Here is a 56,553-nt window from a genome sequence, read left to right on the forward strand (position 1 = left end):
GGCCCATCGGATGGACCTTCGCGGGCTCGGTCGCGCCGGGTGGCACGGGCACGGTGCTGTTCCAGGTCAAGATCGATTGAGCGATCGGCCCATCGAGGCGCCAGGCGTGCATGGAGTCCGCCGCGCCGCTTCTTGCAGCGAGGACGACATGGACAACATGGCAATCACGGTGAACGAACTCGAACCGGGGCGGTGGCACTACTCGCTGCTGCGCGCGGTGGACACGCCCGACGACCTGCTGGCCTTCGTGCCGGTCCTCACCGACCAGACGGTGCACGACAGCGCGACCGAGGCCTGGATCGACGCCATCTTCGGGATCACGGCCTATCTGGACCGGCTTCGGCGGCCGCCGGTCGACCTGTCCTGATCTTGTAGCGCGCGATGGCCTCGACCCACGGCGCAACGGGCTGGCCGTCCTGCCAGGTGTGGCGCCGGGCATGGATCGCCAGCAGGCATTCCTGCACCAGCGCCTCCACCTCGTCGGGGTCGGATCCCGCATGCCTGCCGATGAAGCCGCGCAGCGCATGGGCCGTGCCTCGAAGGAATTCGCGGTAGGCGGACGCGTCGCCGCCGAGCCCGCGCACGAAGAGATCGCGCTCGCCGGGCCGCTCGGCCAGCCGCCATTCCGGGTCCCGCGCACCATCCGCGACCGACGCGCCCCATCCCCGCGGATCCTTCAGTCTCGCCAAGCCCATGCCGTCTCCGTTCGCTGCGTGGCGCGCGCAACGGTGCGCGCGGACGCGTCGAGCTTAGAGACCGCGCCGCGGCGACAAAAGGTGCGAATGGACAGCGGCAGGGGTGACTTCGGGCCACCGCGGCGCCCGGCGCGAGAGGCTCAGCGCGGGCGGAAGCTGGTCGGGCTGCTGCCGGTCCAGCGGACGAAGGCATGGCGGAAGTTGGCCGCATCGCTGTAGCCCAGGCGGCTCGCGATGTCCTCGGTGGTCATGCGGGTCTTGCGCAGGTACTCGATGGCCAGCCCCCTGCGCACGGCCGCGAGGAGGTCGCGGTAGGAGGTGCCTTCGGCCTCGAGCCTGCGCCGCAGCGCGCGCGGATGCATCGCCAGCTGCCGCGCCATCGAATCGATGGTGGGAAAGCGCCACGGCATCTGCTCGATCAGCGTGCGCCGGATCAGCGCGCCCGTGCCATCGCCCTGCGGAAGTTCGGCCAGCACCTGCTGGCACATCTGCGTGACCATCGCGTGCGTGACCGCGTCGGGCAGTCGCGACGAGCGGTCGATCCAGGGCGCCGCGACCTGCAGCCGGTCGCTGTCCTCGCCGAAGCGCAGCGGCCCGTCGAACAGGTCGCGGTACAGCGCCACGTGCGGCGGCTCGGCATAGCGCGCCCGCAGGCCCCACAGCATGAAGTCGGGCCCGAGAAGATCGCGCCCCAGGCGCAGGTGCGCGGCGAGGGCGAACTCCAGCGCGAAGCGGTACAGCGCATCCTCGGGGTCGGTGGAGAGCATCACCTCGAAGGTGTAGTTGGCAACGTCGCCATCGCGCTCGTAGGCGACCGCGCCGGCCACCGGCCCCATCACCCGGTTGTACTTCAGCGAGAACTCGACGAGGGCCGCGCGCGTGGGACTGCTCAGCAGTCCGTAGCCGTACATGCCGTAGGAGGTGATGTGCATGCGCGCGCCGGCGCGCAACGCGGTCGCGGGATCGGTCGCGAGCCGCACGGCATTGCGGAACACGGCCACCACCTGCCCGTAGGACACGCGCGTGGCCGACGCGCGCAGGGCGTCCTCGTCGATGCCGCTGTCCGCGAGCGTCAGTGCCGGCGCCACGCCATCCTCGGCCAGCGTGGCGACGACGGCGGCGATGCGCTGCGGGCCGTAGACGCGCGCGTCGAAATTCAATGGCGGGTGTTGGAAGCTCAGGGGGTCTCCAGGTGAGGCCGGGTTCCCGCGGATGTTCGCCGCATCCGCGCGCGCGCCGGCACGGTACTTACACGCATCCGCCGCGGCCGGCGCCCTCGCGGCGTCTACCAGCGCAGCAGCCGCGGCCCCAGCAGCGCGCCGACGCCGACGGTCGCGGCCACGCCGGCGACGTACCAGATGGCGAGGAACGGCGCGGCGAGCTCGGGGCAGTGCAGGGCATAGACGGAAGCGCCCAGGCCTCCCGCCAGCGCGCCGACGGCGGCGCCGGCCATCGCGGGCCGCGTGGGCGCCAGGGTGCGCAGCGCGCTCAGGCCCGCGGCGAGCAGGGGCGCCGAGACCAGCAGGATGTTGAAGATGCAGCTGCGCCAGGTCTCGCCGAGGACCAGCGGCAGGCGCGCTTGCGGCGGCGCCTGCACGAGCGACACGAGGGCCAGCAACCAGATCGCGGCGAGCGGCAGCGCGAGCCCGAGCCACGCGGCCCCCGGTTTCGCGCCGGGGCGCGCGAGACGATGCGTCAGCAGCAGGCCGGCCGCGCCGATGGTCAGCAGCACCGCCAGCTTGATCCAGAACATCGGCCAGAACACGGCCTGCGCCAGGTCCGGCCTGAAGCGATAGCCCAGGCCCACGATCGCGAACGACACCGCGAGTCCGGCCGCCAGGGCCATGGCCAGCCTGCGTGTCGTGGCATGGGGCCGCACGGGCGGCTCGCCGGTGGCCAGCAGCACGACGAAGTCGGCGGTTTTCATGAGCCGTTCTCCCTGATCCTGTCGGCAAGCATCTTGAGCCCCCGATGCGTGTTGACCTTCACGGCCGATTCGGAAATGCCGAGGCGTTGCGCGGTTTCGGCGACGGACAGTCCCTCGAGCTTCACGTGCAGGATCGGCAGGCGGTAGCGCTCCGGCAGCGTCTCCAGCAACTCCAGCACGTCGCGTTTCGCCTCGTGTGCCTCGGTCTGCGAGGCCGCGAAGATCTCGACGTCGTCGATGGCGACATGGCGCATTTCCCGTCCCGACTTCGCGCGCAGCAGATCGACCAGCTTGTAGCGCGCGATGGCAGCGGCCCAGGCCGTGACGGGCTCCGCCCGCTGGAACGTGTGCCGCTGGTTGTGGATCGCGAGCAGGCATTCCTGCACCAGGTCCTCGACGTCGTCCGGCCAGCCCGACAGCCGCCTGCCGATGAAGGCGCGCAGATGGCTGGCCATCCGATGGAGGAAATCGCCATAGGCCCCGGCGTCGCCGTCGAGCCCGCGAAGGAACAATGCATGCAAGACGATCTCGGCGTCGCTTCCTCGCGTCAATTGAATGCGTGTCCCGATCGGTTGGTGGCGGCGGTGCCTTTCTCCCTGAACATCTTCCATGACACCGGCGCCGAGAGCCGACGCGTCATGTGGTTCGTGTTGCGGACGATTCTAGCGGTCGGTCCCGTGCGTCCCGATGCGCACGCTAGCCGACTGGCGGCGCATCCTCGTCCTCGCCGGCGGCGCGAGGCCCGGCGCGCTCGTCGGGCACCATCCGCACGAGTTCGGCGCATCCGTCCTCGAAGGCGTCGAGCCACAGGTCGTAGGCCATCGGGCTGGCGGACAACTCGATCCATTCGCTGGCGTCGCCGCCTTGCTCGTGCAGCACCCAGTGGTAGTTTCCCGCCCCGACTTCCTCGACGAATACGGCGATTCGCCGAAGCCGGCTCATTTCAGTTTCTCGGCCAGGTACTGGCGCACCTCTTCGGCCGAATTGCCGACGGCTTTCACCGCGTCGCGCAGTTGCGTCTCGGTGCAGCCCAGGCTCTCGGTCCATGACCGGACTTCGTGGGGTTCGTGCAGCGCGATGAGCTTGCGATCGAGCGTGGTCTTCTTGGGATCGTCTGCCATGGGACCTCCTGTGGAATGTCTAGGCCTTCTCGCCGTTGCGCCCGGTGTCCGCGGGCCGCCTCGCGCGCTCGGCATCGGGCGCCGGCGCATCGTGCCCGCGCTCGCCCGGGTCGCCCGAGGGCTTGTCGGCCTCGCGGCCCATGCGGCTGCCGTCCAGCGGCGTGTCGATGCCGACCTCGCGGTTCTGCTCGATGTTCACGGGCGACATGGGTTTGCGCGTGGTCATGCTCAGCCCTTCCTGGCCTTGTACTGGTCGCGCAGGTCGCGGATCTGGTCGTGGTTGCGCTGGGCGCCATCGGCCTGCCGCTGCACGACGGCGAGCACTTCGGCGGGCAGGTCGTTCTTCAGCGCCTTGCGGTAGCGCGCAACGGCCGAGTCCTCGCCGCGTTCGCACTCCTCGAGCATCGACAAGGCGCTGTCCGCACCCAGCGTGCCCTTCACATGGACCCAGCCGCGGTGCAGCGCGCCGCTGACGCTGCCGCCCTTGTCGGCTTCGCCGCCGAGCGAGCGGATCAGCGTCGCCAGTTCGGCGGCGGCCGCGGCGCACTGGGCCGAGCGGTTCGCGAAGACCTGCTTGATCCGGGCGTCCTCCACCTCGTCGGCGCAAGCGCGAAAGCCGTACTCGCCATCGCGGGAGTTCTCGAGCAGGTCGTTGAGGATCGACAGGACTTCGTCGCTGGTGATGGATGCGGTGGACATGGTGTGGCTCCTGGTTGGGTTGGTCGGCTGATCGAGAGCTCACGGTGACGCGCCGACCCGGACCGGCATGTAGGTGCCCGCCGCGCCAACTCGTCGTGGCGCGCCGACGGCTCCAGGAACGGCGCAGGGCGCATGGACGTCGCGGGAAACGGAAACGCGCCTACGCCTGCCGCACGGTGCGAGGCCGAGAACCCGAAGCAGGGGGGCAAGGATTCGGCTTCGACCAGGAGATGGCGGACATGCGTTCAAATCAGGCCGAGCGCGCGTGCTCTCCGGATTGCGCCCCCGGCATCATGCGCACGACGAAGTCGATGAACGCCCTGACCTTGGCCGGCACGTGTTCCCGGCCCGGGTAGTAGACGTAGAGCGGAAAGGTCTCGTCGGGCCAGTCCGTCAGCACCGGCACCAGCGTGCCCGCGCGCAGGTGCGTCTCGATGCCGAGGTCGATCACCTGCGCAATGCCGTAGCCCGCGAGGCAGGCGCCGATCTTGGTGCCCGCATCGGTGACCGTCAGGCTGCCGCGCACGGCCACCTTCAGCTTCTCGTCGCCGCGCCAGAACTCCCAGTCGAAGAGCCGGCCGGTGGATGGGTCGATGGCATGGATGCATTCGTGGCCGCCGTCGACCAGGTCCTGCGGCGACCGCGGCCGGCCGCGTTGCTCGAGGTAGGCGGGCGCGGCCACGGTCAGGATCCGCGGGCTGTAGAGCCTGCGGCAGACCAGCGTCGACACCGATGGCGCTCCGAACCGGATGGCGAGGTCGAATCCGTCGCCGACCAGGTCCGGGAGATCATTGCGCGTCTCCAGCTTCAACCGGAGCGCGGGATGGCGCTTGAGGAACTCGGCCAGTTCCGGTGCCAGCACGAGGCGGGCGAACACCGCATCGCAGGCCACGCGCAGCGTTCCGTTGACGACCGAAGTCTGGTCCGACGCGCCGACCGTCGCCTCTTCGATGCCTTGAAGCAGGGGCAGCACCTTCGCCAGCAGCGCATGCCCCGCATCCGTCACCTCGACCTGCCGGCTGGTGCGATGCACGAGCTTCGCGCGCAGCCGGTCTTCCAGCCGCTGGATGGCGCGGCTCACCGCGGGCTGCGTCCGGCCCAGGCGCGATGCGGCGCCGCTGAAGCTCCTGCATTCGGCGACCGCGGCCAGCACCAGCAAGCCGCCGACGAGTCCTCCATCGAGGTCTTCCATGATCCATGTCTTCCTGTAATGGCAGCGATGCCCGATTCGCCGTAGCCGGGCGAGGGAGGAGCTTTCACCATACGAAGCTTCCATCCCTCGCAGAGAGTTAGCAATGACCCAGACCCACGCCGTCGCCGCCCTGATCGACGACTATTTCAACCTCGCCCACGAGCCGAAGAGCCGCGACTTCCACCAGGTCTTTCATCCGTCCTGCCTCGTCCAGTGGCTCCAGGACGGCCAGTTGCAGACCCTGTCGGCGCCGGAGTATGCGGCGCTCATCCATGGCAGGCCGAGCCCCCGCTCGATGGACGCACCTCGCGAGGAGGCGATCCTGTCGATGACGCACATCTCGGACAGCCTTTCGACGGCCACCGTGAAGGTGCGGATCGGCCAGAAGCTGTTCAACGATCACTTCGTGATGCACGAGGTGGAGGGGCGTTGGTCGATCACGAACAAGTCGTCCTTCGTGGCGCGGACCTTCGATTGAAGCGCATGCCGGCCGCCGGCCTCAAGCACGCCGCGCCTCCGACCGATTGGCCCGGCGGATCACCTGCGGCGGCTGCCCATAGGCCCGCAGGAAGGCCCGGCGCATGCGGTCGGGATCGCCGAAGCCGGTGTCGCGCGCCACGGTCTCGATCGGCAGCAGCTGCGACTCGATCATCAGCCGCGCCGTCTCGGTCCGCAGCCGCTCGATCGCCTTGGCGGGCGTCTGTCCGGTCTCCTCCCTGAACACGCGGCCGAACTGGCGCGGGCTGAGGTTCGCGGCCTCGGCGAGTTCCTCGAGCGAGAGCTCGTTCGTCAGATGGCTCTTGGCATAGGTGAGCGCCTTCTGGATGCGATCGGTGCGCGGGCGCAGCTCGAGCAGCGCGGAATGCTGCGACTGGCCGCCGGTGCGGCGGTGATACACCACCATGCGCTTCGCCACGAGCTTGGCGACATCGGCGCCGCAGTCCTGCTCGACGAGCGCCAGCCCGAGGTCGATGCAGGCGGTCGCGCCGGCCGAGGTCCAGACACCATCGTCGTGCACGAAGATGCTGTCCTCCTCGAGCAGCACCTCGGGATGGTCGCGCCGCATCTTGACGACGTGCGCCCAGTGGGTGGTCGCGCGCTTGCCGTCGAGCAGCCCGGCCTGCGCGAGATTGAAGGCGCCGGTGCAGGCCGCGCCCAGGCGCCTCGCGCGGCGGGCAGACTTGCGCAGGAAGCCCAGCAGGGCAGGGGAGCCCTCGGTCACGACCGTATCGCCGACCACCAGCACGGTGTCGTAGCGCGCGTTGCCGAACGGCACCGTGCCGACTTCCACGCCGCACGAGGACCTGACGGGCCCGCCATGCTCGGAGAGCAGGGTGTGGCTGTACAGCGGCGCGTCCAGCGACATGTTGGCGTACTCGAACACCGAGACGACCGCCAAAGTGAGCAGCTGGAAACCGGGATAGATCGCCACGCCGACACGAATCATTCGAGAGCTCCTTGATGGCGCAAAAAGACGGAAACCTGACCTTAACGCCATCGCAGTTTATCGCGAAGATGAGCCCCTGTCACCCCGCGAGGGGCCCACTCCAGGAGCACGCAATGACCCATCCGAACCGCGACAAGCCGAAGAACACGGCCGCGCATTTCCGCCAGCTTCACCGCGCGGCCACGCCGCTGGTGCTGCCCAACGCCTGGGACGCGGTCTCGGCACGGCTCTTCGAGAGCGCCGGCGCCGCGGCCATCGCCACCACCAGCGCGGGCCTCGCCTGGTCGCTGGGCTGCGCGGATGGCCGGGAACTGCCGGTCGACGAAGCCGTGGGCGCGGTCGCCCGCATCGCGCGGGTGCTCACGGTGCCGCTGTCGGTCGACATCGAGAACGGTTATTCGGACGACCCGAAGGCCGTCGTCGAGTTCGTGCGGCGGCTGCTCGACCTCGGGGTGACCGGCATCAACATCGAGGACGGGCGCGACGCGCCGGAGACCCTGGCGGCCAAGATCGAGGCGATCAAGGCATTCCTGCACCGCACGAACACCGACCTGTTCGTGAACGCGCGCACCGACGTGATCCTCGCCGGGCTCGCGGAGCCCTCGCAGCGGGTGGAGGAAGCGATCCGGCGCGCGGGGCTGTATGCGCAAGCCGGCGCCGACGGCCTGTTCGTGCCGGGCCTGCGCGAGCCGACCGAAATCGAGGACGTCGCCCTCGCCACGCGGCTGCCGCTGAACCTGATGGCCTGGGGCGGCCTGCCCGCGGCGGCCGAGCTGTCCAGGCTCGGCGTACGGCGCCTCAGCGCGGGCTCGGCCATACCGCAATGGATCTGGGGACAGGCCGAGCGCGCCGCCAGGAGCTTCCTCGAGACCGGCCATTCGGATCCGCTCTCGGCCGGCGCGAAGCCGTTCGCAGAGATGCAGCAACTCTTCGCCGCGGCGCGCTGAAGGAAAAGCCATGGACAAGCGATTGCTCGTGCTGGCGCTCGGCATGTTCGCGCTCGGCACCGACACCTTCGTGGTGGCCGGCATCCTGCCGCAACTGGCGCACGCCTTCGACGTCGACATCGCCGTGGCCGGCCAGTTGACGACGCTCTATGCGATCTCCTACGCGCTGCTGGCGCCGACCATTGCCGCCATCGCGGGCAACGTGCCGCGCAAACGGCTGATGCTGGCGGGCCTGGGCATCTTCGTGCTCGCGAACCTCGCCACCGCGCTCGCGCCCACCTTCGCGCTCGCGCTGGCCTCGCGCGTGTTCGCCGGGCTGGGCGCGGCCATGTACTCGCCGACCGCGACCGGGACGGGCGCGAGCATCGTGGAGCCGAACCGCCGCGGCCAGGCGATCGCCGTGATCGTCGCGGGCCTGACGGCGGCCACGGCGCTGGGCTCGCCGATCGGCACGGTGCTCGGCGGGCTCGGCGACTGGCGCTGGACGATGTACTTCGTCGCGGCAGTGGGGCTGGCGGCGGGCCTGGGCATCCTGGTACTGCTCGAGCAGGTGCCGCTGGCGCCGAGGATCGGCCTCGTGGCACGCCTGGCGCCGCTGAAGGACTCGCGCATCGGCTGGACCCTGCTCACCACCTACCTGGGCATGGCAGGCAATTTCCTGGTCTACGTCTATTTCTCGGTGGTGTTCGATCGCGTGCTGGTCAACTCCCTCGTGTTCGGCGCGCTGCTGGTGGTCTGGGGCGCGAGCGGAACGCTCACCAACATCGCGCTGGCGCGCGTGCTGGACCGGACTTCTCCGACGACGGTCATGTTCGTGGTGCTCGTGGCGCAGGCGGTGGACATGGCCTTCCTGCCCTGGACCAGCGCTTCGCTATGGCCCGCCGTGGTGGCGGTCGCCATCTGGGGTGCGACGGGCTGGGGCATCCAGGGGCCGCAACAGTACCGGCTCGTCAACGTCGCGCCGGCCATCGCGCCGGTGCTGCTGGGCCTGAACACCGCGGCGACCTACCTCGGCGTCACGACGGCCGGCATCCTCGGCGCCGTGGGCATCCATCTGCTCGGCGCCCACTGCTTGAGCCTGCTGAGCGTGGGTGTCTTCATGCTGGCGATCTTCAGCTCGCACATGGCCGGGCGCCGGATCGCCGGCCACCGCGCGCAGGCGGCTTCGGGCGCCGCGCTGCCGGCGCGCTCATGAGGACGAGCGCGTCACGGGGGCGGCCGGCCGCTGCTTGTTCCGGGCCGACCTCGACGCCTCGCTGCGCGCCAGCCAGAGGCCGCTCGCGACGATCAGCGCGCCGCCGCCCAGCGTCCAGGCGTCGGGCACGGCCTGCCAGAACAGCCAGTCGAGCAGCAGGGCCCAGGCCAGGGCGCTGTACTCGAAGGGCGCGATGGCGGCGGCCTGGCCGTGGCGGAACGCCTCGGCGATGGCCAGCTGCCCCAGGAAGCCGCTGAGGGCCAGGCCCGCGAGCATCCATGCGTGCTCGGCGCGGATCGGCACCCATTGCGGCGCCGCCAGCAGGCTGCCGCCCAGGGCCATGCCGACGGTGGTCCAGAACACCAGCGCGGCACTCGGTTCGGTGCGGCTGATGAGCCGGCCCAGCATGTTCGACAGCGCATAGCAGACCGCGGCCACCAGGATCGCGATCGCGCCCATCGAGAGGAAGGCGCCCTGCTCGGGCCGCAGCGCGATCACCACGCCCGCGAAGCCCAGCCCGATGGCGACCCAGTGCCGCGCGTGGATCGACTCACCCAGCATCGGCACGGCGATCAGCACCATCAGCAGCGGCGCGATGAAGGTCAGCGTGTAGGCCTCGGCCAGGCCCAGGGTCTTGAGGCCATGGACGAAGAGCATGAGCATCGCCATGTTCAGCACGGCGCGCAGCAGATGCAGGCGCCAGCGCAGCCGGCGGTTGAAGACGCCGGCGGCCTCGCGGCGCCAGGCGACGTAGAGGCACACCAGCGGCAGGGCCGTCAGGCCGCGCAGCGCCATCACCTGCGCGGGCGGATAGTGGCCGGCCAGGGTCTTGAGCAGCGCGTCCATGCAGGCAAAGAAGGCGCAGGCCAGCAGCATCGCGGCGATGCCGCGCAGGGTTCCGGTCGATTGCATGGGTGGGTTGTCTCGCTCCTGCCGCATTCTGCCTGCCGGGGCAGGGCGCGCGGATCAAGGGCCCACCTTGAACCGCTCGGCGATGTAGGTGGCCGGCGGTTTGCCGAAGGCCTTCTTGAACATCGTGATGAAGGCGGACGGCGACTCGTACCCCAGGCCATAGGCCACCTGCTGCACGGTCGCGCCACCCGACAGCTCGCGCAGCGCCACGATCATGTGCAGCTGGCGCCGCCAGCGGCCGAAGCTCAGGCCGGTCTGCGCCGTGCACAGCCGGGTCAGGGTGCGCTCGCTGGTGCCGGTCTCGGCGGCCCAGTCCTGCAGGGTCCGGCGGTCCGAAGGGTCGAGCGAGATGGCGCGCGAGATCCTGCGCAACCGCGCATCCTGCGGCATCGGCAGCGAGAAGTCCTCGTTCGGCATCGCGCCGAGCTGGTCGAGCACCACATGCGCGAACCGGTCCGTGGCGCTGCCGGGCTCGTAGGTCGGCGCCAGGCCGGCCAGGTGCTGGATCATCTCGCTCAGCATGGTGCTGATGGCCAGGGTGCAGCACCTGGTCGGCAATGCGCCCGCGCCCGGCGCGACGAACAGGTAGAAGATCAGCGCGTTCGCCGTGCCGTGGTTGCTGTGCGGCGTGCCGCCCGGAATCCATACGCCCGCCTGCGGCGGCACCATCCACAGCGCGCCCGGCACCTCGCACGACACGGCACCGCGCAGCGCGATGACGAGCTGCCCCATCTGGTGCTGATGGACCGGGATCTCGCGCGCACGCGCCTCGACGTCCACGCGAAGCGCCATGACGGGCACGGTGAGCGGGTAGTCCAGGCCTTCGGGGACGACCTCGAGGCGTTGCATGGTCTCCATGAGCGTTGCTGCGAGCCGGCCATTCTCGCCCGCCGGCCGCGGGCTCCGCACGGAAGGGACGCCGCCCGCGCCATGGCCGAAAAGAGAAATCGTTCGGCCGGGATTGCAATTTCCGACACGCACGGCGCTGCCTAGCATCGACGCATGCAACGGATCCGCTTCTCTCGCCAGGAGATGCTCTTCTCCCTCAAGAGCTTCGCAGGCGCCATGCTCGCGCTCTACCTGGCCTGCCGCGCCGGCCTGCCGCGGCCCTTCTGGGCCTTCATGACCGCGTACATCGTGGCGCATCCGCTCGCGGGCCAGGTGCGCTCCAAGGCGCTCCATCGCTTCGTGGGGACCGTGCTCGGCTGCGCGGCCACCGTGGTGCTGGTCCCCGCGCTGTCGGCCGCGCCCGAGCTGCTGACCCTGGCGCTCGCGCTGTGGACCGGGCTATGCCTCTACCTCTCGCTGCTGGACCGCAGCGCGCGCTCCTATGTCTTCCTGCTCGCGGGCTACTCGGCCACGCTCATCGGCTTCCCGCTGGTGGAAGCGCCCGCGGCCATGTTCGACACGGCCGTGGCGCGGGTGCAGGAGATCGGACTCGGCATCCTGTGCGCCAGCCTGGTCCACGGTCTCGTGCTGCCGGCCAGCCTGGCGCCGTCGCTGCTGGCCCTGATGGACCGCGCGCTCGGCGACGCGCGCCGCTGGATGAACGACCTGCTCGGCGACGGGCACGCTGACGGCATGCGCATGGCCGCGGACCGCCAGCGGCTCGCGCTGGACATCACGCAGCTGCGCCTGCTGTCGACCCATGTGCCCTTCGACACCGGCAACCTGCGCTGGACCGCGGGCGCCATTCGCGCCATGCAGGACCGCCTCTCGGCGCTCGCGCCCACGCTGTCGGCGATCGAGGACCGGCTCGAGGCGTTGAAGGCCGCCGAGGGCGAGGTGCCGGAAGACATCGTCTCGGCGCTCGAGCGGCACGCGGGCTCGATGGCGCCGCCGGGAGCGGGGCAGCCGGCCGCGTCCATGGACGAAGCACGCGCCGCGTTCCAGGCCCTGGCGGATGGGCCGGCGGCGTCGCCCTGGATCCGCGCGCTGCGCATCGACCTCGCCGTGCGGCTCGAGGAACTGGTGTTCGAGTGGCGGGCCTGCGTCGGGCTGCGCGCCGACATCGACGCCGGCCTCGCCGGCGGCGCGATGCCGCCGCGGCGCAGCGCGGCACTCGGCCAGAAGGTGCTGCATCGGGACCGGGGCCTGGCACTGCGCTCGGCGGCGACGGCCGTGCTGGCCACCTGCGCATGCTGCGCGGCCTGGATCGCCACGGCATGGCCCTCGGGGTCGGCCGCGGCGATGTCGGCGGCCGTCTTCAGCAGCTTCTTCGCGACGATGGACGATCCGGTGCCCGCCATGCACAAGTTCGTCGTCGCCTTGCTGTGGTCCTTGCCGGTGTCGGTGTTCTGCGTGCTGGTGGTGATGCCGCTGGCGCGCGACTTCGGCATGCTGGCGCTGTGCATCGCGCCGTTCTTCCTGCTGGTCGGCTGCTACATCGCGCGGCCCGCCAGTTCGCTCGCGGCACTGGGCCTGTTCTTCGGCGTGGCCGGCACGCTCGCCTTGCAGGACACCGCCAGCGCGGACCTGCCGAGCCTGCTCAACTCGAACCTCGCGCTGATCCTGGGCGGGGTGGCCGCGGCGCGTGTCACCGCACTGGTGCGCAGCGTGGGCAGCGACTGGAGCGCCCGGCGCCTACGGCGCGCGACCTCGCTCGACCTGGCCGAGCTCGCGGCTCGCCCGCGGGGCGCATCCGCGCGCGACGCCTATGCGGGCCGGATGCTGGACCGTATCGCGCTGCTCGCACCGCGCACGGCACCGGGCGCGGGCGAGGAAGCCCGGGCCCACGCGCGGCTGGCGCTGCGCGAGCTGCGCACGGGTGCCGACATCGCGACCCTGCAACAGTGGCGCCGCTGCCTCCCCGCCGGAGCCCTCGGCCGCCTGCTCGCGGACTCGGCCCGGGTCTTTCGCGCCCGGGCCGCGGGAGCGCCGCGGCGCGATGAACCGCTGCTGCCGCAGATCGACCGCCTGCTGCTCGACGCGCTGCACGGCGGCGCCGCGCCGCGCGCCATCGCGGCCCTCGTGGGCCTTCGACGCAACCTCTTTCCAGCGGCCGACGGCACGCTCCACCCATGATCGAAACGAGTTTCCACGGCGTGTACCTGCCAGGCCTGATGCTGCTGGCCGGCGGCGCGCTGGCGTGTTCCTGGGCGCTGCGCCGCCTGCTGGCGCTGGCCGGCGTCTACCGCTGGGTGTGGCACCCGGCCCTGTTCGACCTGGCGGTGTACGTGCTGCTGCTTCATGCCCTGGCCCGTTTCACCGGCGCCTTCGCCACCTGATTTCCGCGCTTCGCATTCCATTGCCTTTTCATGAGACCTGACGCCATGTCCTTTCCCGCATGGGCCCGACCGGGCGCCCGCGCGCTCCTCACCCTGGCGGTCGTCGCCGCCGCCTGCGGCTCCGCCTGGCAACTGTGGGACCACTACGAACTCGCCCCCTGGACCCGCAACGGGCGCGTGCGCGCCGAGGTCGTGCAGGTCGCGCCCGACGTGTCCGGCCTGGTGACCGAGGTCGCGGTGCGCGACAACCAGTTCGTCGCCGCCGGCGCGCCGCTGTTCTCGCTGGACAAGGCCCGCTTCGAACTGGCCGTGCAGCAGGCCGAAGCGGCCGTCGCCGCGCAGGCCGTCGCGCTCGACAACCAGCGCATCCTCATCGCGCAGGCACGGCGCGAGAACGACCGCAACGCGGGCCTGGCCGAGCTGGTCTCGCGGGAGCTTCGCGAGCAGTCGCGCCTGCGGCTGGACCAGGCGAACGGCACCCTGCGCGCGGCCGAGGTGGCGCTGCGCCAGGCGCAGGTCGCGCTGGACACCGCGCGGCTGAACCTGCGCCGCACGCAGGTGCATGCGCCCGCCGACGGCCTCGTGACCAACCTCGACCTGCGGCAGGGCGCCTACGCGAGCGCCGGCCATCCGGTGATGGCGCTGGTGGACGCGGGGTCGGTCTACGTCGAAGGCTATTTCGAGGAGAACAAGCTGCCGCGCATCCACCTGGGCGACCGGGTGCGCGTGACGCCCATGGACGCCGGCGCGCTCGAAGGCAGCGTGGAGAGCATCGCGGCCGGCATCGCCGATCGCGATCGCAGCACCGGCGCCAACCTGCTTCCCAGCGTGAACCCGACCTTCAACTGGGTGCGGCTCGCGCAGCGCGTGCCCGTGCGCGTGAAGCTGGACGCGCTGCCGGCGGGCACGCGGCTGGTCACGGGCCAGACGGTCACGGTGCAGGTGCTCGGGGCCCCAGCGGCGCCGGAGACGGCCGCCGCCGCGCGCCGTGCGGAGCCACGAGGATGACCCGCCTTCACCGACACCTGGCCACCGTCGCGGCGGGCGCGCTGCTGGCCGGCTGTGCCCATTCGCCCGTCGGCCCCGACTATGTCGCGCCGGCCGCGCTCTCGCCCGCGCAGGCGGCCTCCGCGGGGCCGTTCCTGTCGGCCGGCGGCAATGCGGCGGACGCAGCGCTGCCGCCGAACTGGTGGCATCTCTACGAGGACCCGCAACTCGAGGCACTGGTCGCCCGGGCCCTGGCGCACAACGCCGACCTGCGGCAGGCCATGGCCAGCCTCGAGCGCGACCAGGCGCTCGAAGCCGAGATGCGCGGGCCGCAGCGGCCGACGCTGGCCCTGAACGGCGGCCCCGGCTTCGGCCATGTCTCGGGGCTCACGCTCGTGCAGAAGGACTACGAGCCGCCGAGCCGCTTCACCTATGGCGTGGGCGCGAACCTGTCCTACCAGCTCGACCTGTTCGGCCAGTTGCGCCGCGCCATCGAGGCGGCCGAAGCCGGCAGCGGCGCGGCGCGGGCGGCCGTCGACCTGGTGCGCGTCAACGTCGCCGGCGGCACGGCCCGGGCCTATGCCGAGGCCTGCGCCACCGGCTTGCGTCTGCGCAGCGCCCGCGAATCGGTGCGGCTGCAGGAAGAGGCCGTGCAGCTCGCGCAACGGCTGCAGCAGGGCGGCAGGGTAGGGGCCATCGACACCGCGCGCGCACGCGGCCAGCTCGAACTGCTGCGCGCCTCGCTGCCGCCGCTGCGGGCGCAGCGCCAGAACGCGCTGTACCGGCTGGCCACGCTGACCGGCGCGGCCCCGCGCGACTTCCCGGCCCAGGTGGCCGCATGCGACAGCCCGCCGCGCGTGGCGGGTCCGTTGCCCGTGGGCGATGGTGCAAGCCTGTTGCGTCGCCGGCCCGACGTGCGACAGGCCGAGCGCAGCCTCGCGGCCGCCACCGCCCGCATCGGCGTGGCGACGGCCGAGCTCTATCCCAAGGTCGTGCTCGGCCTGTCGGCCAGCTCGGCCGGCTTCATGGACCGGTTCGGCAACCGCGAGTCGTTCAGCTACAGCCTGGGGCCGCTGGTCAGCTGGACGCTGCCCACCAACGGCGTGGCCCGCGCGCGCATCGCGCAGGCCGAAGCCGCCACGCGGCAGGCCGCCGCGCGCTTCGATGCCACCGTGCTCACGGCGCTGCGCGAGGTCGAGAGCGCCCTCGAATCCTACGCGCGCGAACTGGAGCGGCACGCCGCCCTCGCGGCCGCCCGCGACCAGAGCGCCGTCGTGGCGGCACAGGCGCGCACGCTCTACGTCAGCGGCAAGACCGCGCAACTCGATGCGCTCGATGCCATGCGCACGCTGGCGGCCAGCGAGGCGGCCCTCGCGGCATCGGAAGCCCGGCTCGCGGACGACCAGTTCGCCGTGTTCATGGCGCTCGGCGGCGGCTGGGAAGGCCAGGGGCGGGACCTGCTCGCCGGCGTGGCGCCATAGGCCATGGAAGACTTGCAGCAGCTCAGGGTCTTCGCCGAAGTCGTCGCCCGCAAGAGCTTCACGCGCGCGGGCATCGCATTGGGAATTTCCAAGGCCAGCGTCACCAAGATCGTGGCCCAGCTCGAGAAGGGCGTGGGCGTGCGGCTGCTGAACCGCTCGACGCGTTCGGTCACGCCGACCGACGCCGGGCAGACGCTCGCGCGGCGGCTGGCGCCTCTGTTCGGCCTGCTCCAGGAGCTGAGCACGGAACTGTCGGACTTCGCGGCGCATCCGCGCGGACGCCTGAGGGTCGCGGCACCGCACGGCCTGTCGCTGAGCCTGCTGGGCTGGCAGATCGAGGACTTCATCACCGACCACCCCGACGTGCACGTGAGCATCCACCTGAGCAATCGCGACGACGACCTGGTGATGGGAGGCATCGATGTCGCCTTGCGCATCGGGCCCATCGAGGCCAGGGACGTCGTGGTGCGCAAGCTTCGGCCCGTGCCGCTGGTGCTCTGCGCATCGCCGCAATACTGGGCGCGCAAGGGCATGCCGTCGAAGCCCGAGGACCTGGCCCGGCACGAACTGCTGACCTTCTCGCTGTGGGACGCTTCGCCCCGGCTGCCCTTCCTGATCGATGGCAAGACGCACCACGTGCCCGTGCGCAGCCGCCTCGATGCGGACGATGCCGCACCGCTGATCGCACTGGCGGTGAAAGGGCTCGGCGTCACCTGCGTGCCCGAGGTGCTGGCGCGCGCGCACCTGGGCTCGGGTGCATTGGTGCCCGTGCTGAAAGATGCGATGCCCCCGACGATCTGGCTGTATGCGACCTACGCGCATCGCAATCACAAGAGCGCGGCACTGCGGGCATTCCTGGACTTCCTCACGTCGAGCGCCGGGGATCTCTCCGTGCGCTGATGCGGGCACCGGCGATCCGTCGAAGCTTGCCCTGAACCTGGGCTGGGCTGGCCTGGCTGGACGCTCTCACGTCGTGGCGCGCCGATTCGCACGGCCCCCTGCAAGGCACATGGATGGCGGCGTGATCGGAAAAGCGCCTACGAGCAGGGCATGTTCCTCGTTCCATAAAGTCGTTTCGGGGCGCCAATGTTCGACTTCAGCCAGGAGACGGTAGCGATGCGTCGAAAGATCCTCAACGAGCGGCAGCTTCGCGTGCTGGACAGCATGAGGCTGCTGGCGTCCTTCTGGCAGCGGCGCCTGCCCGCCGAATCGACCTCCCCCGACGAGATCGAACAGCTCCTCTCGCTGGAGGCTGCCGGCCTCGTGAAGGCACGCTTCGACCCGCCGCGCAGGGAGCGCACCGGCGAGCTCGTGATCGCACGCGCGGTCGTTCTCGAAGTCACGGCCGAAGGACTCTCCGCGCTGACGCACGCGCAGCGTCAGCAGCCGGGCATTCTCGGAGAAGCGCCAGGTCGCCGACCCGTTCGGTCGAGCCGGGCGCGCAAGCTGGAGGCGCGCGCGAACCCGCTCGACGCCTGCCGCACGAACGTCCGCGGGCCTCTCAGCGATTGAGCAGCACCATCGCCCTGATCGCGGGCCCGACCTGCGTGGTCAGCGTGTTCGCGTAGCTGGCCGTGGCGGGGTCGATGGTGCGGCGGTAGAGGTTGAGGGACCCCACGAGAAAGTTCACGCCGTCGCTCGAAGGGTCGAAGGCGGTGGCCACAGGATTGATCAGGCCGTGGATCGGGAAGGGCGTCCCCAGTGCGCCGGTGGCCATGTCGGTGATCGCCCGCGTGTATTGCAACTGGTTGGCCGTATCGACCAGGCTGAGCATGCGGCCCCTGCCGTCGATGGCCAGGGAGGTCGACCCATCCACTCCCAGGCCGGCCACCGTCAGGGCCGTCTGCGTGAGGGCGCCGGTCGACGCATGGATCGAGTAGGTCCGCAACATGCCATCCGTGCCGATGGCATAGAGGTAGGCGCCGGAAGGGTGGACCACGACCGATACCACGTCTGTTGTTGCTTGCCGGACCGGGTCATCCAGCGTGCCATCCGCGCGGATCGGCAGCGTCTGGATGCCCTGGCCGCTGGTGCCGACGAACACGAAGCGCCCCAGCGGATCCACCGCCAGCGGCAGCGGCAGCGGGGAGGTACCGCTGGCGCCCGAGAGGAATTTCTGCTGAAGAACGCCCGGTGCCGCGGGCGTGGCCGGGGGCACGGCATACGTGCTCAGCAGGCCGTCGCCGTTCGCGACGACATAGAGATAGTCGCCGCTGGGATGCATGCCCACCGCGACAGCTCCGCGGGCGCCCAAGGTTGCGGAGCTCATCGTATCGATGCCATCGCCTTGCCGGATGGCATACACCCGACCGCTGTCGCTCCCGCCGAACACGAGACGCCCCTTCGGATCGGCCGCGAACGACACGAAGGTGGCGGGCGCGATGGTCGATGCCTGTGCCGTCAGGTCGGCGGCGCTATAGCGCATGAGCATGGGAATGCTGGAGCCGAGCAAGGAGGACACGTAGACGCTGCGCGTCGCGGGAGTGGCGCAGGCCACGCTCACATCGTCGATGTCCGCCGCGGCGACCGTGCCATTGCCCCGGTCGACGGTGCAGAACTGGGTGTACATGCGCGGCTGGGATTTCACCGTCACGGCATACGTGCTCCCTTCGGCGACGGAGGTCGCGAACTGGCGCTTGCCATTGGCGCCGACGGCCAGGTCGTCGCCCGAATTGTTCTGCAGCACCAGGCCCTGTCCGTCGAGACCGCTCACCGTGACGTTCACCGCACGGGTGCGGGTGGCGCAGACCACCTGCACCGAAGCCACGTCGTCCGCGTCGATGGTGCCGCTGCCCTGCGCCACCGAGCACAGCTGGGTCGGTCCGCCGGGCTGCGTCTTCACGGTCACCGCATAGGCGGCGCCGCTGGCCACCGCGACCGGAAACACGAAGCTGCCGTTGGCCGCGACGGGCAGATCGTCCCCCGCATTGTTCTGCAGCACCAGGCCCGTGCCGGCCAGTCCGCCGACCGTGCCGCCCACCGCGTACGACTGCGTGGCGCACAGCACCTTCACCCCGGTGACCGCCGTATCGGCCACGGTGCCCGTGCCGCCGTTGACCGTGCAGACCTGGGAAGGTCCGCCGGGCTGGGACCGCACGCTCACCGCGTAGGTCGCGCCTTGCGCCAGCGCGGTGGAAAAGGTGAAGGCACCATCGGCCGACACCGCCAGCGTGTCGTCGTTGTTCGCCAGCACGAGCCCGTGGCCCTTCAATCCGGTGACCGTTCCCCCGATGGTGAGCGGCGGGGGCGGCTCCGGCACGGAAGGCTCCGTCGGCACCGAAGGCTCCGTCGGCGCGGAGGGCTCCGTCGGCGTCGTCGCGGGGCCGACGGGCGGCAGTGCGAACGCGCCGCCACCGCTGCCTCCACCGCCGCCACAAGCGGCCAGCAGCAGCACCAGCAGTGCGCAGCTGCGGCGTGCGACGGCCCGAAGCGAGCCGGTGCTGCGGGTTGACGAAACAGGGGCGGGGATGGCCGCGAGCGTGTGCTGTTGCATGAAACGATGAGTCCGGTGGCACGACATGGCGATCGCGGGGCAGGGTCGGGAAAACGGGCGATCCTAGGGAGCTCCGCCTCGAGAGCCAATCCCCGAGAACTGGTAAATCGAGGCGTCGATGCTCAAAAAAGTGTTCCTTAGAAATCCCCTGTAAGTACTTGATTTACAAAGAATCGAAGCTCTGCCTGAGAACACAATCTGAGCGGGTTTTTTCGCATAAAAGTGTTCTCCAGATAGTAAAGTTCGAAATTGTGTTCGCGAGATGGCGCAATCTACTGCTTGCCTGAAGGCTTGTAGACGTAGGCATCCAGGATTCACGTACTGGCGAGTGCATTCTTGATATCGCAGCCTCCCTCTCTACAAGAGGGGGATCGGATGCCCCCGGCCGTTGTGGGACGCCATCGATCTTTACGGGCTAGGACTCCGAACGCGCTTCCTATATCTTTTATGACCACGAAACTAGGCTGGATTCATCAGTACCAGGGCGACCATTGTCCGAGCAATAGCTGGAACTATTCGCTTGATGCTTCAATTCGACGCCATGGGGCAGGCGACTTCGCGTCCGAGAAGTTCAGCCTCAGATCAGGTGATGTCGATTTCAAGGATGAAACTCGAGAGCGCGCTGAGAAGATCGAAGTTGGGCCAAAGCAGAAGGAGGGCGAGACGCACTGGTACAGCTGGTCTTTCCGCGTCGCCGATACCTTTCCGGATTGTGTCGTCGAGGCCGACCTAAGTCGGGCTGTATCCGGCGACACCACACTTGCTCAGTTTCATCAGGAGCCCGGAAGCAGGGGCACGCATGATCCTCCGGTGATGTTCGGCAAGATGAGAGGGCGCAATGCATTCCGAATGCGAATCTTGCCGACCCATTACCACCGCCTGGGACGGAAAATTCCCGAGCGCACACTGATCGCCGATGGAGCCTTCAGAGGCAAGTGGCACGACTTGCTCATTCAAGCGCGCTGGTCGTCGACCGAAGGCTTCATCAGGGTGTGGGTCGATGGCGGCAACGAGATCGAGTACTACGGCCCAACCTGCCTAGCCGGAGGTGGCGACATCTATCACAAGTACGGTCTTTACCGGCCCGCTCACGCGAGTAATGCAGACGTCTCAGTTTGGTACGCGGATCTTCGCCGGGGTGACGCGCGACATCTCGTAGAGCGGCTTTCATAAACGGCTTGTCTGCTTCTGGCCGACTGTAGTTGGTCGCACAGCTGTCGCGAAGGGGCACTTAGCCGCCAGTAGTCGGACTCCACAGCGGACCTTAGGCCACAGTACGAATCAGTGTCCTCCTCAAAAGTGCGCAGTTGTACACCAGCATCTTGGGAGGCGCCTCGTCCGGCTTGCCTACGCGCCCCCACCGGGGTAGCACCAATCCACACTTCGCCGGTCACGCTCCGCTTCGGCATGCGTTCGTCCTCTAACGTTGCCGGCGTGGAGGAGCGCAAAATCCATCCCGTCGAGGTTGCGCAGTCATGACCGGGGAAGATTTGCAAAATGGGCAGTCCTGCGCATTTGCTCCAGGGGCAGTTCTTCCGGGTCGAGCTTCCCAAACACGGTTAGTTGCACCAAGTCCTTGAAGTAGGTCGAGCAAAAACGGGACTCTGCAAACCATTGCAAGGCCGTTGCCGGGCGGGACTGTGTAGACGTCGCCCTCGGCAACTCTGCGATTCTTCAAAGATAGCCCCGATGTCCCCAACTGGCCAGTTCAGGCCGTTTTCGCATTTTTCCGTGCGCGATAGGCACGGCGGAAGCGCCTCTCGGGCGACCGCTCGTGCGAGTTGGCGGAAGTTCAATGGCGCGTCGACGACAGAGGCGCGTCGTTCCGCACCAGCTGGACAGAACGTAACCTGCGATCAATAATAATTCAATCCCTGCAAAAGCGACACCTATCCTCAGCTTGCGCGGGTCGAAAACTTTAACCCCAACTCCGATTTCACAACATTCCATTCGGATTTCAAAATTTCTTGCTGCTTGTTCACGGACTTGTGAATTGCAGCTTCGACCTTTTTTAAAATTTCGAGAGCAGGCAATTCACTCTTGTCCCGGTGAAAACAGCTGACTAGCGTTTCAAGTTCAATCATCAACTGCCGAAGCTCTTGATGCGCCACCTCGTTAGGGTTAAAGCGCATTTCAATGCGCAAACGCAATTCGAACGCTTCTTTACGCATTTCCGCGATGGGAGCATTTAACGAATCCAACGTGACTGAATCAATGGCTCGCGCGTCAGCAGGACTGATCATGGCAGCCCAGCGAAACGCAATTTCCTGCCATAGTGCCAAATAGCATGCTGTGTCCCTCCGAAGGTCGTTGATCCAGACCTGGCGCATTTTTGCAACATTGGCATTGGCTCGTCGTTGCGATGTGATGTCCGCCAGTGCAAGGCGCTCGGCTTCCTGACGCGCAGCGTCCGCTGATTCCTCGGCAGCCATCTGTAACTCGTGCCTTCGCTGGCGATTCGCGCTAACGAGTTGCATGACCGTAGTAACTAGGGTCGTGAGTGCCGCCACGGCAACTGTGACGCCAGCACCAATCAGGACGCCCCAAACTTTGTTAAAACCATCCGCGTCGGCGAGGGCGGTGGTGGCCATTTTTACAATTTCAACTGTACTACTCATACTATCTCCTCGTTACCTTTTATTAAACTTCCTAAACCCAAAAAATCGCAATACACCAAATGAAATCTCCATTCAAATTTGCGGCCGATTCTTTTCGAAGTATATGATCGACTTTCTGAATCGCTACAGGGGCATCTTTCTTTTTCTGATCCAGCGGGCATGCTGGCTGGCGAGTCAATAAAAAAGGAAATTTTTTATGACTTCTGAGGCTTTAGCTCACGTTTCGGCTTTTGGATCACCACTCGTCGCACTGATAGCAGGAGTGTTTGGTGTGACATTTTCGTGGCGATCTTGGCAAACCGCGCGAAACAAACTGAAACTCGATTTATTTGAGAAGCGCTACCGCGTCTATCTCGCAATTAAAAGTCATGTTGATCGTGCAATCCGCGACTCAGCGATAAGCGCTGACGATGTCTTACAATATTTATCTATTGTAGAAGAAGCGCGATGGCTTTTTAGCGATGAAATGTTCGACTATCTGGGAAAAGATTTGGGCGCTGCAATTTCGACGGTAAGTCGCATCACGGATGAAATGTCTGATTTGGCGGGCCGTGGCCCCGAGTGGCGGCGCCTCGCTAGCGAGCGAAGAAATTCTAAGCACCAGTTGTTTAAGCAGCAAGAGCTTCTACGCGTAAAAATGGATCCGTATTTGCGTCTTTACCACTAGAAAAGGTCGCCTCATTTTTGTGAGTTGTGCACTTCCTCGTCGCATCATGTCTTGGACAAAATTAGATTTTTTTGGCGCGCTGAATTTTGTCGACCAAGTCTGCTTCAGACGGGACTGGTCACGAAGACGATTAAATGCCTCTTTCCAGAAGCCAAAGTCGGCCTCGATCTGCTCTGCAAAAACAGGCCTGGGCATTGGACTGAGTGTCTCGTGGGCTCGGCCCAGGAATCGCATGGACCGCGTTGATTCGAACGGTCGATCGCGAGAGTCCGGGCTGTAAGCTTTAGCTTTACTTTGTGAGTTTTTCAGAAAGTAGCCGGAGGGCTGCGCAGCGGATCTATGGTTGGCCGCGCCATTGAACATGGGTTTGTGTCGCAAACGAACAACTGAACATTAGTTGATCCGGAGGAGGGTGGGCCCCTGCTTAGCCATCAACTGTTACTGTCCGCCGGTGGCCGCCGCTCCTCCCCGAGTCTGAACGACAGCAGAGTGGCGCTTGCGCCCAGTCAGAGAGCCGCTTCGAGGTCAGGTCTCAGCCAGAAGCGGTCCTTGGAGGTGGTCAGACGTTGTTGAAGGTTTGCGAGCGACTTGCCAGCGCTCGGTCCCCCCGCTAGTCTTCTATTTGCTGGAGAGAGGCGCCTGAACCAGTGGCACGCGGCGTCGAGAAGATTAAACGGAGGAAGGAATGCGCAAATCACCTTTCGACACCACGCCAGAGCGGCGACCGCTTCGCATCTTCGCGTTCGACCCAATGCTCGCGCGGGCCGGCGACCACCGAGTGACGATCGAGGTGCCGTACCGGCCCATCAAGCTGACATCACGGTCTTTCAGTGACGACCGGCTGGAAGTTGTTGACTACGACGCGGCGGCCCGCAAGTATTACCAGCCGATCGACTTGGGGGACGACAAGATCGCGATGACGCATGGCCTAGAGCCGCTGGAGCACGATCCACAGTTCCACCAACAGATGGTCTATGCCGTCGCTTCGAAGGTATTGGAAAACTTCGATAGAGCGCTGGGTCGGCGCCTGCGGTTTCGCGGGGGAGACCGGCTGCGGCTCATGCCGCACGCGTTTCAGGCGAGGAATGCCTACTTCGACGACGAGCTCAATGCCGTCCTGTTCGGCTATTTCACGGCCGACGACGACGACCCAGGTGACAACCTTCCAGGGCAGTTCATTTTCACCTGCCTTTCGCATGACATCGTGGCGCATGAGGTGGCGCACGCTGCGCTTAGCCGCCTGCAGGGCCACTACAACGAGCCCACCAGCGCCCAGGTGCCGGCGCTGCACGAAGCTTTCGCCGACATCGTGGCCCTATTCCAACGCATGACATTCCCCGAGGTGGTAGCTCCAGCGCTGCGGGATACCCGGGGCGATGTACTCGACCCGAAAAGCCGATTGCTCGACATCGGCGCTCAGTTTGGTTCGGCCAGCGGCAAGGGTGGCCCACTACGCCGCATCGCGGGCAAGCCCGATCCGGCGCTCTTCGCGCACACCACCGAAGCGCACGCACTGGGATGGGTCCTGGTTTCGGCAGTTTTTGAAGGCTTTGCGGCGACCTATAAGCGCCGCATTCGCGACCTTCTCCGCATTGCGTCTGGAGGCAGCGGCCGGCTGCCAGATGGCGAACTGCAACCCGACCTGGTCAACCGCCTCGCCAATGAGTGCGTGCGCACCGCGCAAGCCGTGCTGTCTATGTGCATTCGGGCCACAGACTACCTCCCGCCTGTGGATCCAACCTTCAGCGATTTCCTGCGCGCCATGGTCACTGCGGACTTCGAGCTGAATCGCGCAGATGACTCGGGGCTGCGCGCCGACATGATTGAGGCGTTTCGTCTGCGTGGCATCCGCCCGCAGGCAGTCGGTTCGCTGGCGGTGCCGTCCATGCTGCTGGAGTCAGAGCGGCCCAACCCTGACGGGCCCGACACAGAGCTGGCCGGCATCGTCGCGGATCTGGCGACGTTCGGCGCGCGGGAATTGGGGAGGAACTCCGCGCCGCCGTCCTCGAGCAAAGTCAGGAAGCGTCGCGTGCCTCGGAAGTTGACCTTTAAGGCGTTTCTTCAAAGTACCTCGACAATTTCGGAAGAGCTTGATCCAAACCCAGGCACCAATTTCCTGACACCCTCCGCGCTGCCGGACGAAGAGCCTGATGACCTACTACGCAACATCGCGTCGCGGCTAGGCGCATGGGCAGACACTCTGGCGACCAGGCAACGGCTCGGCCTGGACGCCGAGCTGAGCGTGGCAGTCCGGGGCTTTCATCCCGTGCACCGAATTGCAGTCAGCGGTGAGCTGCTTGTGGAGATGGTCGCCCATTTCGTGCAAACTCAAAAGGAGCTACCGAGGGGCGGGCATGATCTCGGCGGGCTCAAGTTTCGTGCCGGCGTAACTCTGATTGCGAATATCGACGGCCACATCCGCTATGTGATCCGAAAGCCGTTCGACCCCACCCGCGAGGCGTCGCTGCTGAAATGGGTGGCGAAATTCGACGAGGACCTCGATCCTGGGTGGTCGTTAGAAGAGCGGCCCCCAAACCGCTTGGTGCAGGCCTATTCCGCCCAGGCGATGGACCGCAGGAGATGGCGATGAGCGACACGTTGCGCATTCGCATGTACAACGTCGGCTTCGGCGACTGTTTTTTACTCACGTTGCCGGGCCCCTTGACCCTCCTGGTTGATGCCGGCTTTCACGCGGCAGGGAAAGGCATGTTCACCGCGAAGGGGCTGGTGGAGCAGGTGATCTCCGACGTTAGGGAAGTCCACCACCGCCCACGGATCGACGTGGTCATCGCAACGCACCGGCACGCCGACCACATCTACGCCTTCAACGCGGCGGAGTGGGATCAGGTCGAGGTGGGCGAAGTCTGGATGCCCTGGGTGGAAGACCGCAAGAACCCCGAGGCACGCAAGCTCTGGAAAGGCCAGCACAAGTTCGCTACAAGCCTAGCGGCCGCGCGGAAGTCAATGCGTCTATCCGACGACGAGCTCAAGGATGTGGAGTTCATCCTTTGGAACGCTGGCCTTGACATCCCTGGTATGGCATTGGAAGGTGCAGCGGCTAGCTGGTCGAATGCGCGCGCCCTCGAGTGCCTGCACGAAGGCTTCGCCAGACGTGACCTCGACGCCCCGCGGTTTCTGCCCGATGCGGACTGCCCCGAGACGTTCACCACAGAGGTGCTGCCGGGTGTGAAAGTGCACGTCCTGGGGCCCATGCGCGATCCAGACCTCATCGAGGAACTGGATCCGTCATCGGACGACGAAACCTACCGCGCCTTGCGCCTGGTCGCCGGGGATGCTACCCAAGAGCTGGTGGCGCCGCCGTTCTCCGAGGATTGGCACGTCGACGAGAGTGCCGCAGGCGGCGAACTGGCCCCTGAAGACGTGGAGCGGCTCGAGGCGCTGGCGCGGGGTGTCAATCCGGTTTTCGCCGCCGAGAAGGTGGATGGCATGGTGAACTCCACCAGCTTGGTTCTGGTGCTGCAGGTCGGCAAGGCGCGCTTGCTGCTGCCGGGCGATGCGGAGTGGGGTACTTGGAAGCAGATCCTCGCCAACGAAAAGTCGTTGCGGCACTTGAAAGGCGCCACTTTTTTCAAGGTTGGGCACCACGGCAGCCACAACGCGACCGCCAAAACCCTGGTCGAGCGCGTCCTGCCCCGCAACATCCCGGCCATGATTTCCACTCAGGAAGGGCCGGGTAACTACCGGAAGAACATTCCGCTAGCCGACCTGCTTGGGGCGCTTCACGAGCACGGCATCGAGTACGTGCGCAGCGACAAAGCCGAAGAGCCTCCCGAGGGGTTCTCAGCGGAAGCAGATGCGAAGTGGATCGACTTGGAGATTCCCTGTTAGGCGGAGAGAGCGCATTCGCCCACATATCTCCAGGCGTGTTCATGTCTTGGGCGACCGTCTTATGGTTGCTCTACAGCTTTGGATCCATAGCTGCCGATGGTCAAGCTCGGCTTGTAAGGTGCCTCAGCCTGGAGCTGTCGCTGGCGGCTTCGCGGCGGTCGACAGTTCGCGGCTGGCAAGCGAACCTCTGACCGACCTACGGCACGCTCTCATTTAGAAATCCTTGCTGCAGCACAAAGGTGTGCAGTGACTTAGTTGCGAGCCGTCATATCGTAGACGCCACGAGGGCGGCTACGAGCATGAATCCGCAGGCCACGCAAACTTCGACGACCCAGCCAGAGGCAGCCCGGAGGCGACCTCTGAAAAGAACGCCCGAGGTCCCATCTGGGCCCACTCGATGCCATCGCCTGCGCCCCGCGAAAAGTTCATCGCCTGCTCCTGTGATTCACGCCTTGTACGGGAGGAGCGCACCTCGTTGTGGCCCTTAGAACGGCGGAACCCCAGGGCATTCGACCCTGGCTTGAATCCTTTGACTGGGTCACGCTTCGCCACCTCTCATGCGGGATTCAGATCGAAGGTCATATGAGCATGCGTCTACCCAATGTTCAATGACGAACTCAGCCCAAGCAGACTTCAGGTTGCAGATGAATTGCCAATCAAATTGACAACTCAATTTGCAATTCATTTTCCAACCAACAATTCAACCTAGCAAAAACCAAGGCAGTTCACCACTGCCTCGCAGCCTGAATCTTCGAGTCGCAATGAATTGGACACGAATTGATTTTCGGGGACTTTTGAGCTTGAATGACCGCTTCCAAACAACAGCAACACTCGATGGCGACCTCATAACGAAAGAGACCCCGTGCTGTTGGCGCAACACAGGGTCTCCGAAGAACTACCTTCCGTAGCAGGAATTCGCTTTGAACGATACGCGTTGAAAGACGGTACGTCAAGGGCGGGGGGTGGCTTTTTTGAATATTTCGCGAGGAAGCAAGCTTCGAGGTGACCCGGAGCAACTCATGTCCCCGTCGCGCACCAAGAGTTCATCTGGAACTAACGGGTTTCAACACCCAGCCCAGGTCCAACGGCGTTTCACACTTGACGCGGAAAAAGCCGCTTGCGCGAAAGCCCGCAGCTATTCTTCTACCCCTCGAGAAAACCTGATCGTAGACCGCACCTCCAATGCCAAGCCCATATATTTTGGCCGGCATCTAGTCGGCATTACCGATCAAATTGACTTTGACCTAGCGCACTGGCCAGACCTCGACGCCAGCGGACTAAGTGAGTACGACCTAAAAACGTACCTTAGACGAAAAGAAGGAATTACCCTTTACTTACAAGGGGCAGGTGCCGAGACAATTCGACTAGCAACAGGGCTGGGAACACGATGGATTGGACGACTAATACGCGAGCGTTGCATGGTCGAACATCCCGATGGCCACATTTACGGCTGGCGGGGACTAGTCAAATACACAAGAATAAATCCTTACATACGCAAAAAGAAGATTGCACCCGATGCGGCGGGAAGAGGGTGCGCCGGGGCGATGAACGCACTTTTGGCGATAGAGCCAGAATTGGAGAAGAGGTTTTCAAAATGGATACTACAGATCGTTGCTTCAAGTGACCTAGGAGAAATAAAAAAACCCAACCAGAGAATTTGGAGCTGGTTTATAGATGAGTTGAGAAAATTAGGCTACGAGATCCGAAATGAATGGCCCTTCTCCACTCGCACACTGGGTTTTTCGGCCGTAGCGCGCCACGTGAAAAAGGTCTTGGCTTCGAACCCTCGCAAAGCAGCTTATCTGGCAGGCGGCCAAGCGCTCGCCAGTAAGCTTTTGGGTGGTGACGGAGTAGATCGACCTGTGCGTCGAGTTTTTCAGCGGGTCGAGATGGACGCACACCACCTCAATGGGATTTTTTGCATCCTAGTGCCTAGCCCTCTTGAAGGGCATGTACCCGTCATTGTCCGGAGACTATGGGTAATAGTCATTCTTGAAGTTTTCACTCGCGTAGTGCTCGGCTATCACCTGAGTCTACGTAGCGAGATCAACAAGCAGGATGTTCTTCTCGCGATCAGATCGGCACTCTCGAAGTGGCAGCGAAAAAAACTCAATATGGGCGAACTTCGGTATATGGACGAGGCCGCGTTGCCATCAGGACATCATGATCGCTACCTCGGCCTTTGCTGGGATGAAATGAGCGTTGATGGCGCTATGGCGGGGAAATGTCAAGATGTGCGCAACGCTCTAGAGAATATCGTAGGTGCGAAACTGATTGAGCCGTCGAATGGCTGGAGCGCTCGGCGCCTGAAAGACGATCGACCCTTTATCGAATCTTTTTTTAACGCACTCGGGCAAAGATCACTGAATCGAATGTCAAATTCCACCGGCAGTAGGCCATCCGACAAGCAGGGCAGAGATCCCATTAAAGTTGCGCTAAAAAGTCAATTCCAACTTGAATATCTTGAGGAGTTGCTAGATGTTTTAATCGCCAATTATCATGCAATTGAGCAAAAAAACCTCACTTATCGGACTCCTCTTCAATACCTTGACCAGTGTGTCGCGCGTGAGAACAGTCCGGCTATCCGGCGAGCCGATCCAAAGCTTGTTGACGGCATTCTCGCGGTGAGAAAAATGTGCGAGGTGAAAGGAGGGTATCTAGTGGGGCGCCGACCCTTTGTAAACTTCTTTGGCGCGGTCTATAGCGGGGAAATTTTGGAAGCCCGCCATGATCTTGTGGGGAAAAAAATATGGATTACCAATCATTTAGTGAGTGATGCTCGCGTGGTGCAAGCATCCACGGTACAAGGATATTCACTCGGCACTCTTCGAGCAGCGGCGCCATGGCACGGATTACCGCATTCCCTAGAAATTCGTCGCGCAATTCGAACGTTGATACAGGCGCGCCGATTAAAAATCTCAGCCGGGGGCGACGCAATTGCTGAATTCATTAAATTCTCCGAATCATTTCCGAACAAAAAACTTCCCGCGCATCCAACCTATCTGGAAGTTAGAAGAATTTTGGAGGCTGCGGCTCGCCACCCTGAGCAATTGCAACAGGCAGATCTACATCGGGCACGTGCTCGTTTGGATGAACACTCTGCATCAACCTCATTCGTCGCTGGGGTCTCAAATTCGTTTACTGACAAGTTAGCAAATCACGGAGAGCTGACTGTCTTGCCTCGGCGTTCGAGCACCGAAGATGCCCAAGGCCTCTTGCCCGATCCGGCGTTGCCGCCGCTGCGAAAAGCAGCAAATAAGTAAACAGGCGGTCGCATGAAAAGAAATCTACCAATCCATTTAGATCATCATCACCCCGTACTTCGACAGGAGTACGCAATATTCACTCCTGCGATAGCAAAAATGGCCAGTGTTCTAGGGGACTGGATCGACCAAAGACAGCCTGGTGGCAGTATCTACGGCCCTTCGCGCTTTGGTAAAACCAGAGGGATGAGGTGGCATCTTAAAGAACTTCTCAGTGACCGTTTTGGAAAATCGATCCCACTACATATGTGGACGCGACCGCCGGACAGTCATGCGAGTGAAAGTGAATTTTGGCGATCAATCTTGGCAGCATCGGGGCATCGATACGCACAATTAAAGGCTCATCGAGGCGACCGGAGGCGAATGCTCCAAGAGCTTCTTATATCAACTGCAAGGCAAGCTGATGGAAATTTTGTGGCACTTCTAATTGATGAGGCGCAGGCGATGAGCTTGAAGGAGTGGACATGGCTTCTAGGGCTTCAGAACGCACTTGATTGGGAAGACTACTGTCTGAGCGTTTTTTCAGTCTCGTCTCATCAAATGGGATACCAGTATCAGCTGATGGCCCATTCAGATCACGCCCATGTCGCCGCGAGATTTATGGTTGCAAATTGGCAATACCCGGGGCTTAGCTGTGAAGGCGAAATTTCCTATGTCCTCCAGGGATACGATTCTGAGAGCGAATGGCCGCGCGGCTCCGGATTTTCATATCTCAAATATTTTGCTCCCGAGCCCTATGCACGAGGCGAGAGGTTAACCCATTGTGCTTCAACGCTGTGGCGGGTATTAAATGCGCTGCTGCCCGAAGACTACGGAGGAGAAAGCAACTTTCCAATGCAACATCTCACAAGGTCAGTAGAGAAAATATTGATAAACCTAGCTAGGGGAGAGAATTGGGAGGACAGTACATCGGAGGCGGCTTGGCTCAACGCTTTGATCGAAACAAGATTCACCGATCACATGCGACTGATATCTTCCGACATCCCTCGGAAAAAATTGACGCGAGTCAAGTGAATGTCAAAAAAAAATCACGTCGCTACAGAGCAGTCGCTACTTAGCAGAGATCGCCGTTTTCGACGTATTGCATGGAGCCCGAACAAAATTTCCCCACATTCATCAATATGGATCACGGTTCAGCGCTTCATTATTTTAAACCAGCCAAGCCAACAAGCATTTGAAATTGAATTTGCCGCCAATGAAAATAATTGGCTCCCAATGTCGCTTGACTATACGATCACTCCGGGTAGAAAACTGCGGTTGCCGCGCTTTTTGCGCCTAACTGGCGAGCCATGCACGAGTTTAAGGTGGGCTCAGGTGAGTCAATATCCTTTAACCTTGCAACCTCTATTTGGCGAAAACATTGCGTGGTGCGAGCCATGCCTGTCGGATGCATTTCACACTGTACTTTTCTCGCTGCATGGTTTGAAACGGTGCCCCGTACATGGCACTCCAATTGAGCCTCGTTGTCGATGCGGCGCCACGATTCGCCACGGCAACCTCGGATTTTCGTTTCTCACTCCAGGAATTTGCCGCTGCGGATTTGAATTTTTATCACACTCAAATGCAAGAAGCCCGACACTCAACTCGACTCGAGACGATATTTTTCACGAGTTGACGTGCTGGCTCGAAGCGGCCAGCAAGCGATTTTGGTTTGACCTACGTGATCAGTGGTCGTTTCGGCCCGCCGTCGAAAGATATTTGGCACATTCACAACATTGGGCTCAGTGCTTTCGCACGCCGAATGCGCCGCCGTATTGGGCCACGGCAGAAATTCCCGAACTGAGGCATATGCATTGGAGATGTTCGTCGCATCTCTTCAGCGGACAGGCAGTTCGCGTTAGGCATGACGTTCCTTTAGCAAATGAATCGAAAGCTTCCACCGCAGTTTTTAAATCAATCAAACGGTATCTGCTACGCCACGTAATTGGTCTTGGGGCGCGCCAATGGATTGATGTTTTTGCGCGCTCCTCAGATGAGTCCTATATTCTCAGTCATTTATCGGGAAATCCTCAGGCACAACAAGCTTGGTGCTTTCTTCTATGGTGGCAGGCATGTGTTTGGAGTCTTGATTTACGCGACTGGTTTAGGCGACGGCACTATTGGATTCCGCCGCAGTGGGAAACTAGAAAAGCATGGGCCTCCGTGCCTAAAGAAAATTTGCATCCGATAGATGCAGAATTTCAAGGGACAAGCAGAAGTTGGCTTGTCAATTGGACCACTGCAGGCAGTCTCTTGATTCTTTGGGATGCGGCTGTCGAAGCAGTGAAAAATGCTATGTCTAGTGATCAGCCAGTTTGGGGCAGAGGAGCTACCGGAGAAAGAGTTTTTCCGGCTTGGAGCGCGGCTAGGTCCGACGCAGGCACCTTGATGCTATGCATGGATGCTCCCGAGACTTGTCTATGGATTTCGCGCAGCCGAGTCGAAAAAAACGAAAGAATTCGAGTTTCAAGAGAAAGCGCTGCGCTGCGACGTCTCATGCTTATAAATCAATTCGGCCCCGTCAAACTTCTATACGATGCGGAGGCAGAAAAATTTGATAACAAGGCGAAATCTCAAATGCTATACGAACTAGAAATCAAAAAAGTACAACTACTTGGAAACATCAAATGCGAGGCACTTATCTTCAAGTCACAGCAAGGCCGGCTTGAGAATAGATTTGTGGCAAGAAGCCTTGCTCACCCTGTTGCTGCGGTAGGCAATACTCCGAAATCCGCGCTCAACGGTCTTCGAGAGGCTATAAAATTGCTATCAATGCAGCCCTCACGAATTGAAGGTGGTTAAAAATGCGCAGCCCGGAGGCCAAGTTCATACCGACACTCGATGCGATTGCAGATTGGCTTCCGAAGCGCACGGCCGCACTTCTCGAGAGATCGGATATTCGAACCATTCAAAATCTTCTTGATCGCATCGTTTTCGATAAAAGATGGTGGTGGAAAGAGATAAAGGGCCTCGGAGTAAAGAAATCGCAAGCGGTTGTCGAATGTATATGCGCGCGTTCAAATGAGCTGAGATTGCCAAAAAGAATAATTCAATTGCTGAATGACAATAAATCTATTGAACTTTGGCCTGAAGCACCTCGAACCGCAATCGTTCCTCTGGAGTATTTAATGGTTCCGACTGAACTCAATGGGCAAGGCGGCGATTTTCGAACACTCCCCGGACAATGCCTTTTGAAGGCAAACGATGATCTAGCTGCAATCGGTACATGGCTTGGCAATTACCAAAATTCTTTTCTTTCCTATCGAAGACAGGCGGAACGACTTCTTCTTTGGAGCATTTTCGTTCGAAAAAAGGCGCTTTCATCCTTGACGGAAGACGATGCGCTTGCATACAAGAAGTTTTTAACAAATCCTCCTATTGAATGGTGTGGTCCTCGTCATTGCCTCAGACGATCCACTGAATGGCGGCCTTTCGAAGGCCCGATTCGCGGCAACTCACTAAACACAGCCATTCGCTCCATTAATTCGCTATATAGATACCTTAAGAAAAATAAATACTTGGCAAACAGCCCGTTTGATGACCTTTGCGATATAAAGCCAAATCGCGCCCAAATTCCAGCAAGCCGTGCTTTGACCCTTCAACAATGGAAGTCCATTAACGGCGCGATTTCGACCGCGCTCCTTGTCGCAGGTGATCACGAGCCCACGCGACGTGTCGCTCGCACCATACGGTGGATATACGCGACTGGCCTTTCTAGCTCTGAGATGGCCAGTGTTGAATGCGGTGCTTTGCGACCCGTGGAATTCGGCTATTCGAATGGAACGTTAGGTCGTTGCTGGGTGGCAAGCGTCCTTGGGAGACGCTCCCTCCTAAGACATGTACTTATTCCGACAGAGTTGATCCGTGAGCTTGAAGAGGAGCTTGCTCGCGCTGGCAGGCCCAGTTCTCCAACAGCGGCAGCAAACAAGAATGTGGCCATCTTGGCCCAGTTCTCCGTCACCGGCTGCGCTATCCCACCTCCCTCATCGATCAGTACGCTGCAAAAGTCTGTTTGCAGATTTATGGTGGCTTGTGCATCGCGGATGGAGGACCCGGATGCAGCGATAGTGCGCCGCGTCACCCCCACCTGGTTGCGCAACACCCACTCCGCGCACATCACGCTTGGGCACGACCTGAATGGGGATAGTCCAGCTTTGCTCCATCACGTGGCAGTCTTGAAGGATCCACATGATTCCGCTCCAAGTCCGGCCGGCGTGAGAAAAGTACCATAAAGGTGGGCGTTAGTCCTCCGCTCCTCCTGCTATTTGTGCGTGTATCTACGGACCTATCCGCCGACAACAACCGGGTGTGGAACCAGATCTGGCCAGTCGAACTCGAGCGCTCAAACTAATTGCTCGAGGCCTCGCTATGGGCGGGACAGCATTCGGCAGCAGTAATGATGTTGATGCGCTATTGGTTGGGGCGTCCATCCCATTGCTTACAAGAAGCCGACGCTGTACTCTTCGGGATTTCTAACGACTCGGCCTGGTCACTCTGTTATCTATAAACATGGCAAAAATCGAAGACTCGAACAGCGCTAGCATCAGCATCGGTCTGGACCTTCCTCTGCAACCTGGTAGCGCACTTCGACTCGACAAGTTTGACCGAGCCGGCTTCGCGAAGTCGGCGGCGGAAGCGCTCCGTCGCATCACGTCCAATTCGGGCTTTGCACTTTCCATTGAGGGAGCATGGGGAAGTGGAAAGACTTCGGCCCTTGCAATGATCGAGGAATTGCTAGGACAAGGCAATAAGGCGGGCGAGCCCGTCATCGTGCACTTCAATCCATGGCTGATCGGTGATCGTGACGCGCTGCTTCGGAACTTTCTGTCCAAACTCGCAACAGCAGCAAAGCTCACCGACCACGCTAAGAACGGCAAGAAAGCTGCCAAGGAGCTGAAGACGTACGCCAAGGCATTTGATGTCATGAAGCTCATACCTGGCGCGGAGCCCTGGGCCTCCATGATCAAGTCGGTAGTTCTTGCAGTGGGAGAGACAACGGAGGAGATCGCCGAGTACAAAACGCCAGACATTGAAGTACAGAAGACGAGAGTAGAAGATGCACTAGAAAAGCTGACTCAGCCGATTATCGTATTTGTGGACGATATAGACAGGTTGTACCCTCTGGAAGTCTTCGAGATGATCCGCATCATCAAAGCAGTTGGCGGCCTGCCGAACGTTGGCTACGTCATGGCTCTTGACCCAGCCTATGTGGGGCGAGCGCTGCAAAGTGCATCCGTGCCGCAGGCCGAAAACTATCTAGACAAAGTCGTGCAACTCAGGATGCCACTGCCTGGAATGTCACTAACTTCGCGCAGAGATCTCGTTAACGAGGCACTTGAAACGTTGCATCCGGATGCGTTCGCAAGCCATTTCTCGGATTCCGAGGACCGTATCGCCATGCTCTACTTCTCTGGGCTTAGAGAACTTCTCGAGCAGCCCAGGGATGTCACCCGCGTCTTCAACACAGTGCGCGTAATCGAGCCGGAACTGCGTGGCGAAGTGGTCCTTTCTGACATCGTGGGCCTCGCAACTTTGATGGTGAAGGCCTCACCCGTTTTCGAGCTTCTCAGCAAGCAGCCGAGCCTTTTCGTCGGGCGCCTTCCGGCCGATCCCGGCGTGCGCGGCAGCAGCGAAGACATTATCAAGAAGGGCCGAAAAAAGCGCGAAGAGACGTACGAGAAGTGCAGTTCATCCGCAGCTGTCAAGCGGTTGGTTCAACGGCTATTTCCTTTAACCGCCAATGCCGAAGAAGCTTTTGTTTCCGGGCAGATCTCCGGAGTGAAGGGACATATCGCCGACCCGGCAAGGCTGTTAGTCGCACTCCAGCTCAGCACGGGTGCTGCAGATGTAAGCTTCGTCGCGGCGCGCAAGTATCTTCATCACTCGAGCAAGCGAGGAGAAATTGAATCCACGTTGACTTCTGAGAATGGACTTGCATTCCTAGAGAGCCTGGGCGATGTCGCAGCCTCCCTTAAGGGCAAAGGAGTTTCCGATCTCCTCGATCTTTGTCTCTCGATTGCAAGGTTGATAGATGCAAGACGCGACATTGCAACGGCACGAGGTCACTTCAGGGCAGACACCGCGGCTGTACGCGCTATCAGCTCGTTGGTCGAGACGGCAGGCGCTGGACAGGAAGCCTTGATCGCCGAAGCCATTGTCAGGGACGATGCGTGCCTCAGTATGGCCATGCATATCATTGCCGTGAGCTCTCTCGGTGCAACGAGCAAGAGCTCTCTCCATTATCCATCGTCAAAAGCGAAGGCACTTCAGCACGTGTTCGCGCAGAACTGCCTGAAAGCTGCGCAGAATGGAAGGCTACTTGAGACCTGCACGAGCTACATCATCCTATGGCAACTTCCCAGCTTTGCAAAAAGCCATTGTCAGCCGATATTCAAAGCACTGAAGAACTTTGATTCATCGCTAGACAGCTTTGTGCTCTGCGTTTTGCGTGACAGCTTCGACTCCTACAAAGGGCAGATTTTCGCGTTGGGAGCCGAAGAAATGCGAATCGAAGCATATGTGGCGCTTGCTGAATTGAAGCGTCATGGAGAAAGTCGACTTGCCGATGCAGCCTTGACTTTTCCGGCAAAAGCCGCTTGGCGAGCATTGGTTGAAGGCAAACGCGTTTACGGTAAAGATGGATCGCTAGCAGAAGGGTAACGTGAATTCGATTCGGCGCGCCGTGTCCAAGTTCTTGCAGGGAACCTTCCTCATTGAGATGAACCAAGGCTGAAAGCTACGGAGCCACCAGGATGTCCGTTTCCATCGAGTTTCGCCACTATCTTTCAATAGCGCATCTTTCTGCAGCGGCACTCTTCGCGAGCCAATGCCGTGCTCTGGAAGCGACCGCAGTGGTGACTCCATTCGACAGTCCTGGGCGCCGTCAGCACAACGCGTTTGCAGTATCAGCAGTCATCATGTCAACCGCATTCCTTGAGGCGACGGTCAACGAACTCTTCGCGGACTGCGCCGAAGATCCCCCCAGGCCGCGGGTGCATGCGGTTGCCTCGAAGGGGCTGCTCGGGCGCATGTGGATGAGGCAGGTGCCACGCACCGCTGCCTATTCGATACTTGAGAAGTATGAGATTGCGCTAGAACTCAACGCAAGTCCGTCCATGGACCGCGGTGCTTGGCCCTACCAGGACGTCAAGCTTCTGATCGAGCTTCGGAATGCTTTGATTCATTTCGAGCCCGAGATGATCACTGGCAGTGGAGGAACACTGCCCCCGCAAGTCCACAAGTTTGAAAAGCGACTGAAAGGAAAGTTCGAGGAGAACCCGCTCACTGGAGCGGGCAACCCGTTCTATCCCGACAAGCTTCTTGGGGCGGGTTGCGCTGAATGGTCGGTGAGATCAGCGGTTGCTTTTGCGGATGACTTTTTCGAGAAGCTTGGAATCGTTGCCCCGTATGAGTGTGCTCGCTCAATCTATCTTTCGATCTGACAATCTCTCGACCCAGCAGCTGTTCGGCGTGGACGCCTGAGCGAGTGCGCGCGCCGGTTTATGCGAACTCCTCGAAGCGCACGGCCTCGCTAAGTCGTACCCGATGAAAGGCGGTTAAGACGCCTGGGTTTCTCAGTGAAATCCGCATGGAGGGGCGCTGCGGCGCCGTGAGCGTCGTGGTGGCTTGGCCGCCCTCGAGCACCGTTGGGCGGAGAATGCATACGCCGGCATCACTCTATATTGATAATCCTTCTTATCACAATAGCCTGATCGAGAGCACAATCTCTCACAATGAAAAGTAGCGCGCGTACCCCCTTGGAGAATTCAGGAGCCCAGAGCCAGGCAGGGGAGGGATTCCCAGGGCCCAGCGCGCTGGCTGCGCTGCGAGCCTGGTACGCAGGTATGAGTGCGCGCGCCAGCGTCGTTCAATATCTGGGGCATGCCCGCGCCGACGGGCAGTCCTCGCGTGCCATGCTGGGAGCAATCCGACGCCAACTTGTCGCGCTCGCCGAAGAACGCCGCCGCGACGATGTGGCCGCGCTGCTGAGCCATCCTGCGTCCGAGCGCCTGGCGCGCTCAGACGCGGTGCACAACGCCATCGAGCTCTTGCGCAAGTTGCCGCCGCCGGCGCCCATGTTGACGGATGAGGTTCACGCCTGGCTGCCGCCGCGTATCGCGAAGGTGTTGCATGGGCATGGGCTCCGAACGCTCGCTGAGCTCACGATACGGGTGCCACGCCGGCGACGCTGGTGGGCCACTGTCCCAGGGCTCGGGCCGGCGGGTGCTCGGCAAGTCGAAGCTTTTTTCGAAGCGCACCCGGAGTTGACGCAGCGTGCTCGCGCGCTCGTGGTCGCCGAGGTAGCGGATGACGTGGTGCCCTGGGAACGCCTTCGCGTGCCCAGTGAAGTCAACGGATCTCGCGGAGCCTTCCGGGCGCCCGCAGCCACCTGCACGCTGGGAGCGACGAACGATCACGAAGCGGTTCAGGCCTGGTTGGCCCTCCAGGAATCGCCTGCAACGCAGCGGGCCTATCGCAAGGAGGCGGAGCGGCTGATCCTTTGGTCGATTCTCGAGCGCGGGCGGGCTCTTTCTTCATTGACCACGGAAGACGCGATCGCCTATCGAGCCTTCCTGCGACGGCCCTCGCCACGCAGGCGCTGGATAGGCCCGGCGCGGCCGCGCGGAGCCAGTGACTGGAAGCCCTTCGCTGGAGACCTGTCTGCGCGCTCTACGGCCTATGCCTTGACCGTCGTCTCGGCGATGTTTCGCTGGCTCATGCAGCAGCGGTACATGCTGGCTAATCCATTTGCCGGCATCAAGGTCCGCGGCGGAGCGCCAGTCCCGCCTTTGGCCGCGGCGCGGTTCTTCAGCGAAGGCGAATGGGAGTTGATTCGGGCGATCGCCAACGGCCTCGAGTGGGGGAGGGGATGGACTCTCCTGGCCGCGCAAAGGTTGCGTTTCGTACTGGATTTCGCCTATGCGACAGGGTTGCGGGTGAGCGAGTTGGTCGGGGCGAAACTGGGCCAGATCGAGGTCGACGCACGTGATGACCACTGGCTACATCTCGTGGGCAAGGGAGGAAAGTCAGCGAAGGTGGCGTTGCCCTCACTGGCTCGCGCAGCACTAGATCGCTACCTCATGCAGCGCGGCATTCCCTCGACGCGAGCACGCTGGAATCCCAATGTGCCCTTGGTGGGTGGAATCGATCTGGAAAGTGGCGAAGGAATTTCCTCGGCCAGGCTCTGGAGCATCCTGCGCCGGTTCTTTCTACTCGCGGCGGAAATGGTGATGCAAGACAGCCCTGCACTCGCAGAAAAGCTCCGGCTGGCCAGCCCGCACTGGATGCGTCACACGCACGCGACTCACGCGCTAGCGCGGGGAGCAGAGCTCACCGTTGTTCGCGACAATCTGCGTCACGCATCTCTGCAGACCACCTCCATCTATCTGCACTCTGACGAAGTAGCTCGGTCGCGCCAGATCGATGAGGCCTTTCCGTCCCGCGAGTGACTGCAGAGCGTCATTTTCACTCCAATGCACTTCTTACGAATCGCCAGTACGTGCGGCCTCTAGCAGAACGCGTAACTCCATTCGTGCGGATTCGCGAATTTCTTCCCGATCGAGCTCAACCGCGTTTTCGTCGACCCAGGTTTCCCAGTGGCTTTCTAGCCAAGGCTGCCTGGTGCAGAAGGTCTCTACCGCGTACTCAAGCCAGCTGTTGTAGCCTTCCGGTGGCGGCAATGGTTTTTGAATGGTGAAGAGCAATACTCCTTAGGAATGCACAGTTCCAGGAAATCCTGGGGGCGTGACGTTAGTCCACAAGTTCCGCGGAATCAACCCCTCAGAGAGGTGCCAACGACTATCTTGAAGAAAGCAGGGTGATCATGGTAAGGACGGCGCCATCGGGCAGCTTCAGCGACTGGGTCTCGACGGTTCGCCGATAGATCTCGGGGCCTTGGAGCCAGCGATCGGCAGCTTCTTTCACGGGTCTGGACAATCCTGCCCCTTTCCCAAACGCCATTGAGAACGCCGCAGTGTCTTGATGCAACTCCTGCTTGATGTAGAAATCGTGCGGAAACGCCACGCTCTTTTGGACCCAAATCCTCTTGGTCTGGTTGTGACAGACTACGCACGTTTGGACTTGGGCGCGCCTAGCGACCTTGATTGCTGAAGCGGTCAAACTAGCGTCGAAGTCATGGCCAAGCGCCTTTGCGGTGTCTAGATTGATCCGCTTGCCCGCGAGCCAAGGGTCGACCAAGAAGGTTGGCAATATCAACTGGCTTGCGTATGCATTGGCGTAAGCCTCGACGTTTTTTGCTTCGGCGTTCTGAGGACCGATGTCTTCGTTGGCGCATCGAAAAGAGCCACGATCCTTATCGCAAATCCAGTGAGCCAGTTCATGAGCCAGAGAAAAACGTTGACGTCCTGGATACGAACCCTCGTCGACACTGATCACCGCTTTATCACCGGCGGCAACTAGGCGGGCAGCGCACCCGCACAAGGGCCGATAGACGACCTCGGCCCCCCGATAGTTCGCGATAGCCTCCAAATCGATGTGGGATGAATCGCGTACTCCACATTGCCAGAGCAGTTTCTCGGGAGGGCTGAGCAGTGCAAACTCAATCGCCATGGTCTTCAGGCTTGATGATTCCCATTGCCACTAAATCGTCGTAGACCGAGACCAAGTCTTCGTCGGTTTGCTTCTTGCCGTCCCGAAATGCCATGGCAACCCTGGGCTCGCGTACGAATGTCTCCGTCAGAATTGCTTTGAGCCGCTCCATTGCCGGGCGAGCTTGTGGGGACGGTCGTGCCGCAACTGAAGCCTTGACCGCGACCTTGGCAGACGCAAGCCGCGCCCGCAAGCCTGCCGCGACCGCGTCTCGCAGCGTGTCGTGGGTTTGCTGAGCAATCAGAGCCAGGTCCTGTCCTGCTTCGCGATACTCATTTCTGATCTCGTCGTCGCTGGTGTTGGCGAGATCGTCCAGCGCTCTGGCACGAATGAAGCCAATCTCCCTGCTTTCCTTGGACTGCTTCATGATTTCCTCCGACCCAGCATCAAGGTATTGAGGCCACGACGAAACCTTCTCCGCGCCGTGTTGTATGTGGTGTCACTCATGCCAGAAACGGTGCGAACTTCATCGGGTTTCATGCCGTCCTTGTCGCCCATGATGAGGAATTGGATTTCTTCGTCATTTGCAAAATGCGCTTCAATGAGTGCGGCATCAGCGGCAGCGCGAGCTTGTCGCTCATCAGTTTCTTCAACCTCGAGTGCCTGCTCGACGACATCCGGTGAAGAGAAGCCTTCTTTTGCGAGAGCCCATTCCGCGTCGCCATCGCCATCTCGACCCGCCATCGCTTCGAGGTAAGCAGTTCGCGACTGAGTCAGAGATTTGCTGGATCCATCGGCAATGGATTGCATGGTTCTGATGATGTAGGCCACAAAATGCACGTCCTTTGGCCAGTGCCGGCCTTCTTTCGTACCCACGCCCTCAAGCGTGCGTTGAACCGCCTCGTTCAAAAGTTCGAGTGGATCCGTGTATTCAGTGCCGAATAGGGCGTACTGAGCCGCGCGATGGATGCGCCCAAGTTCTGCCTCCGTCAGCCTTTCGACCGCGTCAGCGATCTCCTCGGCGGTGGCGTAACCTTGCTCGGGCAATTTTTCAGCTGTCACATGACCCTCGGTTGCCTCGTCACTAGTATGTGCGGAGGTTTTCGCTTCCGCGGACATTGCCAGCATTTTGTCCGCGTTTCGCTTTTTCTCCGTACATGCAGATGAGCAGCGCTTCCGCTGCGAAAAAGGTGATCAGCATGACAAAGCGAAATCAGCATGTGGTCCCCCGCGAAAGCGGATGGGCCGTTCAGGGCGCCAATGCCACGCGCGCCACGGAACTTTTCGACCGCAAGGCGGATGCTATCAACCGGGCACGGGAGATTTCCCGACACCAAGGCACCGAGCTTCTGATTCACGGGCGGAATGGGCAGATCCAGTCCAAAGACAGCCACGGGAACGACAAATTCCCGCCGAAGGGGTGAGACATGGCTAGATGCACCGCCCCAGTCGAAGGCCATCGTTCCTCGAGCGCTGCAGCGGCGTGCCCCGCATGCCGTGGGAGGTACGGTCGCTACGGTGGCTACAGCAACTACGGGAGCCACTACAGCTCGTCGCGCGTTTCGTCCGGCAGCGGCGGAGGTAGCTACAACAGTGGTGGAGCCGGCCGGTCCAGCAGCACCGCTAGGCCGCGTTGGTCGCGCACCGGTTCGTCCGTCTTGTACACACCGTTGCAAGTGCAGTCCCTCACGCCGATTCGAGAATCAGTCGAAAAAACAGCGACCGAGCAGCCGGACCTTCGCGACTGTTTCCTGTGCCATGCATGGGACGACCGGCAAGGGGCCGCCAAGGAGTTGTACGACTCTCTAGTGACTGCCGGCGTCAAGGTCTGGTTCAGTGAAAAAGACCTCGGCCTGGGTGTGCCGATGATGCGTGCGATCGATAAGGGGCTGGCGAACTCGCGCATCGGGCTCGTTTTGGTGACGCCGAATCTGCTGCGCCGCCTCCCGCAAGAGGGTGTCGCAGACAAGGAGCTTTCGGCCCTGTTGGCCGGCAATCGTCTTGTGCCCATAGTGCACCAAACAACTTACGCCGACTTGCGTAATGTCAGCCCATTGCTTGCTTCACGCAGCGGCTTGGACACCAGGGAAGATGCGATGGCGATCGTGGCAGCCAAAATCGCGGAGCTAGTTGCCATCTGGTCTTAGCAGGCTTGATTTGAAGCGGCCGTGACCGAAGTCGCCAGCGACCGCCATACACCACTGGGCTGCGGGCGTTAAGGGTGGAGCGCTTTTGCTTCAAGGGAAGGGCCGGTAGCTATGCTCGCCGCTCGTCCAGAGCGGCTTCGTTCGGCGTGTGCTTTGGGGATCGACCTCGCTCGGCACGTCTATGAACGACCCTTGATCCGTTTCGAGGAGGCGCGCAAACTTTCCCTGACGATCACTGCACGCCCAAATTGCTTTGCAGACTGCGTAAGAGGCGAGCGGTTTGTCTGTCATGTAGGCAGGGAGCACGACGCTAACCTTTGCGTGCTTCCATTCCCCGCACAACAACATGTCGAGCGCATCGTCCGTTGTTCCTGCGAGAAGGGTCCTCCACAATGGTGAGGGTTCTTCAGGCCTCGCATGTGGCAGGACCTCGAGGCGCCACAGCGGCAAGTTCAAACATTGCTCCGCGATCCGATATCGCTGCAGGTCAGAGTCGCCGTGCTGGAACACAAAAGAAAGCGCCTCTTCGAGAGGCGCGTGCACAAGAAACATGGGGATTGTGGTTGATCGTCCGTGGTGCGATTGTCCTCGTTTTTGGACGATCGGCAAATGCCAAGGCCGTCCAACAAGCATGCGCTGGATCCCGCGCTGCTGGCCCTTGGTGGGGCGATCAGATCGGCTCGAAAGTCCCGTGGGGTATCCCAAGAGGAACTGGCACATCTTTGCCAACTTGATCGCACTTACATCAGTGCAATCGAGCGTGGTATTCAAAACCCCGGGGTGATGACGATCGTCAGGGTCGCCAGGGGCATCGGAATTTCCGTCAAGGATCTCGCCGGCCTTGCAGGCCTCTGACCAGCGCCTACAGCCCGGCGGGGCGGCAGCATCGCGCTTCGCTACCGCCACAAGGCTGCGGCGCGAGTCCTCGACTAGCCGCCTACAGCCGATCTCATGTTCATCCGTTTTCGCTCCGCGCCGGCGCCGCCGACCACAGCCGCTTGAGCGGCCGCGCTACACATAAGTGCCCTCTGAAGGGGCTGTCGAAAAAGCCAAGCCCGGGTAGGCGAAGGTTTTCGTCGAATTTTTGCGTCACTGGTGTCGTATGGAATAATATGTCTTTCGTTCTTTGATTTTTTCTGAGATAGTAGCCACCATGAATCACGCAGCACTTAGTTCCTCTACTGCTAACAGCCAAGTTAGTAATAGCGAAGCTACGTCTACGGAACTTCAGGAGAAGTGGGGGCAAGCGCTCGATAGGGGGTTCGTCCTGATCCCCATCGAGTTACTGCGGCGTCAGAAGGAACTAGCGCTTGCGGACAACGACTTGGTCGTACTGCTCAACCTGTTGTCGCACTGGTGGTATTCCGATGACAAGCCGTATCCCAGGACCGCCACGATTGCGGCGCGCATGGGGGCTTCGCCGCGGACGGTGCAGCGGTGCCTGGAGAAGCTCGAGGCAAAGAATCTGATTGCCCGTGTCAAGGGACACGTGACCATGAAAGGCAAGAACCAAACGGTCACTCGTTACGATCTGCAGGGCACCGTGACACGTTTGAAGGGATACGCGCTAACGCCCTTGGCAAAGGTGCCCGCAGCAGCCCCTGCAAATCCAAACTATTTGGCTGGAATGCGCAGGCCTGCCAGCGATGCTATTTCAGTGCCTCTCGAAATCATGCCTAGCGGCAGGGTGGAAGCAGAAGGGTTATCCGACGAAGCTCAAAGGAAGTAGCGCCGGTGCGCGTGTCCTTCGCGGAGAAGGGCTAACGATGGTGGGTGGTACCCCATCGTAATGCACCGGAGGTCCTGGTTCAAATCCAGGCGTCGATGGACTTGTAGCTCAATGGAAAGAGCGTCGTGTGTATGCCGCCCCCGGAAGGCGGCCTCCAGCACGAAGATCCCGGTTCGAATCCGGGCAGGGCCTCCTATTCTTTCTCACATGGTCGAAATCACCGTAGGAGCACCGCTGCGCTGCAAGCTATAGGCGCGCGGGCCGCCTCATAGCGCTGCGCGTCCATCACCATCTCGCGGCGACGAAAATACTGCATTGAATCAATCACTTAGCGCGCCTTTGGGCAGAGTTGCCGGAACGCACGTGAAGTTGAGAACACATTCCTGCATTTTTCGCGAACACATTTCTGCGAATAGACGCGAGGGCTGCGGCTGCATCATCTTTCGTCATTGTGATTTGACATAACACTCATTGTATTTTTGAAACGACTGCAGCCACAGCAGCCAAGGCCCCCTCAAGTCCCGCGACGCCCCTGCGAAAACAACGCATCGAGCCGCTGCTCAAAGGCGTGATAACCGATGCGTTCATAGAGCTCCTCGCGCGTCTGCATCGCGTCGAGCACCGCGCGCTGATGACCATCGCGACGAATCGCACCATAGACCGCCTCGGCCGCCTTGTTCATCGCGCGGAAGGCGCTCAAGGGATAGAGCACCATCGCGACGCCGGCGGAACGCAGTTCCTCGACCGAGAACAGCGGCGTCTGGCCGAACTCCGTGATGTTCGCGAGCACCGGCACGCCGGTGGCGTCCACGAAGCGCCGGTAAGTCGGCAGGTCCTGCGCGGCCTCGGCGAACACGGCGTCGGCGCCGGCCTCGACACAGGCGCGCGCGCGCTCGATCGCTGCATCGACGCCCTCCATCGCGATCGCGTCGGTGCGCGCGATCACGAAGAAGGCATCGTCGGTGCGCGCATCCACGGCCGCCTTCACGCGGTCGGCCATCTCGCGCACGCCGACGATCTCCTTGCCCGGCCGATGGCCGCAGCGCTTGGCGCCGACCTGGTCCTCGATGTGGCAGGCGGCCGCGCCGGCCTTGACCAGGCTGCGCACCGTGCGCGCAATGTTGAAGGCGCTGGGGCCGAAACCGGTGTCGATGTCCACCAGCAGCGGAGTGTCGCACACGTCGGTGATGCGGCGCACGTCGACCAGCACGTCCTCCAGGCCGCTCATGCCGAGGTCCGGCAGGCCCAGCGAGCCCGCGGCGACGCCGCCGCCCGAGAGATAGATCGCGCGGTAGCCGGCGCGGCGCGCCAGCAGCGCATGGTTGGCGTTGATGGTGCCGACGATCTGCAGCGGCGACTCCTCGCGCAGCGCAGCGCGGAAACGCGCGCCGGGGCTGGTCTGTTCCGCGCTCATGCCGCGGCCCTCGCCACGGCATGCTGCGCCGCCAGGCGTCCGAAGATGCAGCCCTTGGCCAGCGAGGAACCGCTCATGTAGGTCTCGCCATGAAAGCCGCCCATCACCTCGCCCGTCGCATAGAGGCCCTCGATCGGCCGCTTGTAGACGTCGAGCACGCGCGCATCGACGTCGATGTGCAGGCCGCAGTAGGTCGAGGTCAGTCCGGTGGTGCAGGCCAGGCCGTAGAACGGCCCGGTCTCCACGCGCGTGGGCTTGCCGTAGCCGGTGCTCAGCGAGGTGCGGCCGAAGGCATCGGGCTCGGCGCCGTCGCAGGCGCGGTTGTAGGCGTCGACGGTCTCGCGCAGCGCGGCGGCCTCGATGCCCAGCGCGGCGGCCAGCGCCTCGAGCGAATCGGCCTGCTTCACCAGGCCGGCATCGAGCGCGCCCTTGTAGTCGGCCACCGTGGGCAGCGGCGAGGACTGGTCCATCACCCGCTGGTCGAAGACCTGGAAGCCCAGCAGCTCGGGCTGCTCGAGGCAGCGGTCGCCGATGGTCTTGTACGACACCGATTCGTTCACGAAGCGGCGCCCTGCCCTGTTCACGATGATCGCGCCGCGGTACATGGCCGACACCAGCCGCGGCGCCACCTCCTCCTTGCCCGGCGCCGGCTCCGCCACGGGCGCGCCGAAAGTGCCCTTGACGTAGCCCAGGTCGATCAGGTCGGCGCCGAGCGCCCAGGCCATGCGCAGGCCGTCGCCGGTGTTGCCGTGGCCGCCCATGGGCCGCGCGTCGCGCAGGTGCGGCGCGAAGCGCTCGACCAGGTCGGGCGCGCGCGAGAAGCCGCCAGTGGCGATCACCACGCCGCCGCGCGCGCCGATGCGCTCGCCGTCCTTCAGCACCACGCCGGTCACGCGGCGCGCGTCGCCCTCGCCCTCGGTCAGCAGCCGCTCGACGTGGGCGCCGGCGCGGTACCCGACGCCGGCCGCGAGCGCCTGCGCATGCAGCGTCTCGAGCACCAGCACGGGGTCGATGCTGTGGTTGCGCGGCACCGACTGGCTGCCGCTCAACGAGACCTTGTCGAAGCGCAGGCCCATCGCCTGCAGCCATTCGTAGGTCTCGTACTGGCGCTCGGCGTACACATGCACCAGCGCCTTGTCGTTGCGGTGCTTGCCGGCCTCGAGCAGGTCCTGCTCGAGCAATTGCGCGCTGTCGAGAATCTCGTTGCGCCGCTGCACCTCGGTGCCGGCGAACGCGAAGGCGCCGCCGCACATGCGGGTGCTGCCGCCGTACAGCGCGGTCTTCTCGAGCAGCAGCACGCTGGCGCCGCGCCGCGCCGCCTCGATGGCCGCGCAATGGCCGGCCATGCCGGCGCCGATCACGACCACGTCGTGCTGGTTCTCTTGCTGTGTCATTGCATTCCTCTCGTTTCCATTTCCTTGTCCGTGCCGCTCAATGTCCGGCCACCGTCTTCACCAGCGCCGCCGGGTCGCGCGGCATCGCATCGCCGCGCCAGGCCACGTGCCCGTCGGGCCGCACCAGTACATGGCGCTTCTGGTAGGCCGCGATCACCTCGGGCTCGCGCATCGCCTGCTGGCGCATGGGCACGCCCGCCGCCTCGGCCGCGGCCAGCAGCGCGGCGGCCTCGTTGACGTGGGCCGCATCGCTCATCAGCACGAAGCCGCGGCCGAACAGGTCGAGCGTCGAGCGCCCGTCCTCGAGCCAGGCATGCGGCGCGCGCGCGCCGGGCCGCGTGCCGGGCCGGTAGTTCACGGCATCGAGGAACTCGGCCTGGATCTGCTCGGGCGACTCGGGCTCGTCGTAGACGCACACGGGCGAGCCGGTGTAGCGGTTGCCCAGGTGCATGTTCTTCGAGAACCACTCCTTGCGCAGCCCGTCGGACAGCGCCTGCCCCACCTGCGCGCGGGCGCGGTCACCCGCCTCGCCGGGCTCGAAGACCCGTGCGGTGTGCGGCACCTGCTGCATCACCTCGAGGTTGCTGGTGGAAAAGCGCGTGATGCGGTGCGCGATCGGGCGGCGCTCGATGCCGTACGACGCCAGCAGCGCCGGACCGCCCCAGCCCTCGAGGCAGGCCGAGAGCTTCCACGAGATGTCGACCGCGTCGCCGATGCCGGTGTTCATGCCGAGCCCGCCGGTCGGCGAGGTCAGGTGGCAGGCATCGCCCGCGATGAACACGCGATCGCGCCCGTAGGCGTCGGCCACCTGCTCGATGCGGGTCCAGCGCAGGATGCTGAGGATCTCGAGCTCGAACACGCGTCCCACCGCGCGGTGCGCGAAGGCCTTGAGCTCGTCGTCGCCGTAGACCTTGCGTTCGTCGGCGGTGCCGATGATCGACATGCGCCACTGGTCCTTGCCGTTGATCGCGACGATGGTGGCCCACACGCCCTGCGCGCCGACGAACATGTAGCGGTAGCCCGGCACCTTGTCGTGCAGCGCGTTGAAGCCGGCGCAGCGGAAGATCACGTTGGTGGTGTGCGTGAGCACGCCCTTGCCCTGCATGCCGATGCCCAGCCGCTCGCGCACGGTGCTGCGCCCGCCGTCGCAGCCGACCAGGTAGCGCGCGCGGTAGACGGTCCTGACGCCGGTGGCGGCGTGCTCGACGGTGGCGGTCACGCCCTCGGCGTCCTGCTCGAAGTCGAGCAGCCGCTGGCCGTAGCGCAGCGAGACGCCCGGGCGCGAGCGCGCGAACTTCTGCAGGATCGGGTCGAACATGTTCTGCGGGCAGCGCTCGCGCTTCTGCGGGCTCTCGGGCGGCGGCCGGTCGTCCTGCATCGCCGGCATCGGCTGGCGGCCCAGCTCGTAGCCGTCGAGCGTGGTCAGGTAGACGTTGTCCTGCGGATAGGCGCGGTTGTAGTCGCTGCCCTCCACGTCGGCCACGATGCCCCAGCGCCGGCAGAACTCCATGGTGCGCACGCCCACGCCGTCCATCTTGGCCTGCCGCACCACGCCGTCGCCCTGCTCGATCAGCACGCACGCATGGCCGCGCCAGCCCAGGTCGCCCGCGAGCGACAGCCCCACCGGACCACCGCCCACCACGAGCACGTCCGTCTTCACTGCTTGTTGTTCCATTGCTTCCCAGTCTTGATGTTGCGCATCGCTCAGGAGCGCGCCGTTGCGCGCTGGCCCACGATGTGCTCCGCGGCACGCAGGCCGGTGGTCGCAGCCTTCGCCAGGCCGCCCACGTAGCCGACGTCCTCGCCGCCCTCGAGGCCGCCGCTGGCCCCGCCGGCCGCGTACAGCCCCGCGAAGGGCGCGCCCTGTTCGTCCATGGCGCGCGACCATTCGTCGATCGCGAGGCCGCCCATGGTGTAGGTGATTCCGGCGCATACCGGCACGCCGTAGAAGGGCCCGGTCACGACCGGCAGCGCCTTGTAGCGCTCCAGGCTGCGCGGCGGCGCCAGTCTGGCCGTCGTGCCCGCCGCCAGCGCGGCGTTGTGGCCCGCGACCGTGGCCGCGAGCGCCGCACCGTCGATGCCGAGCTTGCCGGCCAGCGCCTCGATCGAATCGGCGCGCTCGATGGCGCCGCCGCACTTCTCCATGTGCGGATTGGGCGGCAGGAAGCGCGAGGTGCCCGGCCCGTCCCAGATCGGCTGGTCGAAGACCACGAAGGCCGACAGCAGGTCCGCCAGCGCCGCGATGCGGTTGGCCAGGTAGACGCCGCCGCGGCCCTCGTCGGCGATGCGCTGCCCGCCGGCATCCACCACGATGGCGGCTGTGGCCACGTTGTCCATCCACGGCAGCGGCCACAGCCGGTCGTCGGTCATCGCGTTGCGGTTCATCACGTGGCCGTAGAAGCCGCGCAGGTCCGACAGCCGTGCCCCGGCCGCCTGTGCCATGCGCACGCCGTCGCCCAGGCCCGAGCGCGCATTGCGCTGCAGCAGCTTCGCGGGCTCGGGCGAGATGCTCTGGCGCAGCAGCGCCGGATCGCACTGGAAGCCGCCGTCGGCGATCACGACCGCGTCGGCCTCGATCGAGAACGGCCCCTCCTGCGCCAAGCCCTTCACGCCGACGCAGCGGCCATGCGCCACCATCAGTTCCTGCGCGCGGTGGCCGCGCCTGAGCTCGCCGCCATGACGCGCCAGGGCCGCGCCCAGCGTGCGCAGCAGCACGTCGCCGCCGCGGCCGCGCCATTCCGAACCCACGCGCTGCAGCGAAGGCGGCGACAGCACGAAGTTGTGGTGCGGCTCGGAACCGCCCTTGATGAAACGGATGCCCTGAGACTGCAGCCACTTGACGGCGCGGCGCGCATCGGTCGCGATGGCGCGCGCGAGGCCCGCGTGCGCGGCGCCGTGCGTCGCGTCGAGGATGATCCGCTCGAGCCGGCCGGCCTCGGTCTGGATGTCGTTGAGGCAGACGTGGAAGGCGCCGCCGGTCAGCCGCGAATTGCACAGGTACTCGGGATCGGCCGAGCGCTCGAGCACCACCACGCGCAGCCCGGCCTCGGCCGCGCGCACGCCGGCGGTCAGCCCCGCCAGGCCCGCGCCCACCACGCAAACGTCGAATGTCATCGTGCTCATCTCGGCATCAGCGTCTCGGCGACCAGCTCGATCACCTCGACCGCCACCTTCATGGCCATGTGCACCGCCGCCGCGAGCACCAGCGCGATCGCATACAGCTCGACGACGCCGGTGCGCCATGCCAGCCAGATGCCCAGCGCGGCGACGCCCGCGCTGGCCACGCCGACGATGCGGCGCTTGTGCTTCAACACCGACCGGATCTGCGGAAACGGCGCTGGCGCTTCCTGCTCCAGGGTCTGCTCCATCGGGGGAACTCCTTGATCGTTGGAAAAAAATGGGGACCGGCCTCAGGCCATGGTCTCGCCGCCGTTGATGTCGACCACCGTGCCGTTGACGAAGCTGGCGCCGTCGCTGGCGAGGTAGAGCACGGCCGAGGCGATCTCGCCGACCGTGCCGAGCCGGCCGGCCGGAATCTTCTTCGCGGCCTCGGCGAGCACCTCCGGCGCCGAGGTCCGAGCCAGCGGCGTCTCGATCTGCCCGGGCGCGATGCAGTTGGCCGTGATGCCGAACGGCGCGTAGTCGCCCGCGATCTTTCGCGTCATGCCGATCACCGCCGCCTTCGACGCCGAGTAGTGGGTGCCGGCGCGCGGCGAATAGGTGCGGCCCGCGCGCGAGGCGATGTTGACGATCCGGCCCCACCCCTTGCGCTTCATCGCCGGCAGCATCTTCTGGCACAGCAGGAACGGCGCGGTGGTGTTGACGCGGAAGACGAACTCCCAGTCCGCCAGCGCGATGGCCTCGAACTGCGCGATGCGGCCATCGACCTTGGGATGCACGCCCGCGTTGTTGACCAGGATGTCGACGCCGTCGCACAGCGCCAGCACCTGGTCGCCAACGCGATCGAGCGCGGCCAGGTCGGAAAGATCGGCGACGACGGCCTCGGCCTTCGCGCCCGCGGCGGCAAGCTCGGCGGCCGATTCGCGCACCTGCTCGCTGCGATCGAGCAGGATCACGCGGAGGCCGGCTTCGGCCAGCAGCCGCGCGCTCTCGCGGCCGATGCCGCTGGCCGCGCCCGTCACCAGGGCGGTTCGTGTAGAGGTCATGTTCATTGCTCCTTGTTCGTTGAATTCGCGGGGGCCGCCTCGAAGCAGGCCGCCGGCACGCAGACGGCGCCGACCATCAGCCGGCGCGCGCTGCGCGACAGCGATACGCGCCGGATCCGCCAGTGCCCCTCGGGTGCCCGTTCGGCCTGCGCGCCGACCTCGATCGCGCCCGAGGCATGGCCGAAGCGCACGCTGCCATCGGCCTTCGCCGGCGCGATGCGCGAGACGACGGTGCCCGGCACCGCGGCGGCGGCGGCGATCGCCACCGCGCCGGTGCCGGTCATCGCGTGGTGCAGCTTGCCCATCGACAGGATGCGCGCCACGAGATCGATCTCATGCGCCGCCACGCGGCGTCCGCCGGCCACGCCGTGGTCCACCGGCGGCGCGACCCAGGCGAGCTTGGGCGTCGCGGGACGCGATTCGGTGGCCTCCCGGGCCGTGCGTGCCAGCCCCATGCGCACCGCCGCGTGCGCGCGCAGCCGCTCGAGCCGGGCGAGCAGTTCGGTGTTCGCGTCGATCTCGCCCTGCGATTCGGTGCCGGTGAGCCCGAGGTCGGCGGCCGCGACGAACACGGTCGGGTTGCCCGCGTCGACCAGGCTGGCCTCGACGCTCGCGCCGCCCGGCACTTCGAGGATTTCGATCGCCCGGCCGGTGGGGAATAGAGCGCCGCCACCGCCCTCCTCTCCCCCCGCCGGGTCGAGGAAGTCCAGCCGTATCGCCGCGCCCGGAAAGCTCAGGCCATCGAGCTCGAAATCGCCCTCCTCGACCACCCGGCCGTCGCGCATCGGTACCTGCGCGACGATGCGCTTGCCGATGTTGGCCTGCCAGATCCTCACCGTGGCCATGCCATCGCGCGGCGCATCGACGAGGCCGCACGCGATCGCGAAGGGACCGACCGCGGCACTCAGGTTGCCGCAGTTGCCGCTCCAGTCGATCACCGGCGCCTCGATGGCGACGGCGCCGAACAGGTAGTCGACATCGCAGTCGGGCCGCGTCGCGGGGCCCACCAGCACGACCTTGCTGGTGCTCGAGGTCGCGCCGCCCAGGCCGTCGATCTGCTTGCCGTAGCGGTCGGGGCTGCCGATCGCGCGCAGCAGCACCCGGTCGCGCAGCGCGGCATCGCTGGCCATGCCGTGCGGCAGCGCGCGCGTGTCGAAGAACACGCCCTTGCTGGTGCCGCCGCGCATCCAGGTCGCCGCGATCTCGCGCTGTCCCGTCATGCGGTGTGCTCCGGCGCGCGCTGCGCCAGCGCGGCCGGCAGCCGGTAGGTGCGCACCGCCGTGCCCGCCAGCAGCGCCGCGCGCTCGTCGCTCGACAGCGGCGCGGCCAGCCGCTTGAAGGTGTTCCACATCGTGCGGTAGCTGCACAGGGACTTGTCGACCGGGAAGTTGCTCTCGCACATCGCGCGCGCCGGGCCGAAGGCCTCGAGGCAGACCTCGAAGGACGGCCGCCAGGCCTCGGCCAGTTCCGCCGACGTGGGCGGCAGGTCGCGGTCGTGGAAGCCGAAGCCGCCCAGCCGCATGCCGATGCCGCCGATCTTGATCGAGACCTGGGGCCGCTTCGCGAGCTCGCGGATGCCGGCCGCCCATTGCGCGAAGGTGGCCGCGGGATCGGCCGCGTAGGGGCCGAGGCCGGCGCGACCGCCCATGTGGTTGAGCACCACGCGAACCTCGGGATGCGCGTCGACCAGGTCGACGAGCTCGGCCAGCTGCGGGTGGTAGACCCAGGCGTCGAACACCAGGTCGAGCGGCGCGAGCTGCGCGAAGCCGGCGCGGAAGCCCTTGTCCATCAGCAGCCCGCGCGACGGCGGCCGCACGAGGGTGCTGACCTCGGGACTCGCGTCCCAGGCGGCCATGTGGCGGATGCCGCGAAAGCGATCGGGCGCGCGCGCGACGCAGGCCTCGAGCAGCTCGCGCGCCGAGGCGCCCTCGCTCAGGTCCACCTTGCCCACGATGGCCGCGCACACGCGCACCGGTCCGTAGACGCCGCTCGCGCTCATCGCGCCGATGCCGTTGGTGAACTCCACCTGGCCCAGGCAGGCCAGGCGCGGGTCGCCGTCGGCGCGGTACATCGAGGTGCATTCGACGAAGCCGGTGCCGCGCACGTGGTGGCCGCTCGCCTGGATGTCGGCCAGGATCTCGGGCAGCAGGTACAGGCTGTGCGGGCGCCGGTCCCACAGGTGATGATGCGGATCGAAGATCGGCAGGTCGGGTTCGAGCACGGGCTCGCTGCGCAGGGCCAGCCATTCCTCGTCGACGAAATGGTGCGGCGCGGCGCCGCGCAGGGGTTTGGCGTGATGAGCGGTCGACATGGCGTTTTCCTTTTCTGGGGCGGCGCGGCGCTCAGGCCATGAAGGTGCCGCCGTTGACGTCGATCACGGCGCCCGTCAGGTAGCCCGATTGCTCCGAGGCCAGGAAGGCGGCGACGTGCCCGATCTCCTCGGGCGTGCCGATGCGGCCGACGGGAATCGCGCCCACCAGCCGCGCGCGCTGCGCCTCGTCGCCCTGCTGCGTCATCGGCGACTCGATGCGCCCGGGCGCGATGCAGTTGACCGTGATGCCGTCGGCCGCCACCTCGGCGGCCAGCACGCGGCTCATGCCGATCATTCCGGCCTTGGAGGCCGCGTAGTGCACGCCGGCCGTGCCGACCAGCGTGCGGCCCGCGCGCGAGGACATGTTGACGATGCGGCCCCAGCCGTTGCGCCGCATCGCGGGAATGGCCTCGCGGCTGAACACGAAGGCGCTCGTGAGGTTGACGTCGAGCACCTCCTTCCACTGCGCGGTGCTCATGGCCGTGACGCCGGTGCGCTCGCCGTCGGTCTTCGGATGGATGCCGGCGTTGTTGACCAGCACGTCGAAGCGGCCGAAGCGCTCGAGCGCCGAGGCCACGAGCGCGCGCACGCCGTCCTCGTCGGTGACGTCGAGCACCGCCGCCTCGATGCGCAGGCCGCGCGCGGCATGCGCGGCGACCGCCTCCCCGACCTTGGGCGAGCGGTCGATGGCGATCACGTGCAGGCCGGCTTGCGCCAGCGCCACGGCCACGCCGAGGCCGAGGCCACCGCCCGCGCCGGTGACGGCGGCGACCCGCACGGGCCCGGGCGCGGAAGGATCGATGGATGTCTGTGGGGTCATGGAATCTCGTGTCCTCTGGAAGATGTGATCGGTCGTGCGCGGCGCGCTCTACATGCCCATGAAGGCGGCGCGCACCTCCTCGCTCGCGCGCAGCGCCTGGGCCGGGGCTTCGGTGACGACGCGCCCGCCCTGCAGCACATAACCGCGATCGGCCGTCGACAGCGCCATCTCGGCGTTCTGCTCGGCCAGCAGCACGGCGATGCCGCCGCGCGCGAAATGGCGGATCGCGGCGGCCAGCTCGCGCACCACGATCGGCGCGAGGCCGAGCGTGGGCTCGTCGAGCATCAGCAGGCGCGGGCCGGCCATCACGGCGCGCGCGATCGCCAGCATCTGCTGCTCGCCGCCCGAGAGGCTGCCGGCCGCCTGGGCCTCGCGCTCGCGCAGCCGCGGGAAGCGCTGGTACATGGCTTCGCGGCGCGCCGCGCGCTCGCCGCCGTCCTTGCCCAGGTAGCCGAGGTCGATGTTCTCGCGCACCGTGAGCTGCGGGAACACGTGGCGCCCCTCGGGCGACAGCGAGATGCCCGCGAGCAGCCGCTCGCGCGTGTCGGCGCGCTCCAGCGCCCGCCCGTCGATGGCCACCTTGCGCGCCGTGTGCGGCGTGAGCGCCATCACGGCTTTGAGGATGGACGACTTGCCCGCGCCGTTGGCGCCGATCAGCGCCACCACTTCGCCCGGTGCGATGCGCAGCGACACGTCGTGCACCGCCGTGACGGCGCCGTAGCGCACCTGCAGTCCTTCGATGGAGAAGCTCATGCCGGCACCTCCTCGGGCGTGGTTTGCGCGGCGGCCGGCTCGGCGGGCGTGCCCAGGTAGGCGCGCAGCACCTCGGGATGCACGGCGATGGCGGCCGGCGTGCCCTCGGCGATCTTGCGGCCCTGCTGCAGCACCACCATGCGGTCGCAGATCGACATCAGCAGCGGCAGGTTGTGGTCGATGATCGCGATCGTGCAGCCGTCCGCGCGCACCCGCTGCAGCACGGCCGCCAGCCGCATGCCCTCGGTGTGGTTGAGCCCGGCGGCGGGCTCGTCCAGCAGCAGCACGCGCGGTCGCGTGGCCAGCGCCACCGCCACGCCGAGCAGCTTCTGTTCGCCGTACGGCAGGGTGCCGGCCACGGTATCGGCGCGCTCGGCCAGGCCGACCGCCGCGAGGCAGCGCGCCGCGTTCTCGCGCCGCTCGCGCTCGCGTGCCTCGAAGGCCGGCGTGCGCACCAGGCCCGCCCAGGGCCGCTCGCGATGCAGCAGGTAGCTGGCGAACAGCACGTTGTCGAACGCACTCAGCGATGCGCAGTGCGCGGTCTGCTGGAAGGTGCGCACCAGCCCGCGCCGCGCGACCCGGTTCGGCGCGCCGGCATCGATGGCCTCGCCGGCCAGCCGGATCTCGCCCGTGCTGGTCGCCATGAAGCCGCCGAGCATCGACAGCAGCGTGGTCTTGCCCGCGCCGTTGGGTCCGATGATGCCGAGCAACTCGCCGCTGGCGATCTGCATGTCGACGCCGTCGACCGCGACCAGGCCACCGAAGCGCCGGCCGACGCCGCGGGCGGTGACGATGGGCGCGCCGGCCGCGGCCACGGGGCGCGCCTCGCTCGTCTCCACCATCGCCACCGCGGGCAACGCCGCTGCGACCGCGTCCGCGCCGCCGGAAGTCGCCGGCCTGCGCCAGCGCGGCAGCAGCGACACGAAGCCCTCGGGCAGCAGCCGCACCACCACCAGCAGCATCAGCGCGAACAGGCCGAGCCGATACTCGTCGATGGCGCGCAGCATCTCGGGCAGCACGCCGAAGGCGATGCCGCCGATCACGGGCCCGATCAGCGTGGCCTTGCCGCCGAGGATCACCGCCAGCAGGCCCGCCGCCGAATGCTGCACGCCGAACAGGTCGGGCGAGAGCACCAGCGCCTTGGGCACCAGCAGGCCGCCGGCCAGCGAGGCCAGCGCGCCCGACAGCGCGATGTTGATGACGCGCGCGCGCAGCGTCGGGATGCCGACCGACTCGGCCAGCGCGGGCGCCTCGCGCACGAAGGTCCAGGCGCGCCCGAGCGGCCCCGCGCGCAGCCGGGCCAGCAGCAGCAGCGCCAGGCCCAGCGTCGCGAGCAGCACGAACAGGTAGCCCTGCTGGCCGCTCCAGCCCAGGCGCTCGGTCCAGGCCATGGGCTGCACCATGACCATGATGCCCAGCGGCCCGCGCGTCACGTCCATCCAGTTGGTGGCCACCAGCCGCAGCATCTCGGCCAGCGTGAGGGTGGCGATCGCGAAGTAGGCGCCGCCCAGGCGCACCGAGGCCAGGCCGACCAGCGCGCCGAGCGCCGCGCCGGGCAGCAGCGCCAGCGGC

53 protein-coding genes and 1 tRNA gene (1 of these 54 only partly in view) are annotated in these 56,553 nt (G+C 64.4%); 26 read left to right on the forward strand and 28 right to left on the reverse strand.

Annotated elements, in window-relative coordinates; translation table 11 throughout:
• The first annotated feature begins 148 nt into the window (after positions 1–148).
• Entirely contained in the window at positions 149–367 is a 219-nt protein-coding gene (locus KV106_RS28515) for a hypothetical protein (protein WP_261214091.1), read from the forward strand.
• Here the strand turns inward: KV106_RS28515 and KV106_RS28520 are convergent.
• The 9 genes from KV106_RS28520 to KV106_RS28560 form a co-directional block, all read right to left on the reverse strand.
• Positions 318–695, reverse strand: coding sequence for a hypothetical protein (locus KV106_RS28520; protein ID WP_261214093.1), 378 nt, complete (start codon positions 693–695; stop codon positions 318–320). The two genes, KV106_RS28515 and KV106_RS28520, sit on opposite strands and share 50 nt — an antisense overlap.
• Positions 696–835: 140 nt before the next feature.
• Positions 836–1,855, reverse strand: a complete 1,020-nt coding sequence (locus KV106_RS28525; RefSeq protein ID WP_261214095.1) for an AraC family transcriptional regulator — start codon at positions 1,853–1,855, stop codon at positions 836–838.
• 125 nt (positions 1,856–1,980) lie between these two features.
• Positions 1,981–2,622: a DUF1109 domain-containing protein gene (locus KV106_RS28530; RefSeq protein ID WP_057593014.1), complete on the reverse strand. Its 642-nt coding sequence runs from the start codon at positions 2,620–2,622 to the stop codon at positions 1,981–1,983.
• Complete coding sequence (locus KV106_RS28535) at positions 2,619–3,233, reverse strand: sigma-70 family RNA polymerase sigma factor (RefSeq protein WP_082321795.1); 615 nt, start codon at positions 3,231–3,233, stop codon at positions 2,619–2,621. The genes KV106_RS28530 and KV106_RS28535 overlap by 4 nt, the downstream gene beginning before the upstream one ends.
• An 85-nt stretch (positions 3,234–3,318) precedes the next feature.
• Complete coding sequence (locus KV106_RS28540; protein ID WP_261214099.1) at positions 3,319–3,564, reverse strand: hypothetical protein; 246 nt, start codon at positions 3,562–3,564, stop codon at positions 3,319–3,321.
• On the reverse strand, positions 3,561–3,743 hold the full coding sequence (locus KV106_RS28545) for a DUF3606 domain-containing protein (RefSeq protein WP_261214101.1): 183 nt from the start codon (positions 3,741–3,743) through the stop codon (positions 3,561–3,563). The genes KV106_RS28540 and KV106_RS28545 overlap by 4 nt, the downstream gene beginning before the upstream one ends.
• A 19-nt stretch (positions 3,744–3,762) precedes the next feature.
• Positions 3,763–3,969, reverse strand: a complete 207-nt coding sequence (locus KV106_RS28550) for a hypothetical protein (RefSeq protein ID WP_057593009.1) — start codon at positions 3,967–3,969, stop codon at positions 3,763–3,765.
• A gap of 2 nt (positions 3,970–3,971) precedes the next feature.
• Positions 3,972–4,442 carry a PA2169 family four-helix-bundle protein gene (locus KV106_RS28555; RefSeq protein ID WP_057593008.1) on the reverse strand — a complete coding sequence of 157 codons (471 nt, stop codon included), beginning with the start codon at positions 4,440–4,442 and terminating at the stop codon, positions 3,972–3,974.
• A 250-nt stretch (positions 4,443–4,692) separates the two neighbouring features.
• Positions 4,693–5,634, reverse strand: coding sequence for a LysR family transcriptional regulator (locus KV106_RS28560; protein WP_057593007.1), 942 nt, complete (start codon positions 5,632–5,634; stop codon positions 4,693–4,695).
• Positions 5,635–5,737: 103 nt separating this feature from the next.
• On the opposite strand from KV106_RS28560, the gene KV106_RS28565 reads away from it, so the two are divergent.
• Positions 5,738–6,112 (forward strand): nuclear transport factor 2 family protein, encoded by a 375-nt coding sequence (locus KV106_RS28565; RefSeq protein WP_057593005.1) that lies wholly within the window; start codon positions 5,738–5,740, stop codon positions 6,110–6,112.
• Between the two features lie 21 nt (positions 6,113–6,133).
• Here KV106_RS28565 and KV106_RS28570 read toward each other — a convergent pair whose 3' ends face one another.
• A complete protein-coding gene (locus KV106_RS28570) occupies positions 6,134–7,081 on the reverse strand; it encodes a GlxA family transcriptional regulator (protein WP_261214105.1) in 948 nt (315 codons plus the stop codon).
• Between the two features lie 113 nt (positions 7,082–7,194).
• Here KV106_RS28570 and KV106_RS28575 point away from each other — a divergent pair, with 113 nt between their 5' ends.
• Together KV106_RS28575 and KV106_RS28580 are read left to right on the forward strand one after the other, a co-directional pair.
• Complete coding sequence (locus tag KV106_RS28575; RefSeq protein WP_261214108.1) at positions 7,195–8,028, forward strand: isocitrate lyase/PEP mutase family protein; 834 nt, start codon at positions 7,195–7,197, stop codon at positions 8,026–8,028.
• Between the two features lie 10 nt (positions 8,029–8,038).
• On the forward strand, positions 8,039–9,223 hold the full coding sequence (locus tag KV106_RS28580) for an MFS transporter (RefSeq protein ID WP_261214110.1): 1,185 nt from the start codon (positions 8,039–8,041) through the stop codon (positions 9,221–9,223).
• Here KV106_RS28580 and KV106_RS28585 read toward each other — a convergent pair.
• Together KV106_RS28585 and KV106_RS28590 are read right to left on the reverse strand one after the other, a co-directional pair.
• Complete coding sequence (locus KV106_RS28585; RefSeq protein WP_057594642.1) at positions 9,218–10,135, reverse strand: DMT family transporter; 918 nt, start codon at positions 10,133–10,135, stop codon at positions 9,218–9,220. The two genes, KV106_RS28580 and KV106_RS28585, sit on opposite strands and share 6 nt — an antisense overlap.
• Before the next feature lie 54 nt (positions 10,136–10,189).
• Positions 10,190–10,993 carry an AraC family transcriptional regulator gene (locus tag KV106_RS28590; protein WP_261214112.1) on the reverse strand — a complete coding sequence of 268 codons (804 nt, stop codon included), beginning with the start codon at positions 10,991–10,993 and terminating at the stop codon, positions 10,190–10,192.
• 144 nt (positions 10,994–11,137) lie between these two features.
• Between KV106_RS28590 and KV106_RS28595 the strand changes: the two genes are divergently transcribed.
• From KV106_RS28595 to KV106_RS28620, 6 genes are all read left to right on the forward strand, one after another.
• Positions 11,138–13,159, forward strand: coding sequence for an FUSC family protein (locus KV106_RS28595; RefSeq protein ID WP_261214114.1), 2,022 nt, complete (start codon positions 11,138–11,140; stop codon positions 13,157–13,159).
• Positions 13,156–13,362, forward strand: coding sequence for a DUF1656 domain-containing protein (locus tag KV106_RS28600; protein WP_057594640.1), 207 nt, complete (start codon positions 13,156–13,158; stop codon positions 13,360–13,362). Before KV106_RS28595 ends, KV106_RS28600 begins: the two co-directional genes overlap by 4 nt.
• 45 nt (positions 13,363–13,407) lie before the next feature.
• Positions 13,408–14,370, forward strand: a complete 963-nt coding sequence (locus tag KV106_RS28605) for an efflux RND transporter periplasmic adaptor subunit (protein ID WP_261214116.1) — start codon at positions 13,408–13,410, stop codon at positions 14,368–14,370.
• Complete coding sequence (locus KV106_RS28610) at positions 14,367–15,830, forward strand: efflux transporter outer membrane subunit (protein ID WP_261214118.1); 1,464 nt, start codon at positions 14,367–14,369, stop codon at positions 15,828–15,830. The genes KV106_RS28605 and KV106_RS28610 overlap by 4 nt, the downstream gene beginning before the upstream one ends.
• A gap of 3 nt (positions 15,831–15,833) precedes the next feature.
• The gene (locus KV106_RS28615; RefSeq protein ID WP_057594638.1) at positions 15,834–16,730 is read left to right on the forward strand and encodes a LysR family transcriptional regulator; all 897 of its coding nucleotides are present in this window, start codon (positions 15,834–15,836) and stop codon (positions 16,728–16,730) included.
• A gap of 216 nt (positions 16,731–16,946) precedes the next feature.
• Complete coding sequence (locus tag KV106_RS28620) at positions 16,947–17,342, forward strand: hypothetical protein (protein WP_261214120.1); 396 nt, start codon at positions 16,947–16,949, stop codon at positions 17,340–17,342.
• Here KV106_RS28620 and KV106_RS28625 read toward each other — a convergent pair.
• The gene (locus KV106_RS28625) at positions 17,332–19,323 is read right to left on the reverse strand and encodes a lactonase family protein (protein ID WP_261214122.1); all 1,992 of its coding nucleotides are present in this window, start codon (positions 19,321–19,323) and stop codon (positions 17,332–17,334) included. The genes KV106_RS28620 and KV106_RS28625 overlap by 11 nt on opposite strands.
• Before the next feature lie 447 nt (positions 19,324–19,770).
• Between KV106_RS28625 and KV106_RS28630 the strand changes: the two genes are divergently transcribed.
• Positions 19,771–20,496, forward strand: coding sequence for a polysaccharide lyase (locus KV106_RS28630; RefSeq protein WP_261214124.1), 726 nt, complete (start codon positions 19,771–19,773; stop codon positions 20,494–20,496).
• A gap of 722 nt (positions 20,497–21,218) precedes the next feature.
• On the opposite strand, the gene KV106_RS28635 is transcribed toward KV106_RS28630, so the two are convergent.
• Entirely contained in the window at positions 21,219–21,914 is a 696-nt protein-coding gene (locus KV106_RS28635) for a hypothetical protein (protein ID WP_261214126.1), read from the reverse strand.
• A 223-nt stretch (positions 21,915–22,137) separates the two neighbouring features.
• Here KV106_RS28635 and KV106_RS28640 point away from each other — a divergent pair, with 223 nt between their 5' ends.
• The 10 genes from KV106_RS28640 to KV106_RS28685 all read left to right on the forward strand — a co-directional run bounded on the left by KV106_RS28640 (position 22,138) and on the right by KV106_RS28685 (position 39,148).
• A complete protein-coding gene (locus KV106_RS28640) occupies positions 22,138–22,608 on the forward strand; it encodes a hypothetical protein (RefSeq protein ID WP_261214128.1) in 471 nt (156 codons plus the stop codon).
• Between the two features lie 685 nt (positions 22,609–23,293).
• A complete protein-coding gene (locus KV106_RS28645; protein ID WP_261214129.1) occupies positions 23,294–25,198 on the forward strand; it encodes a gluzincin family metallopeptidase in 1,905 nt (634 codons plus the stop codon).
• Positions 25,195–26,457 carry a ComEC/Rec2 family competence protein gene (locus KV106_RS28650; RefSeq protein ID WP_261214132.1) on the forward strand — a complete coding sequence of 421 codons (1,263 nt, stop codon included), beginning with the start codon at positions 25,195–25,197 and terminating at the stop codon, positions 26,455–26,457. The genes KV106_RS28645 and KV106_RS28650 overlap by 4 nt, the downstream gene beginning before the upstream one ends.
• 1,418 nt (positions 26,458–27,875) lie before the next feature.
• On the forward strand, positions 27,876–29,720 hold the full coding sequence (locus KV106_RS28655; RefSeq protein WP_261214134.1) for a 6-phosphofructokinase: 1,845 nt from the start codon (positions 27,876–27,878) through the stop codon (positions 29,718–29,720).
• Positions 29,721–29,819: 99 nt separating this feature from the next.
• Entirely contained in the window at positions 29,820–30,734 is a 915-nt protein-coding gene (locus KV106_RS28660) for an ATP-binding protein (RefSeq protein ID WP_261214316.1), read from the forward strand.
• The gene (locus KV106_RS28665) at positions 30,735–32,501 is read left to right on the forward strand and encodes a hypothetical protein (RefSeq protein WP_261214136.1); all 1,767 of its coding nucleotides are present in this window, start codon (positions 30,735–30,737) and stop codon (positions 32,499–32,501) included.
• 2 nt (positions 32,502–32,503) lie between these two features.
• Entirely contained in the window at positions 32,504–33,931 is a 1,428-nt protein-coding gene (locus KV106_RS28670; protein WP_261214137.1) for a phage integrase family protein, read from the forward strand.
• A gap of 277 nt (positions 33,932–34,208) precedes the next feature.
• Entirely contained in the window at positions 34,209–36,359 is a 2,151-nt protein-coding gene (locus KV106_RS28675) for a KAP family P-loop NTPase fold protein (RefSeq protein WP_261214138.1), read from the forward strand.
• A gap of 92 nt (positions 36,360–36,451) precedes the next feature.
• Positions 36,452–37,141, forward strand: coding sequence for a hypothetical protein (locus KV106_RS28680; protein ID WP_261214140.1), 690 nt, complete (start codon positions 36,452–36,454; stop codon positions 37,139–37,141).
• A gap of 291 nt (positions 37,142–37,432) precedes the next feature.
• A complete protein-coding gene (locus KV106_RS28685) occupies positions 37,433–39,148 on the forward strand; it encodes a site-specific integrase (protein ID WP_261214142.1) in 1,716 nt (571 codons plus the stop codon).
• 349 nt (positions 39,149–39,497) lie between these two features.
• Here the strand turns inward: KV106_RS28685 and KV106_RS28690 are convergent, their stop codons facing one another.
• From KV106_RS28690 to KV106_RS28700, 3 genes are read right to left on the reverse strand one after another with little or no spacing between them, the layout of a single operon-like run.
• On the reverse strand, positions 39,498–40,268 hold the full coding sequence (locus tag KV106_RS28690) for an ImmA/IrrE family metallo-endopeptidase (protein WP_261214144.1): 771 nt from the start codon (positions 40,266–40,268) through the stop codon (positions 39,498–39,500).
• Positions 40,258–40,674 (reverse strand): hypothetical protein, encoded by a 417-nt coding sequence (locus KV106_RS28695; RefSeq protein ID WP_261214146.1) that lies wholly within the window; start codon positions 40,672–40,674, stop codon positions 40,258–40,260. The genes KV106_RS28690 and KV106_RS28695 overlap by 11 nt, the downstream gene beginning before the upstream one ends.
• Positions 40,671–41,375 (reverse strand): hypothetical protein, encoded by a 705-nt coding sequence (locus KV106_RS28700; RefSeq protein ID WP_261214148.1) that lies wholly within the window; start codon positions 41,373–41,375, stop codon positions 40,671–40,673. Before KV106_RS28700 ends, KV106_RS28695 begins: the two co-directional genes overlap by 4 nt.
• 35 nt (positions 41,376–41,410) lie before the next feature.
• On the opposite strand from KV106_RS28700, the gene KV106_RS28705 reads away from it, so the two are divergent.
• From KV106_RS28705 to KV106_RS28725, 5 genes are all read left to right on the forward strand, one after another.
• Positions 41,411–41,671: a DUF2188 domain-containing protein gene (locus tag KV106_RS28705; protein ID WP_261214149.1), complete on the forward strand. Its 261-nt coding sequence runs from the start codon at positions 41,411–41,413 to the stop codon at positions 41,669–41,671.
• Between the two features lie 252 nt (positions 41,672–41,923).
• Positions 41,924–42,394, forward strand: a complete 471-nt coding sequence (locus KV106_RS28710; protein WP_261214151.1) for a toll/interleukin-1 receptor domain-containing protein — start codon at positions 41,924–41,926, stop codon at positions 42,392–42,394.
• Between the two features lie 609 nt (positions 42,395–43,003).
• Positions 43,004–43,249, forward strand: a complete 246-nt coding sequence (locus KV106_RS28715) for a helix-turn-helix domain-containing protein (protein ID WP_261214153.1) — start codon at positions 43,004–43,006, stop codon at positions 43,247–43,249.
• Positions 43,250–43,547: 298 nt separating this feature from the next.
• On the forward strand, positions 43,548–44,123 hold the full coding sequence (locus tag KV106_RS28720) for a helix-turn-helix domain-containing protein (RefSeq protein WP_261214155.1): 576 nt from the start codon (positions 43,548–43,550) through the stop codon (positions 44,121–44,123).
• Between the two features lie 97 nt (positions 44,124–44,220).
• A tRNA-OTHER gene (locus KV106_RS28725) sits at positions 44,221–44,315 on the forward strand.
• A gap of 322 nt (positions 44,316–44,637) precedes the next feature.
• Here KV106_RS28725 and prpB read toward each other — a convergent pair.
• The 11 genes in view from prpB to KV106_RS28780 are tightly spaced (at most 48 nt apart) and all read right to left on the reverse strand, a layout consistent with a single transcriptional unit that may run on beyond the window.
• Entirely contained in the window at positions 44,638–45,537 is a 900-nt protein-coding gene (prpB, locus tag KV106_RS28730; protein WP_261214157.1) for a methylisocitrate lyase, read from the reverse strand.
• Positions 45,534–46,931, reverse strand: a complete 1,398-nt coding sequence (locus tag KV106_RS28735) for an FAD-dependent oxidoreductase (protein ID WP_261214159.1) — start codon at positions 46,929–46,931, stop codon at positions 45,534–45,536. Before KV106_RS28735 ends, prpB begins: the two co-directional genes overlap by 4 nt.
• A gap of 37 nt (positions 46,932–46,968) precedes the next feature.
• Positions 46,969–48,606, reverse strand: a complete 1,638-nt coding sequence (locus KV106_RS28740; protein WP_261214162.1) for an FAD-dependent monooxygenase — start codon at positions 48,604–48,606, stop codon at positions 46,969–46,971.
• Positions 48,607–48,635: 29 nt separating this feature from the next.
• Positions 48,636–50,045, reverse strand: coding sequence for an FAD-dependent oxidoreductase (locus KV106_RS28745; RefSeq protein ID WP_261214164.1), 1,410 nt, complete (start codon positions 50,043–50,045; stop codon positions 48,636–48,638).
• Between the two features lie 5 nt (positions 50,046–50,050).
• Complete coding sequence (locus KV106_RS28750) at positions 50,051–50,299, reverse strand: hypothetical protein (RefSeq protein ID WP_261214165.1); 249 nt, start codon at positions 50,297–50,299, stop codon at positions 50,051–50,053.
• A gap of 42 nt (positions 50,300–50,341) precedes the next feature.
• A complete protein-coding gene (locus KV106_RS28755) occupies positions 50,342–51,097 on the reverse strand; it encodes an SDR family NAD(P)-dependent oxidoreductase (RefSeq protein WP_261214167.1) in 756 nt (251 codons plus the stop codon).
• A 2-nt stretch (positions 51,098–51,099) separates the two neighbouring features.
• On the reverse strand, positions 51,100–52,317 hold the full coding sequence (gene prpF, locus KV106_RS28760) for a 2-methylaconitate cis-trans isomerase PrpF (RefSeq protein WP_261214168.1): 1,218 nt from the start codon (positions 52,315–52,317) through the stop codon (positions 51,100–51,102).
• The gene (locus KV106_RS28765; RefSeq protein WP_261214170.1) at positions 52,314–53,408 is read right to left on the reverse strand and encodes an amidohydrolase family protein; all 1,095 of its coding nucleotides are present in this window, start codon (positions 53,406–53,408) and stop codon (positions 52,314–52,316) included. The genes prpF and KV106_RS28765 overlap by 4 nt, the downstream gene beginning before the upstream one ends.
• A 31-nt stretch (positions 53,409–53,439) precedes the next feature.
• On the reverse strand, positions 53,440–54,228 hold the full coding sequence (locus KV106_RS28770) for an SDR family oxidoreductase (RefSeq protein WP_261214172.1): 789 nt from the start codon (positions 54,226–54,228) through the stop codon (positions 53,440–53,442).
• 48 nt (positions 54,229–54,276) lie between these two features.
• Entirely contained in the window at positions 54,277–54,981 is a 705-nt protein-coding gene (locus tag KV106_RS28775) for an ABC transporter ATP-binding protein (RefSeq protein WP_261214174.1), read from the reverse strand.
• On the reverse strand, positions 54,978–56,553 hold the 3' portion of the coding sequence (locus tag KV106_RS28780) for a branched-chain amino acid ABC transporter ATP-binding protein/permease (RefSeq protein WP_261214175.1). The gene runs 263 nt beyond the window's last position; only the last 1,576 of its 1,839 coding nucleotides appear in the window; the start codon falls outside the window, past its right edge; it ends in the stop codon at positions 54,978–54,980. Before KV106_RS28780 ends, KV106_RS28775 begins: the two co-directional genes overlap by 4 nt.

The sequence above is a fragment of the Variovorax endophyticus genome, from assembly GCF_025376855.1.
In the GTDB taxonomy this organism is placed as follows: Bacteria; Pseudomonadota; Gammaproteobacteria; order Burkholderiales; family Burkholderiaceae_C; genus Variovorax.

Coding starts and splice junctions, on each gene's coding strand:
- KV106_RS28515 (WP_261214091.1), top strand. CDS start 149: ATGGACAACATGGCAATCACGGTGAACGAACTCGAACCGGGGCGGTGG.
- KV106_RS28520 (WP_261214093.1), bottom strand. CDS start 695: ATGGGCTTGGCGAGACTGAAGGATCCGCGGGGATGGGGCGCGTCGGTC.
- KV106_RS28530 (WP_057593014.1), bottom strand. CDS start 2,622: ATGAAAACCGCCGACTTCGTCGTGCTGCTGGCCACCGGCGAGCCGCCC.
- KV106_RS28535 (WP_082321795.1), bottom strand. CDS start 3,233: ATGGAAGATGTTCAGGGAGAAAGGCACCGCCGCCACCAACCGATCGGG.
- KV106_RS28540 (WP_261214099.1), bottom strand. CDS start 3,564: ATGAGCCGGCTTCGGCGAATCGCCGTATTCGTCGAGGAAGTCGGGGCG.
- KV106_RS28545 (WP_261214101.1), bottom strand. CDS start 3,743: ATGGCAGACGATCCCAAGAAGACCACGCTCGATCGCAAGCTCATCGCG.
- KV106_RS28550 (WP_057593009.1), bottom strand. CDS start 3,969: ATGACCACGCGCAAACCCATGTCGCCCGTGAACATCGAGCAGAACCGC.
- KV106_RS28555 (WP_057593008.1), bottom strand. CDS start 4,442: ATGTCCACCGCATCCATCACCAGCGACGAAGTCCTGTCGATCCTCAAC.
- KV106_RS28560 (WP_057593007.1), bottom strand. CDS start 5,634: ATGGAAGACCTCGATGGAGGACTCGTCGGCGGCTTGCTGGTGCTGGCC.
- KV106_RS28565 (WP_057593005.1), top strand. CDS start 5,738: ATGACCCAGACCCACGCCGTCGCCGCCCTGATCGACGACTATTTCAAC.
- KV106_RS28570 (WP_261214105.1), bottom strand. CDS start 7,081: ATGATTCGTGTCGGCGTGGCGATCTATCCCGGTTTCCAGCTGCTCACT.
- KV106_RS28575 (WP_261214108.1), top strand. CDS start 7,195: ATGACCCATCCGAACCGCGACAAGCCGAAGAACACGGCCGCGCATTTC.
- KV106_RS28580 (WP_261214110.1), top strand. CDS start 8,039: ATGGACAAGCGATTGCTCGTGCTGGCGCTCGGCATGTTCGCGCTCGGC.
- KV106_RS28585 (WP_057594642.1), bottom strand. CDS start 10,135: ATGCAATCGACCGGAACCCTGCGCGGCATCGCCGCGATGCTGCTGGCC.
- KV106_RS28590 (WP_261214112.1), bottom strand. CDS start 10,993: ATGGAGACCATGCAACGCCTCGAGGTCGTCCCCGAAGGCCTGGACTAC.
- KV106_RS28595 (WP_261214114.1), top strand. CDS start 11,138: ATGCAACGGATCCGCTTCTCTCGCCAGGAGATGCTCTTCTCCCTCAAG.
- KV106_RS28600 (WP_057594640.1), top strand. CDS start 13,156: ATGATCGAAACGAGTTTCCACGGCGTGTACCTGCCAGGCCTGATGCTG.
- KV106_RS28605 (WP_261214116.1), top strand. CDS start 13,408: ATGTCCTTTCCCGCATGGGCCCGACCGGGCGCCCGCGCGCTCCTCACC.
- KV106_RS28610 (WP_261214118.1), top strand. CDS start 14,367: ATGACCCGCCTTCACCGACACCTGGCCACCGTCGCGGCGGGCGCGCTG.
- KV106_RS28615 (WP_057594638.1), top strand. CDS start 15,834: ATGGAAGACTTGCAGCAGCTCAGGGTCTTCGCCGAAGTCGTCGCCCGC.
- KV106_RS28620 (WP_261214120.1), top strand. CDS start 16,947: ATGCGTCGAAAGATCCTCAACGAGCGGCAGCTTCGCGTGCTGGACAGC.
- KV106_RS28625 (WP_261214122.1), bottom strand. CDS start 19,323: ATGCAACAGCACACGCTCGCGGCCATCCCCGCCCCTGTTTCGTCAACC.
- KV106_RS28630 (WP_261214124.1), top strand. CDS start 19,771: ATGACCACGAAACTAGGCTGGATTCATCAGTACCAGGGCGACCATTGT.
- KV106_RS28635 (WP_261214126.1), bottom strand. CDS start 21,914: ATGGCCACCACCGCCCTCGCCGACGCGGATGGTTTTAACAAAGTTTGG.
- KV106_RS28640 (WP_261214128.1), top strand. CDS start 22,138: ATGACTTCTGAGGCTTTAGCTCACGTTTCGGCTTTTGGATCACCACTC.
- KV106_RS28645 (WP_261214129.1), top strand. CDS start 23,294: ATGCGCAAATCACCTTTCGACACCACGCCAGAGCGGCGACCGCTTCGC.
- KV106_RS28650 (WP_261214132.1), top strand. CDS start 25,195: ATGAGCGACACGTTGCGCATTCGCATGTACAACGTCGGCTTCGGCGAC.
- KV106_RS28655 (WP_261214134.1), top strand. CDS start 27,876: ATGGTCGAACATCCCGATGGCCACATTTACGGCTGGCGGGGACTAGTC.
- KV106_RS28660 (WP_261214316.1), top strand. CDS start 29,820: ATGGCCAGTGTTCTAGGGGACTGGATCGACCAAAGACAGCCTGGTGGC.
- KV106_RS28665 (WP_261214136.1), top strand. CDS start 30,735: ATGTCAAAAAAAAATCACGTCGCTACAGAGCAGTCGCTACTTAGCAGA.
- KV106_RS28670 (WP_261214137.1), top strand. CDS start 32,504: ATGCGCAGCCCGGAGGCCAAGTTCATACCGACACTCGATGCGATTGCA.
- KV106_RS28675 (WP_261214138.1), top strand. CDS start 34,209: ATGGCAAAAATCGAAGACTCGAACAGCGCTAGCATCAGCATCGGTCTG.
- KV106_RS28680 (WP_261214140.1), top strand. CDS start 36,452: ATGTCCGTTTCCATCGAGTTTCGCCACTATCTTTCAATAGCGCATCTT.
- KV106_RS28685 (WP_261214142.1), top strand. CDS start 37,433: ATGAAAAGTAGCGCGCGTACCCCCTTGGAGAATTCAGGAGCCCAGAGC.
- KV106_RS28690 (WP_261214144.1), bottom strand. CDS start 40,268: ATGGCGATTGAGTTTGCACTGCTCAGCCCTCCCGAGAAACTGCTCTGG.
- KV106_RS28695 (WP_261214146.1), bottom strand. CDS start 40,674: ATGAAGCAGTCCAAGGAAAGCAGGGAGATTGGCTTCATTCGTGCCAGA.
- KV106_RS28700 (WP_261214148.1), bottom strand. CDS start 41,375: ATGCTGGCAATGTCCGCGGAAGCGAAAACCTCCGCACATACTAGTGAC.
- KV106_RS28705 (WP_261214149.1), top strand. CDS start 41,411: ATGAGCAGCGCTTCCGCTGCGAAAAAGGTGATCAGCATGACAAAGCGA.
- KV106_RS28715 (WP_261214153.1), top strand. CDS start 43,004: ATGCCAAGGCCGTCCAACAAGCATGCGCTGGATCCCGCGCTGCTGGCC.
- KV106_RS28720 (WP_261214155.1), top strand. CDS start 43,548: ATGAATCACGCAGCACTTAGTTCCTCTACTGCTAACAGCCAAGTTAGT.
- prpB (WP_261214157.1), bottom strand. CDS start 45,537: ATGAGCGCGGAACAGACCAGCCCCGGCGCGCGTTTCCGCGCTGCGCTG.
- KV106_RS28735 (WP_261214159.1), bottom strand. CDS start 46,931: ATGACACAGCAAGAGAACCAGCACGACGTGGTCGTGATCGGCGCCGGC.
- KV106_RS28740 (WP_261214162.1), bottom strand. CDS start 48,606: ATGGAACAACAAGCAGTGAAGACGGACGTGCTCGTGGTGGGCGGTGGT.
- KV106_RS28745 (WP_261214164.1), bottom strand. CDS start 50,045: ATGACATTCGACGTTTGCGTGGTGGGCGCGGGCCTGGCGGGGCTGACC.
- KV106_RS28750 (WP_261214165.1), bottom strand. CDS start 50,299: ATGGAGCAGACCCTGGAGCAGGAAGCGCCAGCGCCGTTTCCGCAGATC.
- KV106_RS28755 (WP_261214167.1), bottom strand. CDS start 51,097: ATGACCTCTACACGAACCGCCCTGGTGACGGGCGCGGCCAGCGGCATC.
- prpF (WP_261214168.1), bottom strand. CDS start 52,317: ATGACGGGACAGCGCGAGATCGCGGCGACCTGGATGCGCGGCGGCACC.
- KV106_RS28765 (WP_261214170.1), bottom strand. CDS start 53,408: ATGTCGACCGCTCATCACGCCAAACCCCTGCGCGGCGCCGCGCCGCAC.
- KV106_RS28770 (WP_261214172.1), bottom strand. CDS start 54,228: ATGACCCCACAGACATCCATCGATCCTTCCGCGCCCGGGCCCGTGCGG.
- KV106_RS28775 (WP_261214174.1), bottom strand. CDS start 54,981: ATGAGCTTCTCCATCGAAGGACTGCAGGTGCGCTACGGCGCCGTCACG.